54 protein-coding genes and 2 pseudogenes (1 of these 56 running past the window's edge) are annotated in these 55241 nt (G+C 72.6%); 23 read left to right on the top strand and 33 right to left on the bottom strand.

Annotated features, from left to right (window positions below; all coding sequences use genetic code 11):
* The 7 genes from E1212_RS13155 to E1212_RS13125 form a co-directional block, all read right to left on the bottom strand.
* A protein-coding gene (locus tag E1212_RS13155; RefSeq protein ID WP_162605450.1) for a PIN domain-containing protein crosses the window boundary here: on the bottom strand, positions 1-583 show its 5' portion. It extends 23 nt beyond the left edge of the window; the window shows 583 of its 606 coding nt (coding positions 1-583); it begins with the start codon at positions 581-583; its stop codon lies beyond the left edge, outside the window.
* Positions 584-585: 2 nt separating this feature from the next.
* Complete coding sequence (locus tag E1212_RS13150; protein ID WP_131983100.1) at positions 586-1308, bottom strand: helix-turn-helix domain-containing protein; 723 nt, start codon at positions 1306-1308, stop codon at positions 586-588.
* A gap of 71 nt (positions 1309-1379) precedes the next feature.
* On the bottom strand, positions 1380-1892 hold the full coding sequence (locus E1212_RS13145) for a hypothetical protein (RefSeq protein WP_131983098.1): 513 nt from the start codon (positions 1890-1892) through the stop codon (positions 1380-1382).
* A 28-nt stretch (positions 1893-1920) separates the two neighbouring features.
* Entirely contained in the window at positions 1921-2604 is a 684-nt protein-coding gene (locus tag E1212_RS13140; protein WP_203416817.1) for an NADPH-dependent F420 reductase, read from the bottom strand.
* Positions 2601-3647 carry an LLM class flavin-dependent oxidoreductase gene (locus E1212_RS13135; RefSeq protein WP_131983096.1) on the bottom strand — a complete coding sequence of 349 codons (1047 nt, stop codon included), beginning with the start codon at positions 3645-3647 and terminating at the stop codon, positions 2601-2603. The genes E1212_RS13140 and E1212_RS13135 overlap by 4 nt, the downstream gene beginning before the upstream one ends.
* Positions 3648-3787: 140 nt before the next feature.
* On the bottom strand, positions 3788-4180 hold the full coding sequence (locus tag E1212_RS13130) for a nuclear transport factor 2 family protein (RefSeq protein ID WP_131983094.1): 393 nt from the start codon (positions 4178-4180) through the stop codon (positions 3788-3790).
* A gap of 10 nt (positions 4181-4190) precedes the next feature.
* Positions 4191-4619: a MarR family winged helix-turn-helix transcriptional regulator gene (locus E1212_RS13125; protein ID WP_420814372.1), complete on the bottom strand. Its 429-nt coding sequence runs from the start codon at positions 4617-4619 to the stop codon at positions 4191-4193.
* A gap of 86 nt (positions 4620-4705) precedes the next feature.
* Here E1212_RS13125 and E1212_RS13120 point away from each other — a divergent pair, with 86 nt between their 5' ends.
* Positions 4706-5317, top strand: a complete 612-nt coding sequence (locus E1212_RS13120) for a TIGR03086 family metal-binding protein (RefSeq protein WP_203416815.1) — start codon at positions 4706-4708, stop codon at positions 5315-5317.
* Positions 5318-5547: 230 nt separating this feature from the next.
* Here the strand turns inward: E1212_RS13120 and E1212_RS13115 are convergent, their stop codons facing one another.
* Positions 5548-6588, bottom strand: a complete 1041-nt coding sequence (locus tag E1212_RS13115) for a 1-aminocyclopropane-1-carboxylate deaminase (protein WP_131983090.1) — start codon at positions 6586-6588, stop codon at positions 5548-5550.
* A gap of 2 nt (positions 6589-6590) precedes the next feature.
* Positions 6591-6938 (bottom strand): GntR family transcriptional regulator, encoded by a 348-nt coding sequence (locus E1212_RS13110; RefSeq protein WP_131983088.1) that lies wholly within the window; start codon positions 6936-6938, stop codon positions 6591-6593.
* A 238-nt stretch (positions 6939-7176) separates the two neighbouring features.
* Between E1212_RS13110 and E1212_RS13105 the strand changes: the two genes are divergently transcribed.
* Positions 7177-8061 carry an RNA polymerase sigma-70 factor gene (locus E1212_RS13105; protein WP_131983086.1) on the top strand — a complete coding sequence of 295 codons (885 nt, stop codon included), beginning with the start codon at positions 7177-7179 and terminating at the stop codon, positions 8059-8061.
* Positions 8062-8067: 6 nt separating this feature from the next.
* Here the strand turns inward: E1212_RS13105 and E1212_RS13100 are convergent, their stop codons facing one another.
* On the bottom strand, positions 8068-9837 hold the full coding sequence (locus tag E1212_RS13100) for a bifunctional 3'-5' exonuclease/DNA polymerase (RefSeq protein WP_203416814.1): 1770 nt from the start codon (positions 9835-9837) through the stop codon (positions 8068-8070).
* 54 nt (positions 9838-9891) lie between these two features.
* Between E1212_RS13100 and E1212_RS13095 the strand changes: the two genes are divergently transcribed.
* From E1212_RS13095 to E1212_RS13065, 7 genes are all read left to right on the top strand, one after another.
* Complete coding sequence (locus tag E1212_RS13095; protein WP_203416813.1) at positions 9892-11430, top strand: beta-N-acetylhexosaminidase; 1539 nt, start codon at positions 9892-9894, stop codon at positions 11428-11430.
* A 10-nt stretch (positions 11431-11440) separates the two neighbouring features.
* Positions 11441-12268 (top strand): SDR family oxidoreductase, encoded by an 828-nt coding sequence (locus E1212_RS13090; protein WP_131983082.1) that lies wholly within the window; start codon positions 11441-11443, stop codon positions 12266-12268.
* Positions 12269-12304: 36 nt separating this feature from the next.
* Complete coding sequence (locus E1212_RS13085) at positions 12305-12952, top strand: GNAT family N-acetyltransferase (RefSeq protein WP_131983080.1); 648 nt, start codon at positions 12305-12307, stop codon at positions 12950-12952.
* Positions 12949-13284 carry a YciI family protein gene (locus E1212_RS13080; RefSeq protein ID WP_131983078.1) on the top strand — a complete coding sequence of 112 codons (336 nt, stop codon included), beginning with the start codon at positions 12949-12951 and terminating at the stop codon, positions 13282-13284. The genes E1212_RS13085 and E1212_RS13080 overlap by 4 nt, the downstream gene beginning before the upstream one ends.
* Positions 13281-14510, top strand: coding sequence for an RNA polymerase sigma factor (locus E1212_RS13075; protein ID WP_131983076.1), 1230 nt, complete (start codon positions 13281-13283; stop codon positions 14508-14510). Before E1212_RS13080 ends, E1212_RS13075 begins: the two co-directional genes overlap by 4 nt.
* Before the next feature lie 102 nt (positions 14511-14612).
* Positions 14613-16010 (top strand): MFS transporter, encoded by a 1398-nt coding sequence (locus E1212_RS13070; protein WP_131983074.1) that lies wholly within the window; start codon positions 14613-14615, stop codon positions 16008-16010.
* A 24-nt stretch (positions 16011-16034) separates the two neighbouring features.
* Entirely contained in the window at positions 16035-16772 is a 738-nt protein-coding gene (locus E1212_RS13065) for a DUF899 family protein (protein ID WP_131983073.1), read from the top strand.
* A 10-nt stretch (positions 16773-16782) separates the two neighbouring features.
* Here E1212_RS13065 and E1212_RS13060 read toward each other — a convergent pair whose 3' ends face one another.
* The 3 genes from E1212_RS13060 to E1212_RS13050 form a co-directional block, all read right to left on the bottom strand.
* Entirely contained in the window at positions 16783-17541 is a 759-nt protein-coding gene (locus E1212_RS13060) for an SDR family oxidoreductase (protein WP_131983071.1), read from the bottom strand.
* Positions 17542-17608: 67 nt separating this feature from the next.
* The gene (locus E1212_RS13055) at positions 17609-20983 is read right to left on the bottom strand and encodes a pyruvate carboxylase (RefSeq protein ID WP_131983069.1); all 3375 of its coding nucleotides are present in this window, start codon (positions 20981-20983) and stop codon (positions 17609-17611) included.
* Between the two features lie 69 nt (positions 20984-21052).
* Positions 21053-21649 (bottom strand): gamma carbonic anhydrase family protein, encoded by a 597-nt coding sequence (locus E1212_RS13050; protein WP_131983067.1) that lies wholly within the window; start codon positions 21647-21649, stop codon positions 21053-21055.
* Positions 21650-21781: 132 nt separating this feature from the next.
* Here E1212_RS13050 and E1212_RS13045 point away from each other — a divergent pair, with 132 nt between their 5' ends.
* The gene (locus E1212_RS13045; protein WP_131983065.1) at positions 21782-22174 is read left to right on the top strand and encodes a type II toxin-antitoxin system VapC family toxin; all 393 of its coding nucleotides are present in this window, start codon (positions 21782-21784) and stop codon (positions 22172-22174) included.
* Positions 22175-22532: 358 nt separating this feature from the next.
* Positions 22533-25670: an AfsR/SARP family transcriptional regulator gene (locus E1212_RS13040; RefSeq protein ID WP_131983063.1), complete on the top strand. Its 3138-nt coding sequence runs from the start codon at positions 22533-22535 to the stop codon at positions 25668-25670.
* A gap of 4 nt (positions 25671-25674) precedes the next feature.
* Here E1212_RS13040 and E1212_RS13035 read toward each other — a convergent pair whose 3' ends face one another.
* From E1212_RS13035 to ctaC, 3 genes are all read right to left on the bottom strand, one after another.
* On the bottom strand, positions 25675-26511 hold the full coding sequence (locus E1212_RS13035) for a DUF4097 family beta strand repeat-containing protein (protein WP_131983061.1): 837 nt from the start codon (positions 26509-26511) through the stop codon (positions 25675-25677).
* A 415-nt stretch (positions 26512-26926) separates the two neighbouring features.
* Positions 26927-28645: an aa3-type cytochrome oxidase subunit I gene (gene ctaD, locus E1212_RS13030; RefSeq protein WP_131983059.1), complete on the bottom strand. Its 1719-nt coding sequence runs from the start codon at positions 28643-28645 to the stop codon at positions 26927-26929.
* Positions 28642-29493 (bottom strand): aa3-type cytochrome oxidase subunit II, encoded by an 852-nt coding sequence (ctaC, locus tag E1212_RS13025; RefSeq protein WP_131983057.1) that lies wholly within the window; start codon positions 29491-29493, stop codon positions 28642-28644. Before ctaC ends, ctaD begins: the two co-directional genes overlap by 4 nt.
* A gap of 177 nt (positions 29494-29670) precedes the next feature.
* Between ctaC and E1212_RS13020 the strand changes: the two genes are divergently transcribed.
* The 3 genes from E1212_RS13020 to E1212_RS13010 are packed head-to-tail and all read left to right on the top strand — an operon-like array spanning position 29671 to position 31741.
* Positions 29671-30402 (top strand): hemerythrin domain-containing protein, encoded by a 732-nt coding sequence (locus E1212_RS13020; RefSeq protein ID WP_203416812.1) that lies wholly within the window; start codon positions 29671-29673, stop codon positions 30400-30402.
* A 17-nt stretch (positions 30403-30419) separates the two neighbouring features.
* Positions 30420-30932 (top strand): DUF2243 domain-containing protein, encoded by a 513-nt coding sequence (locus E1212_RS13015; protein ID WP_131983055.1) that lies wholly within the window; start codon positions 30420-30422, stop codon positions 30930-30932.
* The gene (locus E1212_RS13010; protein WP_203416811.1) at positions 30929-31741 is read left to right on the top strand and encodes a cytochrome c oxidase assembly protein; all 813 of its coding nucleotides are present in this window, start codon (positions 30929-30931) and stop codon (positions 31739-31741) included. The genes E1212_RS13015 and E1212_RS13010 overlap by 4 nt, the downstream gene beginning before the upstream one ends.
* 6 nt (positions 31742-31747) lie before the next feature.
* On the opposite strand, the gene E1212_RS13005 is transcribed toward E1212_RS13010, so the two are convergent.
* The 4 genes from E1212_RS13005 to E1212_RS12990 form a co-directional block, all read right to left on the bottom strand.
* Positions 31748-32401 carry a class F sortase gene (locus tag E1212_RS13005; protein ID WP_131983053.1) on the bottom strand — a complete coding sequence of 218 codons (654 nt, stop codon included), beginning with the start codon at positions 32399-32401 and terminating at the stop codon, positions 31748-31750.
* Positions 32398-33003, bottom strand: coding sequence for a DUF4142 domain-containing protein (locus E1212_RS13000; protein ID WP_162605449.1), 606 nt, complete (start codon positions 33001-33003; stop codon positions 32398-32400). The genes E1212_RS13005 and E1212_RS13000 overlap by 4 nt, the downstream gene beginning before the upstream one ends.
* Positions 33004-33120: 117 nt before the next feature.
* On the bottom strand, positions 33121-33495 hold the full coding sequence (locus E1212_RS12995) for a hypothetical protein (RefSeq protein ID WP_131983049.1): 375 nt from the start codon (positions 33493-33495) through the stop codon (positions 33121-33123).
* 225 nt (positions 33496-33720) lie between these two features.
* Positions 33721-34293 carry a TetR/AcrR family transcriptional regulator gene (locus tag E1212_RS12990; protein WP_131983047.1) on the bottom strand — a complete coding sequence of 191 codons (573 nt, stop codon included), beginning with the start codon at positions 34291-34293 and terminating at the stop codon, positions 33721-33723.
* A gap of 79 nt (positions 34294-34372) precedes the next feature.
* Here E1212_RS12990 and E1212_RS29995 point away from each other — a divergent pair, with 79 nt between their 5' ends.
* Positions 34373-35104: a nuclear transport factor 2 family protein gene (locus tag E1212_RS29995; protein ID WP_203416810.1), complete on the top strand. Its 732-nt coding sequence runs from the start codon at positions 34373-34375 to the stop codon at positions 35102-35104.
* Here E1212_RS29995 and E1212_RS12975 read toward each other — a convergent pair.
* Both E1212_RS12975 and E1212_RS12970 read right to left on the bottom strand, forming a co-directional pair.
* Positions 35086-36195 (bottom strand): sensor histidine kinase, encoded by a 1110-nt coding sequence (locus E1212_RS12975; RefSeq protein WP_131983045.1) that lies wholly within the window; start codon positions 36193-36195, stop codon positions 35086-35088. The genes E1212_RS29995 and E1212_RS12975 overlap by 19 nt on opposite strands.
* Positions 36188-36895 carry a response regulator transcription factor gene (locus E1212_RS12970; protein WP_131983043.1) on the bottom strand — a complete coding sequence of 236 codons (708 nt, stop codon included), beginning with the start codon at positions 36893-36895 and terminating at the stop codon, positions 36188-36190. The genes E1212_RS12975 and E1212_RS12970 overlap by 8 nt, the downstream gene beginning before the upstream one ends.
* An 87-nt stretch (positions 36896-36982) precedes the next feature.
* Here E1212_RS12970 and E1212_RS12965 point away from each other — a divergent pair, with 87 nt between their 5' ends.
* Positions 36983-37702 carry a M15 family metallopeptidase gene (locus tag E1212_RS12965; protein ID WP_131983041.1) on the top strand — a complete coding sequence of 240 codons (720 nt, stop codon included), beginning with the start codon at positions 36983-36985 and terminating at the stop codon, positions 37700-37702.
* 66 nt (positions 37703-37768) lie between these two features.
* Here E1212_RS12965 and E1212_RS12960 read toward each other — a convergent pair whose 3' ends face one another.
* Positions 37769-38029 (bottom strand): GlsB/YeaQ/YmgE family stress response membrane protein, encoded by a 261-nt coding sequence (locus E1212_RS12960; protein ID WP_131983040.1) that lies wholly within the window; start codon positions 38027-38029, stop codon positions 37769-37771.
* A 160-nt stretch (positions 38030-38189) separates the two neighbouring features.
* Here E1212_RS12960 and E1212_RS12955 point away from each other — a divergent pair, with 160 nt between their 5' ends.
* A complete protein-coding gene (locus E1212_RS12955) occupies positions 38190-39530 on the top strand; it encodes an MFS transporter (RefSeq protein ID WP_131983038.1) in 1341 nt (446 codons plus the stop codon).
* Here the strand turns inward: E1212_RS12955 and E1212_RS31075 are convergent.
* Together E1212_RS31075 and E1212_RS12945 are read right to left on the bottom strand one after the other, a co-directional pair.
* Positions 39418-39876, bottom strand: coding sequence for a glycoside hydrolase family 5 protein (locus tag E1212_RS31075; protein ID WP_131983036.1), 459 nt, complete (start codon positions 39874-39876; stop codon positions 39418-39420). The genes E1212_RS12955 and E1212_RS31075 overlap by 113 nt on opposite strands.
* Positions 39877-39929: 53 nt before the next feature.
* A complete protein-coding gene (locus tag E1212_RS12945) occupies positions 39930-40247 on the bottom strand; it encodes a MerR family transcriptional regulator (protein WP_131983034.1) in 318 nt (105 codons plus the stop codon).
* Positions 40248-40395: 148 nt separating this feature from the next.
* Between E1212_RS12945 and E1212_RS12940 the strand changes: the two genes are divergently transcribed.
* From E1212_RS12940 to E1212_RS29430, 4 genes are all read left to right on the top strand, one after another.
* Positions 40396-40893, top strand: coding sequence for an Hsp20/alpha crystallin family protein (locus tag E1212_RS12940; RefSeq protein WP_131983032.1), 498 nt, complete (start codon positions 40396-40398; stop codon positions 40891-40893).
* A gap of 147 nt (positions 40894-41040) precedes the next feature.
* Positions 41041-41934 (top strand): sigma-70 family RNA polymerase sigma factor, encoded by an 894-nt coding sequence (locus E1212_RS12935; protein ID WP_131983030.1) that lies wholly within the window; start codon positions 41041-41043, stop codon positions 41932-41934.
* Positions 41935-42115: 181 nt separating this feature from the next.
* A complete protein-coding gene (locus E1212_RS12930; RefSeq protein WP_131983028.1) occupies positions 42116-43168 on the top strand; it encodes a TIGR03557 family F420-dependent LLM class oxidoreductase in 1053 nt (350 codons plus the stop codon).
* Positions 43169-43183: 15 nt separating this feature from the next.
* The gene (locus E1212_RS29430; RefSeq protein WP_162605448.1) at positions 43184-43330 is read left to right on the top strand and encodes a hypothetical protein; all 147 of its coding nucleotides are present in this window, start codon (positions 43184-43186) and stop codon (positions 43328-43330) included.
* A gap of 105 nt (positions 43331-43435) precedes the next feature.
* Here the strand turns inward: E1212_RS29430 and E1212_RS12925 are convergent, their stop codons facing one another.
* The 7 genes from E1212_RS12925 to E1212_RS12895 form a co-directional block, all read right to left on the bottom strand.
* Positions 43436-46183, bottom strand: a complete 2748-nt coding sequence (locus E1212_RS12925; RefSeq protein WP_131983026.1) for a CBM35 domain-containing protein — start codon at positions 46181-46183, stop codon at positions 43436-43438.
* A gap of 48 nt (positions 46184-46231) precedes the next feature.
* Entirely contained in the window at positions 46232-47089 is an 858-nt protein-coding gene (locus tag E1212_RS12920; protein ID WP_203416809.1) for a carbohydrate ABC transporter permease, read from the bottom strand.
* A complete protein-coding gene (locus E1212_RS12915) occupies positions 47086-47982 on the bottom strand; it encodes a carbohydrate ABC transporter permease (RefSeq protein ID WP_131983024.1) in 897 nt (298 codons plus the stop codon). The genes E1212_RS12920 and E1212_RS12915 overlap by 4 nt, the downstream gene beginning before the upstream one ends.
* A gap of 6 nt (positions 47983-47988) precedes the next feature.
* On the bottom strand, positions 47989-49335 hold the full coding sequence (locus tag E1212_RS12910) for an ABC transporter substrate-binding protein (RefSeq protein WP_131983022.1): 1347 nt from the start codon (positions 49333-49335) through the stop codon (positions 47989-47991).
* Positions 49336-49378: 43 nt separating this feature from the next.
* Complete coding sequence (locus E1212_RS12905) at positions 49379-51502, bottom strand: glycoside hydrolase family 36 protein (protein ID WP_131983020.1); 2124 nt, start codon at positions 51500-51502, stop codon at positions 49379-49381.
* 112 nt (positions 51503-51614) lie between these two features.
* On the bottom strand, positions 51615-52631 hold the full coding sequence (locus E1212_RS12900; protein WP_131983018.1) for a LacI family DNA-binding transcriptional regulator: 1017 nt from the start codon (positions 52629-52631) through the stop codon (positions 51615-51617).
* Positions 52632-52911: 280 nt separating this feature from the next.
* A complete protein-coding gene (locus E1212_RS12895; protein WP_131983016.1) occupies positions 52912-53961 on the bottom strand; it encodes an alcohol dehydrogenase catalytic domain-containing protein in 1050 nt (349 codons plus the stop codon).
* A gap of 130 nt (positions 53962-54091) precedes the next feature.
* Here E1212_RS12895 and E1212_RS31070 point away from each other — a divergent pair.
* Positions 54092-54242: pseudogene (locus tag E1212_RS31070) on the top strand (transcriptional regulator); the annotation flags it as partial.
* Between the two features lie 374 nt (positions 54243-54616).
* A complete protein-coding gene (locus E1212_RS12885) occupies positions 54617-55102 on the top strand; it encodes a hypothetical protein (RefSeq protein ID WP_131983014.1) in 486 nt (161 codons plus the stop codon).
* A gap of 59 nt (positions 55103-55161) precedes the next feature.
* Here E1212_RS12885 and E1212_RS31275 read toward each other — a convergent pair.
* Positions 55162-55241 (bottom strand): annotated as a pseudogene (locus E1212_RS31275) (SUMF1/EgtB/PvdO family nonheme iron enzyme); the annotation flags it as partial.

Raw genomic sequence — 55241 nt, 5'->3', positions numbered from 1 at the left:
CGCGCCCGAATCGGGGAGCGTACTGGCCGGCGGCAAGAGCATCAGCGATTTGAACCGGAGTCCGTCCGGGCCTGGTCAGCCGCGCCGACATCGACTCGATCGCCTCGATCACGAGGGCCGGGCGCTCGGCCAGTTGTTCTCGGAGAAAGCGGTCGGCGGTCACCACGCTCAGGCCCGACGGGCGAGATCTGGCCGGGAAGTCGCTCGTGTTCGTCGTGATCACGTGCGTGGCTCCGATCCCGGCGGCCACCGCGAGGACGTGCCGATCCTCCCGGGCACACATCATGGCCGGCACCAATGGGACCCACAGCTCGGTCGGTACGGACGCATCCGGGAAGGCCGTCCTCATCGCGGCCACCACGAGGCCGATGCGGCGCGCCGCTTCCTCCTCATCAACCCCGTACCGCTTGGCGAGCAACGACGCTCCGTTGCGGCGCACCTCGTCCTCGATCTCCGACTGCCACACCGGCCGGAACACCGCTGCGTCGGCGGCCGAGAGAAGCAGGTCACGCAGGCCCGGCGGGATGAGGACGTTCGCGTCGAGGACGGCGATCGGGCGCACCGGAACCGCACGCTGGGCCACGCTCAGAAGTCCTCGGCGGTGTAACCGTCTTCCGGCGCGATCGCCGCGAGAGCCTGGTCGCGCACACGTCGCTGCCGCTGCTCGTACTCGAGGACGTCCTCGAGGTGAAAGCGGTGCCGGTTGCCCACCATGCGGTGTGGTAGCTCGCCGGTCCGAGCGAGCTTCACCACGTGGGGACGCGAGACGTTGAGCAGATCGGCGGCCTGCTGACTGGTGAGCTCGACCGGTACGGCCGGCTCGATCTCGACCTCGTCCGGATCGTCGGCCGAAGTGAAGATGAGCACAGCGGGCCTGCCGTTGCTGGCCAGATCGACGATCCGCCGCAACGCATGGTGAAAGGCGGCGGGCAGCTTGAGGTCCGGGCCACCACTCGCCGAGATGTACACGTCTCCGTGACCGCTCAAGAGCTCGTCCAGAACCCGCGCTGCCGCTCGACCCTCGGGGCCGAGTGGCTGACTGACGTCAGGCAGCCGCCGGAGCTTGGCGATCGTCCTCTGCAGGTCCGGCGACGCCTCAGGACTCAGCTCCTTGCCCGGCGCCGTCGCGGGAGCGGAGCGCGCCACGGTCGTGGAGCGCGTGACCGACCTGCTCGTGAGCCGTCGACCAGCGACGCTCTTGGCCACTACGGTCCGGCTGCTCATGGCCTTCTTGGCCGTGGTTCCGGCACGGTCGGGCGCACCCGCGTTTCGTCCCGCCGAGGTGTGGCTGCGATCGATCTTCGCCATATGCTCCTCCCACAACCCAGCCTATCCGAAACATCCGAAACGAGCGGAGCCGTTCGGTCGAACCGCGCGCCTCAGAGGCTGTGGGCGAGCAGCTCGAGGGCGATGACCAGCAGGCCGAGCACCACTTCGGCGCAGAGGACCACGATCCGCTGCCACGTGGGCAGCCGGGCCCGGCGGACGGCGAGCCAGCCGATGGCCGCCAGGGCGGCGATCAGGGCGATGCTCGACGCACGGAGCGCCGTCTCGATCTCCCAGCGGTCCGCGACGGCGAGGCCGATGAAGACGGCGGGCAGGATCAGGGCGCCCAAGGCTCCCAGGCTCACCCGGGCCATGTGCCGCAGTTCGGCCCCCACCGGCAGCATCTCGTGGACGGCGATGTGCGAGACGACGTCGGCGACGAAGACGGCGAGGACGGTGCCGAGCACGGCCACGGCCAGGGAGAGCGCGGCCTCGCCGGCGGAGACGGCGTGGGCGCGCAGCGCCAGCACGACGGCGAGCGCGGTGAAGGTGATGTAGATGCGTTCCTTCAGGATCGCGGCCCGCTCCTCGGGCGGCGACTCCTCGCGCTCGCGATTGCGCTCCATCGCGTCAGCGTATCGGCGTTTCCGCCGCTCAGGACCGTGCCGCCGCCACTTCCAGTCCGCGGGCCGACGACGGGAACCGGTCCAGCATGGCCCTCAGCTCCTCCGCGGAGACGTTGGCGCCGAACACCTCGGTGAACGGCTCCATGCCGATCCCCTCGGCCAGCGGCCCGGCCACGACGGGGTCGAAGCCGAGGGCGTCGACGATCGCGGTCACCTCGGCCACGTCGTCAGCGGAGTCCCCGGCGACGGCGATGGCCTTGCGGCCGGGCGACCCGGACGGAAGGGCGCCGTCCTCGAGGTCGTGGTAGCCCATGTGGTTGAACGCCTTCACGACCCGCGACTCCGGCAGGAACGCCTGCACGGTCTGGCTCGACGACGTGCGCGGGTCGGTGAGGTCGTCGCGGACGCCGTCGACCTCCCACCAGTAGTTCATCGCGTCGATCACGAGTTTCCCGCGCAGCTCGTCCACCGGCAGGGTGCGGTACTTCCCGAGCGGCAGGGCGAGGACGACGACGTCGGCCTGCGCCGCCGCCTCGCGTGCGGCGACGGCGACCGCTCCGGGCGTCACGATCTCGACGATCAGCGCGATCTTCGACACCTCGCCGGATCCGGCGATCAGCACGCGGTACCCGGCGGCGACCGCGAGCCGGGCGAGCACCGTCCCCACCTTGCCGGCGCCGAGGATCCCGATCGTGCGCACGTCGCCGCTCACGAGCGAGCCACCACACCGTCGGCCACCAGCTCGCGGACCATCGGCACGACCTTCGAGCCGTACAGCTCGACCGCCTTGAGCCGGGCCGACACCGGCTGCGACCCGGCGGTGTAGATGAGGTCGAACCGGCCGACGCCGAGGGCCTGGACGGCGCGGGCGATCTTGCGCGCCACCGTCTCCGGCGAGCCGACGTAGAGCGAGCCGTTCTCGATCTCGTGCTCGAACTCGCGCGGGCTGATCGGCGGCCAGCCGCGCTCGCGGCCGATCCGGTCGCGGTTGACCTTGTAGCGGGCGTAGTAGACCTCGCGCGCCTCGTCGTCGGTGTCGGCGATGAAGCCGGGCGAGTGCATGCCGACGGGGTGGGCGACGGTGCCGAACTGGCCGGCCGCGCGCCGGTAGAGGTCGAGGTACGGCGCGAACCGGTCCGGCGCGCCGCCGATGATCGCCAGCATGAGCGGCAGCCCGTAGTACGCCGTGCGCACCACCGACTGCGGGGTGCCGCCGACGCCCACCCACGCCGTCAGCCGGCCGGAGTCGGTCTTCGGGAAGACGTCGGCGTTCTCGAGCGCCGCCCGCGTGGTGCCCTCCCAGGTCACCGGCTTCTCGTCCAGGAGCTGCGTGAACAGCTGGAGCTTCTCCTCGAACAGCACGTCGTAGTCGGCGAGGTCGTAGCCGAACAGCGGGAACGACTCGGTGAACGAGCCGCGGCCCAGGATCACCTCGGCGCGGCCCTCGGAGACGGCGTCGACCGTGGCGAACCGCTGGAACACCCGGACCGGGTCGTCCGAGCTCAGCACCGTGACGCCGGAGCCGAGCCGGATCCGCGAGGTGCGCGCCGCGATGGCCGCGAGCACCGTCTCGGGAGTCGAGATGGAGTACTCGGGGCGGTGGTGCTCACCGAGCGCGATCGCGTCGACGCCCAGCGAGTCGGCCAGCACGGCCTCGTCGACGACCTGCCGGATCGCCGCGCCGTACGTGAGCAGTTCGCCGTCGTCGCCCTCCGGCACGTCGCCGAAGGTGTCGAGTCCGAAGCTGAGTGTCATGACGCCTGAAACGAGGTTGACATGTCAATTATTTCGACGCGGAGTCCGACCCGGGTTCCCGTGGCCGGACCGGGAGTGGCTCATGGTGCAGGGCCTCACCCCAGTGCCGATCGAGCGCGATGTCGTCGTCGCGCGCACCGTCAGCGGCCCCAGGCGTCCGGCGGCTCGCGGCGGCCACCGCCGGCGTGCCAGTACTCGCGCAGCTCGGCGCAGCGGCCGTCGTCGGCGAACCGGAGCATGAACGAGCCCGCCAGGGTGACCTCGGCGCCATCGTTGACGAGCGTGGTCCACCACTCGACGGCGACCCGGTTGCCGGCGACGAGGGGCGTGCCGAAGCGGACCTCGATGTCGCTCTGGGTGGCGGTGACCTCCGACCAGTAGGTGGCGATGCCGTCGCTGCCGGCGAACGGCGCGGCGTACGGCTCCTCCTGGTAGGTGGCATCGTCGGTGAACAGCTCCGCGGCCGCCGCGGCGTCGCGCCGCACCCAGGCCTCGCGGTAGCCGTCCAGCCAGCCCTCGACAGACGTCGTCATGGTGAGATCATCACGTGTCCGCACCCGCGATGTCGAGGATCTCGGCGGCGGGCAGGGCCGACAGAGCCGCGAGGGCGCGGACGAAGCCGCGCCGGTCGGCGGGCGGCAGAATGGCGAGCAGCCGGTCCTCGCGCTCGTGGATGCCGGCCTTCACCGCCTGCTCGACGCGGCGACCCTCGTCGGTGAGCGAGAGCAGCCGGACGCGGCGGTCGTCGGGGTCGGGGGTGCGCGAGATGAGGCCGGCCTCCTGGAGCTCGTCGAGGGTGCCGATGATGCGGGTCTTGTCGGCGCCGATGGCCTCGGCGAGGGCGGCCTGCGTGCGCATCTGGCCCAGCGAGCGCAGCGTGCTGAGCACCGAGTATCCCCACATCGACACCCCGTGGGCGGCGAGCACCGGCATCTCGATGTCGATGAGGGCCCGCACCAGCGGATACATCATCGCGGCGAGGTCGCGCCGCTCGTCCTCGCGCTCCACACCTCGAAGATACAATGGCGCGATAATAGGCATGTGCCTATGATGTGCTTGTGCCTACGATAAAGCTCCCCGCCGGCGAGGTCCTCATCGACCTCGACGCCCGCGCCGTCCGCGCCAGCGCCGAGCTGGCCTCCGAGGCCGGCCCGGCCGACCTCGCCATGGCGACGCCGTGCGCCGGGTGGACCCTGGCCGACCTGCTCGCACACATGGCCACCCAGCACTACGGCTTCGCCGCCGCCTCCCGCGGCGACGGCGACCTCGGCCAGTGGAAGCTCCGCTCCCTCGGCGACGACCCCGTCGCCGCCTACCAGGACGCAGCAGGGCACGTCATCGACGCCTTCGCCGCCGACGGCGTGCTCGACCGGCCGTTCCCGCTGCCGGAGTTCACCACGGAGCACCCGTTCCCGGCCGAGCAGGCGATCAGCTTCCACCTCATCGACTACGTGGTGCACTCCTGGGACGTCGCACGCACGCTCGGCCTCACCGTCGACTTCGACGACGACATCCTCGACGTCGCCCACGACGTCGCCGCGGTGGTGCCGACGGGGCCGGCGCGGCTCGCGCCGGGCACGCCGTTCGGCCCCGAGGTCGCGTGGAAGGGCGGGTCGCGGCTGGACCAGCTGGTCGCCTACCTCGGCCGCTCTCCTGCCTGGCCCTCCTGACGGGCCGGGGTAGCGTCCGCTCCATGGCGGCTCATCGAGGAAGGATCGCGCTCGGACCGGAACCTGGCGATCGGACTGGGGCCGACGTCGGCGCCGGCCGACGCCGACTCCCGCCGTCATCCGCTACGAGGACGGGTCCCGGGCCGAGCTCGAGCCGGAGGACCCGACGACGATCGAGGTCAGGACCACATGCGGTCGAGCGGCAGGCGCTCGTCCCTGAGCCCGGGGAGTCAGACGTCGAGCCGGTGCGTGTGCGTGAACAGCCCGCTATAGGCGTTCAGGGCCGGCTGGCCGCCCAGGTGCGCGTACAGGACGGTGGCGTCCTTCGCGATGTCGCCGCCGGTCACGAGGTCGATCAGGCCCGCCATCGACTTGCCCTCGTAGACCGGGTCGAGGATGACGCCCTCGAGCTGCCCCGTGAGCCGGATGGCGTCGAGAGTCGACTCCACCGGGATCCCGTACTCGTCGCCGGCCCAGCCGGGCAGGACGGTGATCTCGTCGTCGCGCAGGGGGCGGCCGACGCCGATCAGCTCGGCCGTGTTGCGGGCGATGCGGGCGACCTGGTCGCGGGTCTCGTCGAGCATCGCGCTGGCGTCGATGCCGACGACGCGACGCGGGCGGCCCCCGGCCTCCTCGAGCGCGGCGAAACCGGCGATCATGCCGGCCTGGGTGGAACCGGTGACGGCGCAGACGACGACGGTGTCGAAGAAGACGCCGAGCTCCCGCTCCTGCTGCGCGACCTCGTACGCCCAGTGGGCGAAGCCGAGGCCGCCGAGCCGGTGGTCCGACGCGCCGGCCGGGATCGGGTACGGCCGCCCGCCGCGCGCCTCGACGTCCTCGATGGCGCGGGTCCACGACTCCTTGAACCCGATGCCGAAGCCGGCCGGGTCGAGCCGCACCTCGGCGCCCATGATGCGGCTCAGCAGGATGTTGCCGACCCGGTCGTTCAGCGCGTCGGGCCAGTCGACCCACTTCTCCTGCACGAGCACGGCCTTCAGGCCGAGCGACGCGGCGACGGCGGCGACCTGGCGGGTGTGGTTGGACTGGTAGCCGCCGATCGAGACCAGCGTGTCGGCGCCCTGCGCGAGCACGTCGGGGACGATGTACTCGAGCTTGCGGGTCTTGTTGCCGCCGTAGGCGAGGCCGGCGTTGCAGTCCTCGCGCTTGGCCCAGATCGCCGCGCCGCCGAGATGTGCGCTCAGCCGCGGCAGCGGGTGGACCGGGCTCGGGCCGAAGGTCAGCGGGTGGCGGGGGAAGTCGGAGAGCGGCACGGTCACTCCTCGGTCATCGGCAGGCTGTGCCAGGTGTGGAACGCGACGGCGGCCGCGCGCTTCGCGTCGCCGGCGACGGGGACGCCGCGCAGCTCGTCGTCGGCCGCGATGGACTTCACCGTCGTCGAGCGGCTCGGGCAGGCCAGCACCAGCCCGGCCTCGGCCAGCCGCAGCACTGCTTCCCGGACCGGCGTGCGGCCGACGCCCGGCCAGGTCGCCAGCTCGCCGTCGCGCAGCGGCTCACCGGGCGCGAGCACCCCCGCCACGCTCGCGTCGCGCACGTGCCGGTACACGTCGTGGCGCACCGGGCGCCGATCGGTCGGGGCGGGCGGCTTCGCCGGAGCGGGCATGACAATATATTGCACGCAATGCGCCAGGCGACGCAAACCCGGGCCGCAGGGTCCCGGGCGACCCCGAGCCCGGGTTGATCATGGAGCAACTGCGCAGTTGCGAGGGGATTCGTCCGGTTGATCCCGCCATGACTCCACGATCAACGTGGGTCCGGGCGGACCCGGTGTCACGAAACAGGGCCGGCCGGCGTCGTATGGGTGGAGACGTGTCGCCGGATGTGAGGAACGGGACCAGGACATGAGTGAGGACGCGGCCACCGATGCCTTCGTCGCGCACCGGAACCTGCTGTTCACCGTCGCGTACGAGATGCTCGGCTCGGCGGCCGATGCCGAGGACGTGCTGCAGGAGACGTGGCTGCGCTGGTCCGGTGTCGACCAGGGCACGGTGCGCGACCCGCGCGCCTACCTGGTCCGGATCGCCACCCGCCAGGCCCTCACCCGGCTGCGCACCCTGCACCGGCGCAAGGAGGACTACGTCGGCCCGTGGCTGCCCGAGCCGTTGCTGACCGCGCCCGACGTCGCCGAGGACCTGGAGCTCGCCGACAGCGTCTCGATGGCGATGCTGCTGGTGCTCGAGACGCTCACGCCGACCGAGCGGGCCGTGTTCGTGCTGCGCGACGTGTTCGCCCTCGAGTACGACGAGATCGCGGCCGCCGTCGACAAGACGCCGGTCGCCGTCCGGCAGATCGCCCACCGTGCTCGCGAGCACGTCGCCGCACGCCGCCCCCGCAGCGCTGCCTCCCGGACCGACACCCGGGCCGCGCTCGACGCGTTCCAGCGGGCCGTCGAGACCGGTGACCTGCAAGGACTGCTCGACATCCTCGCACCCGACGTGGTCGCGCTGGGCGACGGCGGCGGCGTCGCCCAAGCGGTCCGCAAGCCCGTCGTCGGGGCGAAGAAGGTCGGCAACCTGCTCCGCGCGGGAGTCACGCGGTTCGGGGCCGAGATGACGGTCGAGCCGGTGCAGGTCAACGGCTACCCGGCGCTGCTGGCCCGGATCGGCGGGCGGCTCGACGGCATCCTGACGGTGCGGGTCGACGACGGCCTCGTCACCGGCCTCTACTACGTGCGCAACCCGGAGAAGCTGTCGAGGGTCGAGCGGGAGACCACGGTCACCCGCTGATCGGCGTCACTTGGCGTCGGCGTAGCGGTCGGCCACGGCGACACTCAGCGGGAACTGCACGGGGAAGTCGCCGAAGAGCAGCCGGCCCGCCTCGGCCGCCGCGGCCCGGACCTCGTCGACGACGGAGTCGGCGAGCGCCGCCGGGGTGTGGACGACGACCTCGTCGTGCAGGAAGAGGACGAGGTGCGGGCGGCCGGCGAACGGAGCCGGCACCCGCGCGGCCGCACCGCTGGCGGCGTCGTCGACCACGCCCAGCGCCCACAGCCGCCGCCGGATGGACGCCAGCCAGCACATCGCCCACTCCGCGGCCGTGCCCTGCACGACGAAGTTGCGGGTGAACCGCCCCCACGAGCGCGAGTACGACCGGGCCTTCGCGACGTCGTCCTCGCCGGCGTCGTCCTGGTAGGCGCCGGCCTGGAGCTCGTGCCAGGTGGCGCCCGGCAGCGGCGAGCTGCGGCCGAGGTGCGTCGTGACGATCTCGCCGCGCTCCCCGGCCCGCGCCGCCTCGTCGACGAAGGCCAGCGACCGGGGGAACGCCTTCGCCAGCCGCGGCAGCACCTGGCCGCTGGAGCCGGTGGTGCCGCCGTACATCGCGCCGAGCATGCCGACCTTCGCCAGCTCGCGCGTCGCCACCGCACCGGACGCGACGATGCCCGCGTACATGTCCGCGCCGCGCCCGTCGGGCCCACGCCCGGCCGCCGCCATGGCCTCGTCGGCGGCCATGCCCGCGAGCACGCGCGGTTCCAGCTGGGCGGCGTCGGCGACGACGAAGGTCCAGCCGGGGTCGGCGACGACGGCGCCGCGCACGGTCTTCGGCAGCTGCAGCGCTCCGCCGCCGCTGGACGCCCACCGCCCCGTGACGACGCCGCCGACGACGTACTCGCTGCGGAACCGCCCGTCGCGGACCCACGCGTCGAGCCAGGTCCAGCCGTTGGCGGTCAGCAGCCGGTACAGCGACTTGTACTCGAGCAGCGGCTCGATGACCGGGTGCTCGATCTTCTCCAGGTCCCACTTGCGCAGCGTCCGCGCGCCGACGCCGGCCCGCTCCATGGCCTTGAGCAGGTCGCGGTGCGAGTCGGGATTGAGGCTCGCCGGGGCGCCGATGGCCGTGCGTATGCGCTGCGCGAGCTCCTCGAGCCTGGCCGGCCGCTCACCCAGGCGCGGCCGCGGCCCGAGGACCTCGGTGAGGATCGCGTCGTGGACGTCGGCCAGCCAGGGCAGCCCGGTGTGGAACAGCTCGACCGCCACCAGCGCGCCGGCCGACTCCGCCGCCAGTAGCAGCCGCAGCCGCCCGCTCGCCGCCGACGCGTCGACGACCTGGGACTGGCGGGCCAGCTCGGCGACGGGGTCCGGGCCTGGTCGCACCGTGCCGGTCTCGCCCGGCGCGCCGAACAGCATGGCCGGCTCGTCGGTGGGCGCGTACAGGGGCGTCGCCGGCATCAGGTCCCACGGCCCGGGCGGCGCGCCGTCGGGCTCCGGCCACGCCGTGAGCGCCGACTGCCGCAGGATGCGGTGCGAGAGCCGCAGGTCGTAGGCCCGCTCGACCCGCACCCCCGCCGCCAGCAGCGCCGGGTACCACCGGTTGGTGTCGTCCCAGGTCCAGCGTGCGGCGGCGTTCGTTGCGCGGACGACGGCGGCCAGCTCACCCGCCGCGATCCGCCGGCCGCCGCCGCCGGACCCGAGGCCGGCGCCGCCGGACCCGAGGTCGGCGACGTCGGGCCCGAGGCCGGCGACGCGCACTGAGCCAGTGGACTCCGGGATCAGGACGGGCTGCACCCGCTCATCTTCCCGCCCGGCACTGACACGTCGTGCCGTGACATCCTGCAGACCGTGACCGATCTCGTCCCCTTGCCCCTGATCCACGAGGCTCGCCCCGGCGTGTTCGCCGCCGGACCGGACCTGGTCATCGGCGCCGACGGTGATGCGCGGCCGGCCGCGTGGCTGCTGCGCGACGTGCTCGCCGGCGCGGGCGTCGGCGCGGGGGTCGTGCCCGCCGACGACCCGGCCGCCGCCGTCGTCCTGCGGCTGACCGACCCCGTGCGCGACAGTCCCGAGGGCTACCGGCTCGCCGTCGCGCCGGACGGGGTCCTGATCGAGGGCGGCACCGCCGCCGCGCTGGCCCGCGCGGTGCAGACGTTCCGGCAGCTGCTGCCGCCCGCGGCGCTGCGCCGCACCGCCGACGCCGGCGCGGAGCCACACACCGTCGCGTGCTGCCTCATCGAGGACGCGCCCCGGTTCCGCTGGCGCGGCGTCCACCTCGACGTCGCACGGCACTTCATGCCGGTGCCGTTCGTGCTGAAGTTGATCGACGTCGCCGCGCTGCACCGGCTCAACGTGCTGCACCTGCACCTGACCGACGACCAGGGCTGGCGCCTCGAGGTGCCGTCGCGGCCCCGCCTCACCGAGATCGGCGCCTGGCGCGACGAGACCGTCGTCGGCCGCAACACCGGCGAGTTCGACGGCACCCCGCACGGCGGCTTCTATTCCGTCGGCGACCTGCGCGAGATCGTCGCCTACGCCGCCCAGCGGCACGTCACCGTCGTCCCCGAGATCGACCTGCCGGGGCACGTGCAGGCCGCGCTGGCCGCCTACCCCGAGCTCGGCAACACCGGCGAGCCGGTCGCCGTCCGCCGCACGTGGGGCATCTCCGACCACGTGCTGGCGCCCACGGACGACGCCCTCGGGTTCGCCCGCGAGGTGCTGCGGACCGTTCTCGACGTCTTCCCCGGCCCCTGGATCCATCTCGGCGGCGACGAGGTCCCGCGCACCGAATGGCGAGCGAGCCCGGCCGCGGCCGCCCGGGCCGCCGAGCTGGGACTCGGCTCGGTCGACGAGCTGCAGAGCTGGTTCCTGCGCCGCTTGCACGACGACGTGACGGCTGCCGGCCGGCGGGTGGTCGGGTGGGACGAGGTGGTCGACGACGGCGGCATGCCCGCGGACACCGTCGTCATGGCCTGGCGGAACCTCGCCAAGGGCGGCGAGGCGCTCGCGGCCGGCCACGAGGTCGTGCTGGCACCCTGTGAGGTGACCTACTTCGACTACTACCAGTCCGCCGACCCGGCCGAGCCCCTCGCCGCCGGCCCCGTGGTCCCCGTCGAGGACGTCGCGGCCTGGGAGCCGGCGGCCAGGATCGACCCGGCTCTCCTGCCTCGCGTTCTCGGTGTGCAGGGCCAGCTGTGGACCGAGTACATGCCGACCCCGGACGCCGTCGAGTACATGGCCTTCCCCCGGCTGAGCGCGCTGGCCGAGGTGGGCTGGACGGCCGCGGACCGCCGCGAGCCCACCGACCTGCTGCGCCGCCTGCGCACCCACCAGCAGCGCCTCGACGCCCTCGACGTGCGTCACCGGCCCCTCGACGGCGGTGGTTAGGGTGGCCGGCATGGCGGATCCCCTCTTCTCGGTCGCGGACAAGGTCGTCGCCATCTCCGGCGGGCTCGGGCAGATCGGCGCGGAGTTCGTGCGCGCGTTCCACGAGCGCGACGCCCGGGTGGTCGTGCTCGCCCGCAACGTCGAGCCCGGGCGGGCCCGGTCCGTGCTCGGCGACATCGCCGACAGCGACCGGATCGCGCTCGTCCCCGTCGACGTCACGAAGAAGGAGACCGTCGAGGCGGCGCTGGCGAGCATCGAGGAGCGCTGGGACGTCCCCGACGCACTGATCAACAACGCCGGCCTCGACACGCAGCCGAGCGCGCCGCCCGAGGTGTCCGGCCCGTTCGAGGACTTCCCCGAAGACGTGTTCCGCGAGGTCGTCGACGTCGACCTGGTCGGCACGTTCCTCATGACCCAGGCGTTCGGCGCCGCCATGCGCCGGGTCGGCCGGTCCGGCTCGATCGTCAACATCGGCTCGATCTACGGCATGGTCTCGCCGGTCCAGGACATCTACGCCCACCGCGCGGCCGAGACCGGAGTCCCGTTCGTCAAGCCGGTCGCCTACAGCGCCGCGAAGTCCGGCATCTACAACCTCACCCGCTACTGCGCCACCTACTGGGCGCAGCACGGCATCCGGGTGAACACGCTGACGCCGTCCGGTGTCGCGCGCGACACCCAGGACGAGCAGTTCCGGGCCAACTACGCCGCGCGCATCCCCATCGGGCGCATGGCCGAGGCCGACGAGTACAACGGCGCCGCCATCTTCCTGGTCGCCGACGCGTCGCGGTACATGACCGGCTCCAACCTGGTGGTCGACGGCGGCTGGACGGCCTGGTAGGACGCTGTCGGACCGGCCCGATACGCTCGGTCTTCGATGAGCACAGACGAGTTCCACGCCGACCCGCCTCCAGCCGAGCCCCCCGCCGCACCGGCGTCGCTCGAGCGGCTCGACTGGCCGGTCGAGACCGAGCGGCTCACCCTGCGCCCGGGCACGGCCGACGACGCCGACGCCGTCTGGGCGTACCGCCGGCTCGAGCCCGTGGCCCGGTGGATCAGCGAGCTCCCCGCCGACGAGGTCGACTTCCGCACCCGGTTCGGCGCACCCGAGCGGCTGGCCACCACCCTGGTCGTCGAGCGCGAGGGGCGGGTCATCGGCGACCTCATGGTCCGCGTCGAGGACGCCTGGGCCCAGAAGGAGGTCGCCGACCACGCCCGCGCCGTCCAGGCCGAGCTGGGCTGGGTCTTCGACCCCGCGCAGCAGGGCCACGGCTACGCCACCGAGGCGGTCCGCGAGCTGCTGCGCATCTGCTTCGCCGGGCTCGGCCTGCGCCGGGTCACCGCCCTCTGCTTCGCCGACAACGAGCCGTCGTGGCGGCTGATGGAGCGCGTCGGCATGCGCCGCGAGGAGCACAACGTCCGCGACTCGCTGCACCGCTCGGGCGAGTGGCTCGACGGCCTGGGCTACGCCATGCTCGCCGATGAGTGGAACGACGGCCGCGGGGTGTCAGACTCAGGCGCATGAAGTACATGCTGCTGATCTGCGACGACGAGACCCGCATGCCGAGCATGGCGCAGATGGAGGCCGACCCCGTCCATCAGGCCTGGCAGGCCGACCTGCAGCGACGCGACGCCGAGCGGTTCGGCATGCGGCTGCGGCCGGTCGCCGACGCCACGACGGTGCGGGTGCGCGACGGCGAGACGCTGGTGTCCGACGGGCCGTTCGCCGAGACCAAGGACGTCGTCGGCGGTGTCGTGATGATCGAGTGCGCCGACCTCGACGAGGCCATCGCCATCGCGGCCGGGCACCCGTACGCCCACTGGGGCAGCGTCGAGATCCGCCCGGTCTGGGAATGACCGAGCCCGACGACGCCGTACGGGCCGCCGTCGACGCCGCGTATCGCGACGAGTGGGGCCAGGTCGTCGCCACGCTGATCGGCCTGACCCGCGACTGGGACCTGGCCGAGGACTGCGCGCAGGACGCGTTCGCCGCCGCCCTGGCCACCTGGCCGCGCGACGGCGTCCCGAGCCGGCCGGGCGCCTGGCTCACCACGACGGCGCGGAACCGGGCCACCGACCGGCTCCGGCGCGACGCCGCGGGACGGGCGAAGCTGCGCGAACTGGCCGTGCTGGCGAGGGAGCCGGCCGGCCCGGCGAGCGCCGCGACCGAGGACATCCCCGACGAGCGGCTGCGGCTGATCTTCACCTGCTGCCACCCGGCGCTGCCGTTCGAGGCCCGGGTGGCGCTGACGCTGCGCACGCTCACGGGATTGACGACGGCCGAGATCGCCCGGGCGTTCCTCGCGGCCGAGCCCACCATGGCGCAGCGCCTGGTCCGCGCGAAGCGCAAGATCGCCGAGGCCGGCATCCCGTACCGCGTCCCGCCCGCCGACCTGCTGCCGCAGCGGCTGAACGCCGTCCTCGCCGTCCTGTACCTGATCTTCAACCAGGGCTACGACGAGCAGGACGGCCGCCGCGCGCTGACCGCCGAGGCGATCCACCTCGCCCGCGTCCTCGTGCGGCTGATGCCGCGCGAGCCGGAGCCGCGCGGCCTGCTGGCGCTCATGCTGCTGACCGAGGCCCGGCGCGCGACCAGGACCGACGACGGCGTGCTGGTGACGCTGGAGCACCAGGACCGGTCCCGGTGGGGCCGCGCGCTGATCGACGAGGGGGTCGCCGTCCTGGACGAGGCGCTGGCCCTGCGCCGCGGCGGCCCCTACCAGGTGCAGGCCGCCATCGCCGCCTGCCACGCGACCGCGCCCGACTTCGCGAGCACCGACTGGCCCCAGATCGCCGCGCTGTACGCGGAGCTGGGCCGGCTGGCGCCGTCGCCGGTGGTGGAGCTCAACCGCGCCGTCGCCGTCGCCATGTCCGACGGCGTCACGGCCGGCCTCGCGGTGGTCGACGAGCTCGCGGCGGCCGGCGACCTCGACGGCTACCACCTGCTGCCCGCGACCCGCGCGGACCTGCTGCGCCGCGACGGCCGGGTGGCCGAGGCCCGGGCGGAGTACGAGCAGGCCCTGCGGCTGGCGCCGTCGGAGGCCGAACGCCGCTATCTCGTGGGGCGCCTCGAAGCACTCTGACCTGCACCGACAACCTTTTCTCGAGATTTCTTCCGGACGATGTCGATGTGAGCGGCCCGTCTTCGTCGGTTGGACGACAACCACCGGACGAAGGACTGACCGATGTCGTACCTCGAGACACTGCCCACCCGTACCGAGGCCACCACGACCACCCGCCCCGGGCTCGTCCTGGCGCTGGCGTGCGCCGCCGAGCTGATGGTCGGCATCGACGTCGCCATCGTGAACGTGGCGTTGCCGTCGATCCAGGCCGACCTCGGTGCCGGCCAGAGCGTCCTGCAGTGGGTCGTCGTCGCCTACGGCCTGCTGCTGGGCGGGTTCCTGCTGGTCGGCGGGCGCCTGTCCGACCAGCGCGGACGACGGCGCATCTTCATCACCGGCCTCGCCGTCTTCACGGTCGCATCCCTGGTGGCCGGTGCCGCGCAGCACCCCGGCCTGCTGATCGCGGCACGTGGTCTGCAGGGCTTCGGAGCGGCGCTCATCACCCCCGCCGGGCTGTCGCTGATCGCCGTCACGTTCGCCGAGGGACGGCCGCGCGACCGTGCGCTCGGCCTCTTCGGCGCCGTGGGAGGGGTCGCGGGGTCGGTGGGGGTCGTCGCCAGCGGCTTGCTGACCGCGGGACCGGGCTGGCGCTGGGCGTTCCTCGTCAACGTCCCAGCGGGCGTGGCGATCATCGTGCTCGCCGTGCTGTTCCTCACCCGCGACCGCAGCCTCGACCGGCGCACGCCGCTGGATCTCCCCGGCGCGACGACGGTGACCGGCGGCCTGCTGCTGTTCGTCTACGCCCTGCACCACGGCGCCGGCCACGGCTGGGTCGCCGCGCCGACCCTCGCGCTGTTCGCGGCGGCCGCCGCGCTGCTGGTCGCGTTCGTCCGGATCGAGGCCCGCTCCGCCTTCCCGCTGGTGCCGCCGGCGACGGTGCGCAACCGCAACCTCGTCGTCGCCAACGTCACCGGGTTCCTCGCGTTCGGCGCGCTCCTCGCGTTCATCTTCATCGGCTCGTTGCTCATGCAGCAGGCGCTGGGCTACTCGCCGATCGAGACCGGCCTCGCCTGGCTGGCGACGACCGTCACCATCGTCGGCGCCGCCACGGCCGGCGCCCGGCTGGTCGCGGTGGCCGGCGTCCGCTGGCTGCTGGTCGCGGGTCTCGCGCTGCTCGCCGTCGGGTCGCTGTGGCTGACCCGGGTGCCCGCCCCCGCCGACTACGCCACGGACGTGCTGCCTGCCTTCCTGCTGGCCGGGTTCGGGTTCGGGCTGTGCGGCCCGGCCCTGCAGATCGGCGCCCTGTCCGGAGTGTCGCGGTCCGAGGCGGGGCTGGCCTCCGGCCTCGTCGAGACCATGCGCGAGGTGGGCGGCGCCGCCGGTGTCGCCGCCGTGTCGACGGTGCTCGTCGCCGGCTCCGGTCTCGATGGCTTCCGCACCGCGTTCGCCTGCATCGCCGTCCTCACCGTCGCCGGCGCCGTCATCGCCGCCGCCGGCTTCACCCGCACTCCTCGTCACTGACCCCATCGCTGAAAGGAGCACGTCATGAACGACACCCCGTACACCGCTCTCCCCGCCGTCGCCGACCGCGACACGTTCGAGGCCGAGATCGACCGCCTGAGGGTGCGCGAGAAGGAGCACACCCGCGCGGGCGACGCGATCGCCGCCGCCCGGCGCCGGCTCCCCATGGTCGAGGTCGACCCCGGTCTCGAGCTGACCGGGCCCGACGGGGCGACCACTCTGCTCGACGCGTTCGAGGGGCGCAAGCAGCTCATCCTCTACTACTTCATGTGGCATCCCGGGCATCCCGCTGCCGAGCAGTGCGAGGGCTGCACCTGGTGCGCCGGCCACGTCCTCGAGCTGTCCTACCTGCACTCGCGCGACATCACCTTCGCCGTCGTGGCGCAGGGCCCGTACGCCGAGAGCCGCCGCTACCACGACTTCATGGACTGGCCGATGCCGTGGTACGCGGCCGAGGGCGCCACGCTCGACACCCTGCTGGTCGGCCGGCACGTCGGCATGATGCACCTCGTCTGCTACCTGCGCGACGGCGACCGCGTGTTCGAGACCTACTGGACGACCCGCCGCGGCGTCGAGGTGATGGACAACAGCTACTCGCTCATGGACCTGACGGCGTACGGGCGCCAGGAGCAGCACGAGGACTCGCCGGACGGCTGGCCGCAGTCCTGGCCGATCGACGGGAGCCTCCTGCAGGTCGACGGACGGCCCGCGTCGCACTGGTCGCGCCTGCGGGCCGGCCGCTCCGACGACCTCGGCACGTAGGGCAGGGTCGCTACCGGCGAGCGTCCGCCGTCTCCAGCCAGTCGGCGAACGCGGGACCGGCGATGACTGCGTCCGGGCCGGGCAGGATCCGGCCGGCCTCGTAGAGCAGGCCGTCGGGGTCGTCGGCGGCGGCGCTGACGGCCTCGACGCGGGCCGGGTCGCCGGTCCGCGCCGCCAGTGTGGCGGCGAGGTCGGCCGCGTCCTCGACCCGCGGCCCGGCCACCTCCAGCAGGTCCGGCGCGTCGACGGCGGTCGCGTAGGCGGCGAGGGTCTCGGCCACCGCCCGGGCGGCGACCGGCCGGCGCCGGCTGGACTGCACATAGACGACATCGCCCTGCCGGCCCCACTCCATGACCGGCGCGACGAACTCGTGGAAGAGGTCCGCGCGCAGGATGCGCACCGGCAGCGGGCCGTCGAGCCAGGCCCGCTCCTGCTCGAGCTTGGCGGCGCCGTAGCTGGTGGTGAGCTTGTCCACCCCGATGATCGACACCACCACCGCCCGGCGGACCCCGGCCTCCTTGCCCGCCCGCTGCAGGTTCGCCGCGGAGGCGGTGAAGAACGCCGCCGCCTCCTCCTTGACCGGCGACGGCCCCGTGGCGGCGTCGATCAGGCACTCCGCGCCGGTCAGCGCCTCGGCCAGTCCCTCGCCGGTGACCACGTCGACCCCCGTCGCCCGTGACAGCGGCACCGCTTCGTGACCCTGACCCGTCAGGACGTCCACCACGTGCCGGCCCAGGCGGCCGGTTCCCCCGGCTACCGCGATCCTCATGTCTCCTCCTGTCGTCGTTCGTCACAGCACTGACGAACGACGGCGGCGAAGTGTGAGTGTGCGCGCGTCAGGCGAGCTCGACCAGCAGGTCGCCGCCGTCGACGCGCTGGACCGGGCCGACGGCGAGCCGCCGCACGGTGCCGCCCCGCGAGGCGGTGATGCCCGCCTCCATCTTCATCGCCTCGATGGTGGCGACGGTGCCACCCGGCTCGACCGTGTCGCCCTCGGCGACCGTGAGCGTGACGACACCGGCGAAGGGCGCAGCGACGTGCCGGGGGTTGCCCGGGTCGGCCTTCTCGGCCGGGGTGTGGTCCGAGGCGATCGACCGGTCGCGGATCTGCAGCGGGCGGAGCTGGCCGTTGAGGGTGGCCATGACGGTGCGCACGCCGCGCTCGTCGGCCTCGCCGATGGCCTGCAGCTCGATGAGCAGCCGGACGCCGGGCTCAAGGTCGACGGTGTACTCCTGGTTGGACCGCAGGCCGTAGAAGAACTCGCGGGTCGACAGCACGCTGGTGTCGCCGTAGGCCTCGCGGTGCGCCTGGTGCTCGCGCGCCGGCCCGGGGAACAGCAGCCGGTTCAGGGTGGCGCGCCGGTCGCTCGCCAGGCCCGCGTGGTCGTCGTCGGACAGGTCGGCGCCGGCCGGGGTGTACGGGCGACCGGCCAGCGCCTTGGTGCGGAACGGCTCGGGCCAGCCGCCGGGCGGGTCGCCGAGCTCGCCGTGCAGGAACCGGACGACGGAGTCGGGGATGTCGTACGCGTCGGGCGACGCGGCGAAGTCCTCGGGCGCCACCCCGGCGCCGACCAGGTGCAGCGCGAGGTCGCCGACCACCTTCGACGACGGCGTCACCTTGACCAGGCGGCCCAGCATGCGGTCGGCGGCGGCGTACAGGTCCTCGATCTCCTCGAACCGGTTCCCCAGCCCGAGGGCGACCGCCTGGGTGCGCAGGTTCGACAGCTGACCGCCGGGGATCTCGTGGTGGTAGACCCGGCCCGTCGGCGCGCTCAGGCCGGCCTCGAACGGGGCGTACAGCCCGCGCACGCCCTGCCAGTACGGCTCGAGGTCGCCGACGGCGCGCAGGTCCAGCTGCGTCGGGTGGTCCGAGGCCGCCGCCGCGGCGACGATCGCCGACAGCGAGGGCTGCGACGTCGTGCCGGCCATGGACGCGACGGCGCCGTCGACGGCATCGACCCCGGCCTCGGCGGCGGCGAGGTACGTGGCCAGCTGCCCGCCGGCGGTGTCGTGGGTGTGCAGGTGCACCGGCAGGTCGAACTCGCTGCGCAGGGCGGCCACCAGCCGGGCGGCGGCCGGCGGGCGCAGCAGCCCGGCCATGTCCTTGATCGCCAGCACGTGCGCGCCCGCGGCGACGATCCGCTCGGCCAGCCGCAGGTAGTAGTCGAGCGTGTAGAGCGTCTCGCCGGGGTCGGACAGGTCGGCCGTGTAGCACATCGCGACCTCGGCGACCGCCGTCCCGGTCTCGCGGACGGCGTCGATGGCCGGGCGCATCGGCTCGACGTTGTTGAGCGCGTCGAAGATGCGGAAGATGTCGACGCCGGTGGCGGCGGCCTCCTGCACGAACGCCGTCGTCACCTCGACCGGGTACGGCGTGTAGCCGACGGTGTTGCGCCCGCGCAGCAGCATCTGCAGGCAGACGTTGGGGACGGCCTTGCGCAGCGCGGCCAGCCGCTCCCACGGGTCCTCGGCCAGGAACCGCAGCGCGACGTCGTAGGTGGCGCCGCCCCAGCACTCCAGCGAGAGCAGCTGCGGCAGCGTGTGCGCCACCACGGGCGCCGCCGCCACCAGATCCTTGGTGCGCACCCGGGTGGCCAGCAGCGACTGGTGCGCGTCGCGGAAAGTGGTGTCGGTGACGTGCAGCGACGACGACCCGCGCAGCCAGGCGGCGAACCCCTCGGGTCCGAGCTCGTCGAGCCGCTGCTTCGAGCCGGCCGGCGGCGGCCCGCTGGGGACGGTCGGCAGCTTCTCGGCCGGGTCGGGCGCCTTGGGCGGCTCGCCGTGCGGCCGGTTCACGGTGACGTCGGCGAGGTAGCTGAGCAGCCGCGTGCCGCGGTCGGCCGACGCCCGGCCGGCGAGCAGGTGCGGGTGCTCGTCGATGAACGACGTCGTCACCCCGCCGGCGCGGAAGTCGGGATCGTCGAGCACGGCCTGCAGGAACGGGATGTTGGTCCGGACGCCGCGGATGCGGAACTCGGCCAGCGCGCGGCGGGCGCGCGCCACGGCGGCGTCGAAGTCGCGGCCGCGGCAGGTCAGCTTCACCAGCATGGAGTCGAAGTGCGGGCTGACCTCGCTGCCTGCGTGGGTCGTGCCGCCGTCGAGCCGGATCCCGGAGCCGCCCGGCGAGCGGTAGGCGCTGATGGTGCCGGTGTCGGGCCGGAACTCGTCGGACGGGTCCTCCGTGGTGATGCGGCACTGCAGCGCCGCGCCCCGCACGGCGACGGTGTCCTGCGACAGCCCGAGGTCGGCCAGCCGCTCGCCCGCGGCGATGCGGAACTGCGACTGCACGAGGTCGACATCGGTGACCTCCTCGGTCACCGTGTGCTCGACCTGGATGCGCGGGTTCATCTCGATGAAGACGTGCCGGCCCTCGGGGTCGAGCAGGAACTCGACGGTGCCGGCGTTGCGGTAGCCGATGTGCCGGGCGAAGCTGACGGCGTCGGCGCAGATCCGGTCCCTGATGCGCGGGTCCAGGTTCGGCGCCGGCGCCAGCTCGACCACCTTCTGGTGCCGGCGCTGCACCGAGCAGTCGCGCTCGAACAAGTGGATGACGTCGCCCTGCCCGTCGGCCAGGATCTGCACCTCGATGTGGCGAGGGCTCACGACCGCCTGCTCGAGGAAGAGCGTGCGGTCGCCGAAGGCCGCCTCGGCTTCGCGCGCCGCGGTGTCGAGCGCCTCGGGCAGCTGCTCGGCGTCGCCCACCTGGCGCATGCCCCGGCCTCCGCCGCCGGCGACCGCCTTGACGAACAGCGGGAACCCGATCTCGCCGGCCGCGGCGAGCAGCTCGTCGCGGTCCGGCGACGGCGCCGACGAGCGCAGCACCGGCACGCCGGCCTCCCTGGCCGCCGCGACGGCGGTGGCCTTGTTCCCCGTCAGCCGGAGGATGCCGGCCGGCGGCCCGATGAACGTGATGCCCGCCTGGGCGCACGCCTCCGCGAGGCCGGCGTTCTCGGAGAGGAACCCGTAACCGGGGTAGACCGCATCGGCGCCGGACTCCGTCGCCGCGCGGACGATCTCGTCGACGGACAGGTAGGCCCGCACCGGGTGTCCGGGCTCGCCGATCTCGTAGGCCTCGTCGGCCTTCAGCCGGTGCAGCGAGTTGCGGTCCTCGTAGGGGAACACCGCCACGGTGCGGATGCCGAGCTCGTACGCGGCGCGGAACGCGCGGATCGCGATCTCACCACGGTTGGCGACGAGTACCTTCCGGACCATGCTGCCGCCCCTTCAAATTGTTGGAAGAGCAATCAAGGAAACGGAACGCCCGCCAGAGTATAGCGGCGGTCACTCGAGGACCACGTCGTCGGTGTGCCGGCCGAAGACCTCGCCGTAGATGGCGGCCACCCGGCCCATGGTGAGCTCCTCGCGCGCGACGTCGAACACCGTGCCCGGAAAGTCGAGCGCCTTCAGCTTCGGCCAGTACTCGTCGTGGGCGCCCGCCGGGAACAGCTCCGCCGGGTCGCCGACCGCGATCCAGCCGATGGGCACCGTCGCACCCGCCGGCACCCGCGTGTTCACGTGCACGACGGCGTTGATGCGCACCTCGGCGCCGCTCTCGACCCGGGCGCCCGGGAAGACCGACACCCCGGTCGCGAGGAACACGTCGTCGTCGACGGTGGCGCCGTTGAGGTGCGCGTGCGGCCCCACCAGCACGTTCTCGCCCAGCGTGAGCGGGTGCCCGGACCGGCCCCGCAGGACCGCGTTCTCCATGACGACGCCGTTCGCCCCGACCCGCACCGCTCCCCCGTCAGCCGTCAGGACCGCGCCGAACAGGACGCGGCAGCCCGGCCCGACCCGGACGTCGCCGGACAGGACCGCCGTCGGCGCGACATACGCGGTCGGGTGGACGACCGGCCGGATGCCGTCGTGCTCGATCAACATGGGTGGCGCCTCCCGGTGTCGACGAGCACACGCTAAGCACTCGCGGCCGGGAGGCGCCACCCGAAGGGGCTCCCACCGAAGGGCCGTCCCTGTCCGATGAGCTCGCGGCCATGCGAGACGAGCGACTCTGACGTGGCGCACGACCTCGACACCTCTGCACTGGTGAAGCTCGTCGTCGCCGAGGACGGGACGGAGGCGTTGCACGCGTGGCTCCAAGAGGAGGACCGCACACCGGTGTCCAGTGACCTCACCCGCACCGAGCTCCTGCGTGCCGTTCGACGTGCGGCGCCGGATCGAGTCGTCCAGGCGCGGGCCGTCTTGGACTCGATCACGCTGGTCCAGCTCTCCACCGCCACCGTCGAGGAGGCCGGCCGCCTCGGCCCCGAGCTCGTGCGCACTCTCGACGCCCTTCATCTCGCCGCCGCACTCGAGCTCGGTCACGACCTGGACACGATCGTCACCTACGACGAGCGTCTGGCCGACGCGGCGAACGACAACGGAGTTCCGGTCACCGCTCCGAGCTGAGGGCGCGGCACCGCATCCCAAGATCATCAGCCATGTGCGTCGCGGGAGGACTTCCGGTGGACCTCCGGCCATGCGCGATTCCGCAACAGGCTCCCGAGCAGCCCGACAGCAGGTGTTGATCATGGAGAAGTGCAGGTTCTCGGGCAGCCGGAACCTGCTCTTCTCCATGATCAACATTGACGGGCCGGCGCGACCTCACCGCAGCCCGAACCATCGCCACGTGACACGCGGCGGAGGACTTCCGGTGGACATCGTGCGAGGCGCGATTCCGCAACAGGCTCCAGAGCGGCACGAAAGGCTGATGATCATGTAGCGGCGATAAGACGGCCTTGGTGAGCCGCCGTGGGAGAATCGGGGCGTGCAGATCGCGATGCTCGGCCCGTTCGAGGTGCGCACGGACGACGGCGTCGTGGCCGACGTGCCGGGCGCCCGGCTGCGGGCCCTGCTGATCGCGCTGGCGCTCGAGCCGGGTCGCACCGTCCCGCAGGCGCGGCTGGTCGACTGGATCTGGGGTGGGCAGCCGCCCGCCGACACCGCGAACGCACTGCAGCAGCTGGTCTCCCGGCTGCGAAAGGTGCTGCCGGACGGCTGGGTCGAGGGGCAGGCGGGCGGCTATCGGCTGACGGTGGCGCCCGACGCCGTCGACGCGGTGCGGTTCGAGCGGCTCGTCGACCAGGCCCGCGACGACGACCCACGACGAGTGCGGCTGCTGCGCGAGGCGCTCGGCCTGTGGCGCGGCGCGGCCATGCAGGACGTCGGGCTGCACGACAACGAGGCGTTCGACGCCGCGGTCGCCCGGCTCGAGCGGCTGCGTCTGGCCGCCATGGAAGACCGGTTCGACGCCGAGACCGGCCTCGGCCACGGCGCCGAGCTGGTCGAAGAGCTGACCGACCTGGTGGCGGTGCACCCGCTGCGCGAACGGCTCGTCGCGGCGCTGATGCGGGCCCTCGTGTCCGCCGGCCGCGACACCGAGGCGTTGCTCGTGTACGAGCGCACCCGCGAGGCACTGGCCGACGCGCTGGGCGTCGACCCGTCGCCGGAGCTGTCCGCGCTGCACACCGCGGTGCTGCGGGGCGAGGTGGGGCGGCGCGACGAGACCCGGGCGACCAACCTGCCGGCCGAGCTGACCAGTTTCGTCGGCAAGGAGGCCGACGTCGACGCCGTCCGCGAGCTGATCGGCGCGCACCGGCTCACCACCCTGATCGGGCCGGGCGGCTCCGGCAAGACCCGGCTGGCCACCGAGACCGCGCGCACGCTGCTCGGCGACGTGCCCGACGGCGTCTGGCTGGTCGAGCTCGCCGCCATCGGCGCCGGCGACGACGTCGCGAGCGCGGCGCTCGCCGGGCTCGGCCTGCGCGACGCGCTGCTCGGCGAGGCGTCGAACCTGGAGCCGGCGGACCGGTTCGTCGCCGCGGTCCGCGACCGCGAGACGCTGCTGATCCTGGACAACTGCGAGCACGTCATCGAGTCGGCGGCGGCGTTCGCGCATCGGGCGCTCGGCGAGTGCCGGCGGCTGCGGATCCTCGCGACGAGCCGCGAGCCGCTCGGCATCACCGGCGAGGCGCTCTGGCCGGTCGAGCCGCTCGCCGTCCCGGCCGAGGACGCCGCCCCCGCCGATATCGAGTCGGCGCCGGCCGTCCGGCTGCTGCGCGACCGCGCCGGCGCGGTGCGCCAGGACCTCGGCGCCGACACGCACACGTTGTCGACCATGGTGCGCATCTGCCGGGCGCTCGACGGGATGCCGCTGGCGATCGAACTGGCCGCGGCCCGGCTGCGCACCATGACCGTCGACCAGCTCGCCACCAGGCTCGACCACCGGTTCCGCCTGCTGACCGGCGGCAGCCGCACGGCGCTGCCGCGGCACCGCACGCTGCGCGCGATGGTCGACTGGAGCTGGGAGCTGCTCAGCGAGGCCGAACGGACGGTGTTGTGCCGGCTCTCGGTGTTCTCGGGCGGGGCGAGCCTCGAGGCGGCCGAGCACGTCTGCGCCGGCGCCTCCGTCGAGCCGGACGACGTGCTCGAGTTGCTCACCGCGCTGGCCGAGAAGTCGCTGCTGGTCGCCGGCGGCGACGGCGCCCCGCGTTACCGCATGCTCGGGACGATCAAGGAGTACGCCGCCGACCGGCTCGCCGAAGCGGGCGAGACGGCCCTCGCGCGCCAGGCGCATCTCGCCTACTTCACCGAGCTCGCCGAGACGGCCGAGCCGCACCTGCGCCGCGCCGAGCAACTGCCCTGGCTCGCCACCCTGCGGGCCGATCACGACAACCTCAGCGCCGCGCTGCGCGGGGCGGTCGCGGCCGGCGACGCCCAGGCGGCCATGCGGCTCGCGGCCGCCACCGGCTGGTACTGGTGGCTCGGCGGACGCCGGTCCGAGGGCCTCGAGCACCTCGTCGCCGCCGCGAGCGTTCCCGGCGACGCGACCGACGACGTCCGCGCGCTGACGTACGGGATGGTCGTGCTCTTCGTGACCTCCGGACGCAGCGACGAGCACGCCGGCGCGGAGTGGATCCGCAAGGCGTACCGGTTCAGCCGGCAGAGCGGGAGCAGCAACCCGCTGCTGGGGTTCGCGGTCCCGCTCGAGCGGCTGCTGCACTCGCCGGACGACGCGGTGCCGGCGTTCGAGACGCTGCTCGACAGCGTCGACCCGTGGGTCCGTGCCCTCGCCCGGTGGCAGATCGGCAAGCTGCGCACGATGCTCGGCCAGGGCGGGCCCGAGGTCGAGGCCGAGCTGGAGCAGGCGCTCGCGGAGTTCCGGGCGCTCGGCGAGCGGTTCGGCATCTCGGTGGCGCTGTCCGAGCTGGCGGGCCTGCGCGCCATGCGCGGCGACCTCGCCGGAGCCTGCGAGTACTACGAACAGGCGATCGCCGTCGTCACCGAGGTCGGCGCCGTCGAGGACGTCATCGAGCTGCGGACCCAGCAGGCCGTGCTCTACTGGCTCGACGGCCACCACGACGCCAGCGCGGCCGCCATCGCCGAGGCCGAGCGCAGTGCCCAGGGGGTCACCTGGCCGTCGGCCCTGGCCGACCTCGCGCTGGCCAAGGCCGAGCTGGCCCGCCTGCGTGGCGACGCCGCCGAGGCCCGCCGTCAGCTCGGCCTCGCGACGACCCTCCTGGGCGATGCCGCGGACCGGTCCTACAACCGCGCCCAGATCCACGACGCGCTCGGCTACCTGGCCGACGACCTCCGCGAGGCCCGCACCCACCGCGTCGCCGCCTGGCAGGCGGCCTCCGAGGCGGGCGTCCCGCCGCCCGTGATCGCCCAGGTCCTGGTCGGGGTGGCCGACCTCGCTGCCCGCCGCGGCGAGCACGAGCAGGCGGCCCGGCTGCTCGCCGCCAGCGTCGGGGCGCGTGGGATGCCGAACCGGTCCCACCACGACCTGGCCAGGATCGAGCATGACGTGCGGCGTCACCTCGGCGACGCGCGGTTCGCCGAGGTGACGCAGGAGGGAATGCGGACGAGCTGGGCTCAGCTGGTCGAGGTCACGCTCGCGTCCTGACGGGTCAGGCCGCCGCGCGCTGGACGATCACGTCGCCGTGCCGCGTGCGGGCGAAGACCGCGACCTTGAGCTCCGACGGGCCCGGCTCCGGCGCCGGCGTGACGAAGTCGTGCACCGCGCCCCGCTCGCTGGCGACGTCGACGGAGGCGACGCTGCCCTCGCTGATGCCGACCTCGATGTCGCCCGAGGCGTTCGTGACCCTGGCCCGGCCGTTGGTCATCCGCCCGATCCGGATCGCACCGCTGGCGGTGGTGGCGACGACGTCGCCGTCGGCGCGGTCGATGTGGAAGTCGCAGCCGGCGCTGCCGAGCTCGAGACGGGCCGCGGCGTGGCCGATCCAGACCCGCCCGCCCGAGTTCGTGAGCCCGACGGCACCCTCGACCTCACCGATCCGCAGCTCGAACGCGGCGCCGTCGACGGTGGCGGGCCCGGCGATGTGCCCGACCGCGACCTCGCCGGAGGCGATGCTGGCCCGCAGCGCGTCGACGCGGTCCAGCTGGACCCGGCCCGAGGCCAGGTGCAGCTCGCTCACGCCGAACGCGCCGTCGGCGTGCACGGCCGAGTACGCCAGGTACGCGGCCAGCGCGGAGCCGGTGGGCAGGTCGATCGTGATGGTGACCGAGCCGTTCTTCTCCCCGGCGACGGTGGTCTTGACCAGCAGCGCGCCGTCGGCGAACTCGACCTTGGTCCGGTCGGCCACCTTGCGGTGCGACCGGCTCGCCGGGTCGACGGGCTCGACCAGCACCACGGTGTCGGTGCGGTCGCTGGCGGTGACCCGGACCCGGGCTCCGGCGACCTCCACGGTCGCGGCGACGGGGGCGGGGGTGGCGAAGGTGGCCATGACGGTGTCTCCTGGGGTGTCGTGGGTGGTCGTGTGACCACTGTCGACGCCCCGCCTGACAGCCACCTGTCGCCTGCCTGACACGGCCGGTGACATGACGACCGGCCCTCCTTGCGAGGGCGTCATCGGCCGGCGACAACTCGCGCATCGCCGCCGGTCGCGCTGGCCGACGTGCGGCCGCAGCCGCTCGACCGGGATGGCCGCGTGCGCGGCGCGTCGACTACCCGATCCATACGGCTCCACTGACCAGCACCACGATGCAGGCCAGGAGCAGCACGATCAGCTGTGACTCGACGGCCGGCCGCATCAGCCAGCGACGTATGCCACACAGGACGTGATGTCTCTCCACGGCAGCCCCCTCCCCGGCGCCGACATCACGGCGGCGCGGACCGTCCAGTACCCCGGAAGCGCCCCGTCATTTCGTCTCGACGTCGGGCGGGCCGAGGACTTCGGTCAGCGGTCCGGCATCAGCCGGCTTGTCCTCGGCCATGGCCGCGACCTCCGGGTACTTGAGGTCGAAGGCCGGCCGCTCGCTGCGCACCCGCGGCAGCGAGGTGAAGTTGTGCCGCGGCGGCGGGCAGGACGTGGCCCACTCCAGCGAGTTGGCGAAGCCCCACGGGTCGTCGACCTGCACCTTCGGCGCGAGCCGGGTCTGCCACACGTTCCACAGGAACGGCAGCGTCGACGCGGCCAGCACGAAGGCGAACACCGACGAGAACTGGTTCAGGAACGTGAACCCGTCATCGGGCTCGTAGTCGGAGTAGCGACGGGGAAAGCCCTCGACGCCCAGCCAGTGGTGGACCATGAACGTGCCGTGGAAGCCGATGAACAGCAGCCAGAAGTGCACCTTGCCGAGGCGCTCGTCGAGCATGCGGCCGGTGAACTTGGGCCACCAGAAGTAGAACCCGGCGAACATCGCGAACACGACCGTGCCGAACACCACGTAGTGGAAGTGCGCCACCACGAAGTAGCTGTCGTGGACGTGGAAGTCCAGCGGCGGTGAGGCGAGGATGATGCCCGTGAGGCCGCCGAACAGGAACGTCACGAGGAAGCCGAGGGCGAAGAGCATCGGTGTCTCGAACGTGACGGAGCCGCGCCACATGGTGCCGATCCAGGCGAAGAACTTCAGCCCGGTCGGGATGGCGATGAGCATGGTCATCGCCGAGAAGAACGACAGACTGACCGCGCCGGTGGGGAACATGTGGTGCGCCCACACCGCCACCGACAGCGCGACGATCGCGAGGGTCGCGAACACCAGGCCCTTGTAACCGAAGATCGGCTTGCGGCTGAAGACCGGGATGACCTCGGTGATGATGCCGAAGAACGGCAACGCGATGATGTAGACCTCGGGATGGCCGAAGAACCAGAACAGGTGCTGCCAGAGAATGGCCCCGCCGGCGGTGGGGTCGAAGATGTGCGTGTTCAGGTTGCGGTCGGCGAACAGGGCGAACAGCGCCGCCGCCAGCAGCGGGAACGCGATCAATACCAGAATGCTCGTCGCGAAGATGTTCCAGGTGAAGATCGGCATCCGGAACATCGTCATTCCCGGCGCGCGCATGCACACGATCGTCGTGATGAAGTTGACGGCGCCGAAGATGGTGCCGAAACCGCTCATCGCCAGCCCCGCGACCCACAGATCCCCGCCCGCCGTCGGGCTGTAGACCGTGTCGTGCAGCGGCGCGTAGGCGGTCCAGCCGAAGTCCGCGGCACCGTCCTTCGTCAGGAACCCCGCGCAGACGATGAGCCCGCCGAACAGGAACAGGTAGAAGCTGAACATGTTCAGCCGCGGGAACGCGACGTCGGGAGCGCCGATCTGCAGCGGCACGATGATGTTGCCGAAGCCGATGAACAGCGGCGTCGCGAACAGCAGCAGCATGATCGTGCCGTGCATGGTGAACAGCTGGTTGTACATCTCGTCGCTGACGACCTGACGGCCGGGCGAGAACAGCTCGGCCCGGATGAACAGCGCCAGCACGCCGCCGAACAGGAAGAACCCGAACGACGCGATCAGGTACATGTAGCCGATGATCTTGTGATCGGTCGAGGTCGCCCAGCGGGTGACGACATTGCCCTTCCGCTTCGGCCGCGTCACACCGGTGCGCGCGGCTGCCGTGCGCTCGAGGAACGTGGTCATCGGTCGCCTCCCGGGTCGTCGGGATTCAGCGGCTCGTCGTCGTAGGCACCTCGGATCGGCGGGTCGATCAGGCCGGTCTGCCCGGCCTCTCGCAGAGCGTCCATCTGCTCGTCGAACTCCTCCTGCGACACCACCTCGACGTCGAACCGCATCGACTGGTGGAAGACGCCGCAGAACTCCGCGCAGCGGCCGACGTAGCTGCCTTCGCGATCGGGCGTGACCTGGTACGCGTTCGGCTGGCCGGGGAAGACGTCCTGCTTCATGTAGAACGCCGGAATCCAGAACGAGTGGATGACGTCCGGCGACCCCAGGTTGAACCGCACCATCTCGCCGACGGGCAGGTACAGGGTGGGCCGGTCGTTGACGGTTCCGATCTCGTGCACGTCCTCGTCCACGTAGTTGAACGTCCACGACCACTGCTGGCCGACGACGTCGACCGTCAGGTCGGGCTCCGTGCGGATGTCGGTGATCTGGTCCTGCCGCTCGGCGGTGTGGAAGAAGAGGGGCACGATCACGAAGAACGGCGCGAGCGTGTAGAGGAACTCGATCGGGATGTTGAACCGCGTCTGCTTCGGCAGCTCGTCGCCCCGCCGGCGGTAGGCGACGGCGGCCCAGATGATCAGACCCCAGACCAGGAAGCCGACGCCGAACGCCGCGATCCACGCGCCCACCCACAGGTCACCGATCAGCGGCGCCTCCTTCGTCGCGGGCTCGGGAAGCGCCAGGCGCGACCACTCGTCGCGTTGCTCGGCCGAGCAACCACCCAGCACGACCAGCGTGCCGATGAGGACTGCGGCGACGTGACCCGGCGCCGGTGCCGGGCCGCGTCCGCGTACCGGATGTGCCATGTGGAACCCCCAGGGAGTGGTCACGACGCTGGACCCGCATGGGCAGGCGGCTGGCGCGCCCGATACCCACTGACGGCGCCGTCACTCACCCGAATCGGACCCGATGCGGCAGGCCGGCCGTCATCGTTCGATGCGCCACGGCTGCGTGCCGCTGTCCACGCTGGGTAGTGCGGCGCCATGAGCCAACCCGACTTGACGCCCGTGCCCCACCAGACGCTGGAGGAACGCGGCGGACCGGCCAGCATCGTGGCACGCCAGAGCGACGACCACGCCGTGCTCCACCGGCTGATGCAGCAGTACGAAGCGGCGCCCGACGACGAGGCGCGGGGCCGCATCGTGGCTGACCTGGCGCAGCGCGCGCTCCGCCACGCCTTCGCGGAGGAGACGGTCCTCTTCCCCGCCTATCGACAGCACCTGCCCGGCCACGGTGACGAGCTCACAGCACACGTGGAGGGTGAGCACCAGCAGATCAACGACCTGCTCGAGGAGCTGCAGGACGCCGACCCCGCGGCGGCCGGCTACGACGACCGGGTCCGGCGCGTCTTCACCCTGATCGACAGCGACGCCCGCGAGGAGGAGGACGTCATGCTCCCTCGCCTGCAGAGCGTGGTGGACGACGAAGAGCTCCGGACCATCGGCGACGCCTGGGAGGCCGCCCGCGCGACGGCGCCGACCCGGCCGCACCCGCGCGTGCCGCGTCGACCGCCCGGCAACGCCCTGGCGGCGCTCCCGCTGGCGGTCTCCGACCGGATCAAGGACGGCCTGGACCGGCTGCCGCGCGGCGCCCGGCGGGTGTCGTCGGCGGCCGTCCTCGCGCTGGCCGCCTGTGGTGGTGCCGCCGTCGCCGCCGGAGTCCGAAGGCGCCGGCGCCGATCCGTCCGGGCCCCGAGGTTCGGGCTGCGTCGCTGACGGAGCGGAGGCGTCGCATGCCCGGTGATGACCGCGGCGCAGACCGGAGTGCGAACCGCAGCACGCCGCGGGTGCGCCCCTCGCTGGTCGTCGGCGCCATGATCGGAGCGGCGCTGATGGCGGCGGTGGACGAGATCGTGTTCCATCAACTGCTCGGCTGGCATCACTTCTATGACCGGTCGTCGAGCGACGTGGCCCTCTTCTCCGACGGAGTGCTCCATGCCGCCGAACTCGTGCTGCTCGTGGCCGGGTTCACGCTGCTGGCCGGCCTCCACCGGCGGCACGATGTCGCCAGCGGCGCCGCCTGGGCGGGGGTGCTGCTGGGTGCCGGCGTCTTCCAGCTGTGGGACGGGGTCGTCGACCACAAGGTCCTGCGGGTGCACCAGGTGCGATACGGGGTCGACCTGCTGCCGTACGACGTGGTGTGGAACCTCGCCGGTGCGGTCCTGGTGGCCGCGGGCGCCGCCCTGGCGTGGCGTCAGCGCCGGCGCGAGGCCCCAGCCCGTCCCGAGGAGCCGCGGCCGAGGTGATCGGCGTCCTCGGCCACGCCCAGCACGAGCCGGACGCCGCACTGGCCGGCTGGTTGCCCGCCGTCCTCCTCGTCTTCGTCCTGGTCGTGAGCTACCTGCTCGCCGTCGGCCGGTTCACCCGGCGCACGCTCCGCGGCTGGCCGCGGGCCAGGACGGCCGCCTTCGCCGGCGGTGCGGTGCTGATCGCACTGGGTGTCTCACCTCCCGTCCACGCGCTGGCCGCAGGAGACCTGCGCGGTCACGTGCTCCAGCACCTGCTGCTCGGCATGTACGCCCCGGTGGCCCTGGTGCTCGCCGCCCCGATGACGCTGGTGCTGGCTGCTCTGCCGGCGACGGCCGCCCGCACGGCGACCTCGGTGCTGCGCCTGCGGCCGGTGCGGGTACTGACCCACCCGGTCAGCGCCGGCCTCATGACCGTCGCCGGCATGTATGCCCTGTACTTCACCCCGTTGTACGGCCTGAGCGCGCGTGACGCCGTGCTGGCCCACGCCGTCCACATCCACGTCCTGATCACCGGCAGTGTCTTCGTCTGGTCCATCGCGGGCCCGGGCCCGGCGCCCGCCCGCCCGCGCATGCGCCTGCGCGTCGCCGTCCTCGTGGGGGTCGCCGGCGCACACGCCTACCTGGCCAAGCTGCTGTACGCCCGCGCGGACACATCGCCGCCCGGCGCGGGACTCGACCCGGACCAGGTCCGTCAGGCCGCGCAACTCATGTACTACGGCGGTGACGTCGCCGAGCTCGTCGTCGCCATCGCCCTGTTCGCCGGGGCTGCTCGCCTCCGTGTCCCAGCCGGCAACCGCACCGGCTGATGGAGCTCAGCGCGTGGGCGCCGCCACCACGGCGAGGTTCCGGGTGTAGCTGGCGGTGCGGTCGTCGAACGGGCCGGTGCAGGTGATCAGCACGAGCCGGCGGGGTCCGTTCCGGCTGAACAGCTCCGGCGGCAGCTGTTCCTTGGCGTACGAGTGCAGCTCGGTGACGGTGTAGGCATGGACGCGCTCGTCGGACGTGGTGATCGTGATCCGGTCGCCGGCCGACATCGTCGCCAGCTCGGCGAAGATTCCGGGCCCGTCCTCGGCGGTGTCCACATGCCCGGCCACGACCACGGTTCCGCGCCCATCGCCCGGTGCGGCGCCGGCCGCCCACCAACCACCCGCATCGGGCGAGGGCGGCAGGCTCATGCTGCCGTCGGCGGCCAGCCCGGCCGGTTCCAGTGCCACGTCCTGGCCCAGCAGGGTCATCAGCACCGGTGCCGGCGCGGTCACAGCCGCGGACGGCGCCGGCGTGGCGGTCATCTCGGGCGCCACGCCGGCGTCTGCTGTCAGCGTGCCGGCGTCGGTGACGACGGGCTCCACATCGTCCGGAACGGACCGCGCGGGGCCGGTCGACGAGTCCGCCGGTGCGGCGGCGGAATAGGCGGCGGCCAGCAGCAGTGTCACGCCGGCCGCCGCGCCCCACCGGTGCGTTCTCACGCCCGGCGCCGCCACGCCACGCCACTGGCGATCAGCGCCAGCACTCCGAGGCCGGCCAGCAGGCCGGCGCGCATTTCCCGGTCGCCGTCGTGCGAGGCCGGGCCACCGGTACCCGCGTGGACGCCGTGCGGCGCAGGCGCCTCACCGGTCTGCAGCATCGTGAGATGCCGCTGGATCACCGGAGCGGCGGCCTCGGCCAACGCGATCACGTCCGGGTTGGTCCCGCTGGCGATCTCGGTCTCCCCCAGGGCGAGCGCGGCTTCGTGCGCCGCGATCTGAAGGGTCGTCCACGCCTGATCGAACTCGGGGCCTTCCATCGCCGCCACCTCGGCGAGCTGCGCCTGCTGCTCAGGCGTCGGTTCACCCGGCAGCTCGACCCCGTACTGGCTCGCGACCTGCTGCAGGTCCGCGTCCAGTGCCGTGTGGTCGGTGATCAGCAGCTGTCCCTGAGCGCGCACCACCTCAGTGGACGCCTGGTCCACCGCCGCCTGCCCGCTGGCGATCTCGGCCAGGTTGCTCTGGTGCGCCGCGACCAGGAACGCCTGATCCTGTTCGGACACCTGCTCCTGAGCCTGCGCCGTCACCGGGGCCACCAGCAGCACGAGCGCACCCGCACCCGCCACGACACACTGCGATATCCGCATGACACACCTCTTCCCTCGCCGGTCATGGAAAGGGGGTGATTCCCCTCGGAGCGTTCTTCATGCCACCGGTGAGGACTAGCGTGCCGACCGTATGGCCAGTCCGATGAAGATGCCCGCCACGAAACCGACACCGCCCGCGACCATCGTCGCCATGGTGCCGGCCTGCATCGCGGCCATGGTGGCGCTCGAGCCGGCCTGCGCCGCGACTTGGGTGGCCTGAGCGCCGGCCAAGGTGGCCGCGCCCGCCGCCTGCGCGGTCTCCACCGCGTGCAGTCGCTCCTCGATCTGCTTGTCGTCCATGATGGCTCCTTCGGTGTCGTGGGGAATGGACATCATCAGTGCCTCTCTTCCCGGGTCGGTTGTCCGACAGCGCGCTTCAGCCCGCTGGCGGCGCGTGGTGATGGCCTCGGCGGCCGCCGACGAGGAAACCGCGACGACGACGCCGATCATGCTGGTGAGCGCCGAAGCGGGAGCACCACGCGCGAGACGCCCATACCCGCCGCCCGCACCGCCACTCCACCGCCGCGCCACCCATCGATGTCGGCAGGGCCGGTTCGCCCCGAAGACAGGTGTGCGCACGTGCGGCTGCCAACGCGCCTCCGGCCGCTACAGACGTCGAGCGACGGTCTGACCCGCACCCTCGATGTCGACCGCCGACGATCCGTCGGACTTCCCCTAGCCGCGACCCTCGTCGAGGAGGTGCTCGGCGAGCTCGCGCGCCGCCGCGGCCGGGAGGGTGCCGGGCCGGGTGGCCCCGACGGCCAGCGCGCCGTTGATGAGCACGAGGAGTTGGTCGGCGGCGTGCGCCGGCCGCGGGTGGTCGAGGTCGCGCAGCTCACTCTCGAGCAGGGCGCGGATGCGCGCGTTGTACCGGCGGGTGACCTCGTGTCCCGGATGGTCCGGGTCGGCCAGCGCGAGTTCCGCGGCGAGGTACCGGCAACCACGGAAGTCGGGCTCCTCGATGACCTCGCCGAGCCAGTCGAAGACCGCCAAGATGCGACGTCGCGGGTCGTCGCCCGCCGCCCTCATGGTCCGCTCGTAGGCGGCCTCGTCCTCGGCGGCACTCAGGCGCAGGACCTCGGTGATCAGTCCGTCCTTGCCGCCGAAGTGCTCGTACAGCGACCGGCGGGCGACGTTCGCGGCCTTCAGCAGCGCGTCGACGCCCACCCCCACGCCCTGCGCGTAGGTCAGCTCCTTGGCCGCCTCGAGCAGGCGTTCCCGTGGTCCTGGCAATACGCGTGTGGTCACGACGCCCAGTCTACTTGACGAGTAGATCGATCGGTCTATATCGTCAGTAGACCGAATGGTCTATCTACAGGAGCCCGAGATGCCGACCCTCACGACGGCCCAAGTCATCGACCGCTTCAACCGTGTCTTCACCGAGCACGACGCCGAGTCGCTGCCCGAGCTGATCGGGACCGACTGCGTCATGGAGGCCATCCAGCCGGCCCCGGACGGCGCCCGCACCGAGGGCCGCGACGCCTGCCTGGCGTTCTGGCGGGCCCTCGCGGCCGACCACACGACCCGATTCGAGCCCGAGGACGTCACCGTCGCCGGCGAGCGGGCGACCATCCGCTGGCGGTACCACTTCGGCGACGGCCCGGCCGGCTCCGTGCGCGGCGTGACGCTCCTCCGGGTGAGCGACGGCGTCATCGTCGAGGCGCTCGCCTACAGCAAGACCGGCGACGTCCCTCTGGCCGCCGAGACGGCCGGCACCCGTGAGGTGCTCGACCGGTACAACGACGCCTTCCGGCTGCACGATCCGGGACTCCTGACGGACCTGATCGCCGACGACTGCGTCATCGAGGACTCCGGCCCGGCTCCGGACGGGGTCCGCCGCGAGGGCGGCGAGGCCTGCCTGGCGCGCTGGTCAGAGCTCGCCGGGAACCGGGCGCTGAGGTTCACACCGGAGCGGGCGGAGATCCACGGCGACCTCGCCGTGCAGCCGTGGGTCCTCACCTGGGGCGACGGCGATGAGGACCGGCTCCGCGGCGTGAACCTCCTCCGGATCCGCGGCGGCCGCATCGTCGAGGCGCGCGGCTACGTGAAGGCCTCGTGACCGACGGCGTCCGGTGCGGCGGGCAGCCGGACGGTGACGCGGAGCCCACCGGCCGGGCGGGGGCCGACGGTGAGGGTTCCGTCGTGCGCCTCGGCGATGCTCTTGACGATCGCCAGGCCGAGGCCCACGCCCGCGTGGTCGGAGCGGACGCGGCTGGTGCCGCGCTGGAACGGCTCGACCAGCGTCGACACCACGTGCGCGGCTCGCTTCACGCCGGTGTTCTCGACGGTGAGCAGCACGGCTCCCGGCTGCACGCCGGTCGTGACCCACACGGTGCCGTCCTCGGGCAGGTTGTGGACGATCGCGTTGTGCACGAGGTTCGTCGTCAGCTGCAGCAGGAGCGCGGACGAGCCGACGGCGGGTGCCTGGTCGCCGGAGGTCTCGATGGCGACGCCGCGCTCCTCCGCGAGGGGCAGCAGCGTCTCCGTGGTCTCCTCCGCGATCAGCGAGAGGTCGACGTGCTCACGCGTGAAGGACCGCTGGTCGGTGAGGCTGAGCAGGAGCAGCGCCTCGGTGAGGTCGATCGCCCGCGTGTTGACGCTGCTGAGACGTTCGACCAGCTCGCCGGTGTCGCGGCTCGGGTCGTTGCGGGCGACGTCGAGCAGGATCTGCGTGGTCGCCAGCGGGGTGCGCAGCTCGTGAGAGGCGTTGGCGGCGAACCGCCGCTGTTCGGCGACGTGCGCCTCGAGCCGGGCGAGCATGGCGTCGAAGCTGTCGGCCAGCTCGCGGAACTCGTCCCTGGGGCCGTCCAGCCGGATCCGGTGCGCAAGCGATCCGTGCGCGGCCAGCCGGGTGGCCTGGGTGATGCGCCGCAGGGGCGCGAGCATGCGGCCGGCGAGGACCCATCCGCCCAGCAGGCCGAGGGCCAGCAGGAACACCAGCGCCGCGGCCGCCTTCGGGAAGAAGGCGCGCTGGAGGTCGCTGCGATTGGGGATGAAGCCGTCGCGCCCGAACATGACCGCTCTGTCGGGGACGTACCGCAGCAGGAAGACCCACACGACCGCGAGCAGCAACGCGCCGGCGAGCATGAGGAACCCGGCGTAGCTCAGGGTGAGCTTGAGACGGACGCTCGGGCCGGGTGGCCTATCCATCGTCCGCTCCTGCGTCGACGGCGCCGGCTGCGGTGTCGGGCGCGGTGTCGATGCGGTAGCCGACGCCGGGCACCGTGGCGATGACCCAGGGCTCGCCGAGCCGCTTGCGCAGCGCCGAGACCGTGATGCGCACGGCGTTGGTGAACGGGTCGGCGTTCTCGTCCCACGCCCGCTCCAGCAGCTCCTCGGCGCTGACGACGCCGCCGTCGGCGGCGACGAGGACCTCGAGCACGGCGAACTGCTTCCGGGTGAGTGCCACGTAGCGGCCGTCGCGGTAGACCTCGCGGCGGAACGGGTCCAGCCGCAGGCCCGCGATCTCTCGCACGGGCGGCCGGTTGTGGGCGCGCCGGCGGTCGAGAGCCCTGAGGCGGAGCACGAGCTCGCGGAGCGCGAACGGCTTCGTGAGGTAGTCGTCGGCGCCGAGCTCGAACCCGGAGGCCTTGTCGTCGAGCCGGCCGGCGGCGGTCAGCATGAGGATCGGCATGCCGCTGCCGGAGGCGACGATGCGCCGGGCGATCTCGTCGCCGGAAGGGCCGGGGATGTCGCGGTCGAGGACGGCGATGTCGTAGGTGTTGACGCTCAGCAGCTCCAGCGCGGTGTCGCCGTCGCCGGCGATGTCGGCGGCGATCGCCTCGAGGCGCACGCCGTCGCGAATGGCCTCGGCCAGATATGGCTCGTCCTCGACGATCAGCACCCGCACGCTCTCGATGCTACGAGCCGGAGCATATCGCCGGCGTATCGAAATCCGGATACGCGCTGACAACACCCGGGTGCCTTGGCTGGACGCATGTCCTACAGCCGACCAGCGCGAAGAGCGGCCCACCGCACGTCGTCGACCATCCTCGCCGCCGCCGTCGTCCTCGGCGCGGCGATCGTCGCTGTCGCCGCTTCACCCCTCGACCTGCTTCCCGGCGACGACTCCACGCCTGCCGTGGGCAGTGCCGACGCGGAAGCCGGCGCGGAGGCAGACGCCGGACCCGCCGCCACCGATGCGGGGTCCGGCCGCCCGGCCAGGGAGGACTCCCGGCCCGGCCGCCCTCCCTCGATGCCCCTCGGCGAGGCGGACGGCGCCGTCCCCGACGGTGTGACGGTCTTCGACGACGACGTGCCGGCTGTGGCCCAGCTCGACCCCGACCTGCTCGACGCCCTCCGCGAGGCCGCGTCCGATGCCGCGGACGACGGGGTCGAGTTCGTCGTCAACAGCGGCTGGCGATCGGCGGAGTACCAGGAGCACCTGCTCCGCGAGGCCGTCGCCGAGTACGGCTCGGAGGAGGAGGCGGCCCGGTGGGTCTCCACCCCGGAGACGTCCCTGCACGTGTCGGGGGACGCCGTCGACCTCGGGCCGTCCGAGGCGACGGACTGGCTGTCGGAGCACGGCGCGGAGTACGGGCTCTGCCAGATCTACGACAACGAGCCCTGGCACTACGAACTGCGCCCCGACGCCGCCGACGACGGCTGTCCGCGCAGGTACGACGACCCGACCCAGGATCCGAGGATGCAGGAGTGACCGGCACGCCCGGCCGAACCCTCCCCCGGCACCGGTTCCATCCTCAGACCCGACCGCGGGGGGCCGTCAGTGCGACTGCTTCTGGCGGCCGTTGAGCGCCTCGGCGGTGCCGATGAGCAGCACGGCGGCGATGACCGCGACGATGAATCCCAGCACGTTGAGCTCGAAGATGTCGCCGGTGCCGAGGAGGTTGGCGATCACTCCGCCAATGACCGACCCGGCGAGGCCGAGCAGCAGGGTGGCGATCCAGCCCAGCTTCTGCTTGCCGGGCGTCACCAGCCGGGCCAGGACACCGATGACGAGGCCCGCAACGATGAATCCGATCATGGTCTTCTTCTCCTCGTGACGCGGATCTTTCGGTACCGACCCCTTACCCGTCCTCGGCGACCCCAGACCTGTCGTCGCCGACAGGGCGCCATCGACCGCTGACCGGCCTGAACGCGAGCCGGCCGGATCACGGGCGGGCTCCGCGGGTACGAGACCTCCCATGCTGCCGGTCGCCGTGCTCTGCATCGCCGAGCTCGTCAACGTGCTGGGCGTGACCGTGGCCGTGCCGGCCCTGCCGGCGATCGAGCGCGACCTCGGCACGTCCGGCGCCCTCGTGGTGACGGGGTATGCGGCGGCGTTCGGCGGGCTGCTCATCCTCGCCGGCCGACTCGGCGACCGGCTCGGTGCGCGGCGGGTCCTGCTGGCCGGCCTGACGGTGTTCGGGCTGGCGTCCGCGGCGGCCGGGCTGGCGCCGACGTCGGAGGGACTCGTCGTCGCCCGGTGCCTGCAGGGAGCGGCCGCGGCGGCGATGATCCCGAACGCCCTGAGCCTGCTGGTCGCGCACGCCGGGGACCGGCACGACCGCGCCGTCGCGCTGTGGACGGCGGTCGGTGCGGTGGGCGGCGGCAGCGGGTTCTTCGTCGGCGGCGTGCTGACCGACGTCGGCGGCTGGCGGTGGGTCTTCCTGCTGAACGTGCCGGTGACGGTGGTGCTGGTGGTGGGTGTGCTGACGGTGGTGCGCCCGGCGCCGCGGCGGCCCGGTGCCGGCCTCGACGTGGCCGGGGCGGCCACGGTCACCGCAGCCCTGATCCTGCTCGTGCTGGCCACGTCGGCGAGCGGTCCGCTCGCCGCCGGCGGCATCGCGGCCGTCGTGGTGCTGCTGGTGGCGTTCGTGCTGATCGAGCGGCATGCACGCGACCCCGTCTGCCCGCCCGAGACCTGGTCGGACCGCCGGCTGACGTCGTCGTCGGCCATCGCCTTCGTGAACAACGCGGCCACCGGATCGGCCGTGGTCGTCGCGGCCGGCTACGCCCAGCGTGAGCTGGGGCTGACGCCGTCGGCCAGCGGGCTCGTGCTGCTCTCCTTCAGCGTGGCCGTCATCGCCGGGTCGGCCGCCGCCCCCCGGCTGGCGCCGAACCGGCCGTACCGTGCCATGGCCGCCGGGCTGGCCGTCATGACCTCCGCCGCGCTGGCTCTCGCGCTGGCGGCCGGGGTGACGACGGTGACGACGGGCGTGCTGGCCGCGGGCCTCGCCCTGCTGGGCGCCGGGCTGGGCTGCTCCGCCGTCGGCTCCACCACTCTCGGCACGTCCGGACCCGAACACGGCCGCGGCATGTCGTCGGCCCTGATCAACACCGGCGGCCAGGTCGGGACCGCGGTGGGCGTCGCCGTCGTGCTCGCGGTCGCCGACACCGGCGGGCACCGGGCCGGCTGGCTGCTGTCCGCCGTCATCGCCCTGGCCGGGTTCGGAGCGCTGCGGCACCCGAATGGGCCGACCCGCCGAGCGACGAACGGGACGGGGCGACGGCGGACGAGAGGACACGAGACCAGCTCGAGCTGATCGGCAGGTACCGCCGCGCGAGCTGATCCCACCTGGCGAGGAACCGGTCGCGCTGACCGTCCGGGTCCGCCTGCAGCTCGTCGAAGTGGTGCACGTTCACTACGACGGTGAGACCGCGGCCGAGCGCGTGGTCGACCACCCCGCCGACCAACTCGAGAGCCGCGGGTTCGACCGTGTACGGGCGCCGCGCATCCGTGTGATCGGACCAGCGCACCGGCAGCCGGACGGTGTCGAATCCGGCGGCCCGAGCCACCTCGATCTGCCGGACGCAACGGCCGGCCGCCTCCAGTCCCGGCGCATCGAGCAACGCGGCGACGTTGACGCCGCGGCGCACCGGGCCGGCCATCGCCCCGGCCTATCGACCAGCCGTCGACCGCCGCCCGCACCGGGACGGTCGCGTCAGGTGTCTTCCGCCGGTGAACCGCCCGGCGCCGAGAGATCGTGACGGAGCCGATCGTTCTCGGTCTCGAGCTCGAGGACCATGGCGATGCCGGCGAGGTTGAGGCCGCTGTCGAGCAGCTCGCCGATGCGGCGGAGCCGGTCGAGGTCGTCGGCGCTGTAGCGGCGGGTCCCGCCGTCGGTGCGGGCCGGCTTGAGCAGTCCGCGCGCCTCGTACAGGCGGAGGTTCTGCACCCCCATGCCCACGAGGTCGGCCGCGACCGTGATGCCGTACACCCCCCGCGCCGAGTCGATGTCGCCGTCGCCGCCGCTGGTCATGAGCCTCCTGTGCGCTTGCAGGTCCAGATGTGTTGCACGCTTTGTGAGCGCTATGTTATAGAAAAACTATAGCGCATGCCATAGATCGCACCCGAGCGATCCATGGCCGGAAGGAGCATCTCGTCTGGAAGCGATGGAGGTGGAACCGATGCTTATGCGCACCGATCCGTTCCGTGAGCTGGACCGTCTGACCCAGCAGATGTTGGGCACCAGGGGCACCCTCGCCCGTCCGGCCGTCATGCCGATGGACGCCTGGCGCGAGGGCGACCGGTTCGTCGTCGAGTTCGATCTGCCGGGCGTGGCCGTCGACTCGATCGACCTCGACGTCGAGCGCAACGTCGTGACCGTCAAGGCCGAGCGTCCCGCACCCGAGAACGACATGGAACTGATCGCCGCCGAACGACCACGCGGCGTCTTCAGCCGCCAGCTGGTGCTCGGCGACAACCTCGATCTCGAGCACATCACCGCGAACTACGACTCCGGTGTCCTGACGCTGCTCATCCCGGTCGCCGAGCAGGCGAAGCCGCGCAAGATCAACGTGACGTCGTCCGGCGACCACGGCCCGCAGGCCATCGACAGCGGCGCCGGCCGGACGCTGACCGGCGACATCGAAGGTTCGGCGACGAAGCACGCCGTACCGGCCTGAGTCGGCCGGCGCTCGCCGGCCACGCACCCGGCCGGGCACTACTCGGGTCCGGCCGGGTGTCATCGGGCGGCGAACGGGTACCTTCCCCGTCGTTCAGGACGTGGTTCGGAAGTGTGCCCTCCTTCATCCACACCTCTTGGGGGACACATGACCACGCTGACGTCCGCTCGTCCAACGCGCGAGCGCGACCACTCGACCGCGCCGGCCCGGTACGTCGACCGGCGAGAGCACGACGAGCGGACCAACGCCCTCCTGCGCGCGGCGGCCCGCGCCACCGCCGGGGAGCGGCGTCGGCTCATCCACGAGGCCGTGACCGCCAACCTCGGGATCGCCGACGCCATCGCCCGCCGCTACCAGGGGCGCGGCGTCGACGCGGACGAGCTGCGCCAGGTCGCCTACCTGGGCCTGGTGGCCGCCGCTCAGCGCTTCGACGCCGAGCGCGGCCACGACTTCGTCTCCTTCGCCGTGCCCACGATCCTCGGCGAGGTCAAGAGGTACTTCCGCGACCACGTCTGGACCGTTCGCCCGCCGCGTCGCGTGCAGGAGCTGCGCAGTGCGATGACGGCGGCATCGGACCGGCTCTGCCAGGAGCTCGGGTCGGTGCCCTCTGCCGACGACCTGGCCGATCACCTCGGTGCCGACCCGGTGGAGATCAGGGAGGCCGAGAGGTCCGCCGACTACTACACCGCGATGTCGCTCGACCAGCCCACGGCCGCCGCCCACGGAGAGGGCCTCACGATCACCGACACGCTGGGAACGTCAGAACCCGGCTTCGACCACGCCGAGGCCCTCGTCGTACTGCGGTCCGCGTGTCGTGCACTCCCCCGCCGCGACGCGCACATCGTCTACCGCCGCTTCTTCTGCGGCTGGACCCAGCAGGAGATCGGAGCCGAGCTCGGCATCACCCAGATGCAGATCTCCAGGCTGCTGACGCGGATCCTGCGCGACCTGCGCCAGGCCATCGGCGAGCCCACACCCACCGACGCCTGTCGCCCATCCGCGCGATCCTCTCCTGTCGTGGCGGGTACCTCGTCCACCTGATCGCACCGCCGTCGTCGAAGGGATCGCATCGGCCTGCGCGGCCATGAGCACGCTCACCGTGGTGACGCATGCGGCTCGGGATCGATCGCGGCCTCCTCGCCTTCCACGGACCCCCGGTGCTCCCACCCCGCCAGGTCCAGCGTCGGCGTGTGCGGACGGAGCGCCTGGGTAGGGGCGCGGCATGGGAGTCATCGAATCGGCGCGGGGACTGCTGTGGGCCCGTCGCCGCCAGCCGGACGAGCTCGCATACGGCCTTGCGCTGGCGCACGAGCGGTTCAGCGCCGACCAGCTGCTGACCCAGGCCGCCGAAGCCGAACGCGCGGGCTTCGACCTGGTCTGCTGCAGCGATCATCTCGCGCCATGGTGGGAACCCGGCGACCCCGCTCCGGCGGCCAGCGGCAACGCCTGGGTGTGGCTGGGCGCGGCCAGCCAGGTCACCAGCACCGTCGCGCTCGGGCCGGCCGTCACCGCCGTCGTGCACCGCTACAACCCCGTCGTCGTGGCGCAGCAGGTGGCGACGCTGGAGATCCTCGCTCCCGGACGCGCGTTCCTGGGCGTCGGCTCCGGAGAGGCGATGAACGAGGTGCCGGCCGGCCTGGACTGGCCGCCGGTGGGCGAGCAACTGGAGCGGACCGAGGAAGCCCTGACCATCATCCGCCGACTGCTCGACGGCGAGACCGTGACCTTCCGCGGCCAGTACTTCCGGACCGATTCGGCGCGGCTCTACGGCCTGCCCGAACGGCGCCCGCCGATCTTCATGTCCGCGTTCGGGCCGCGCGCGGCCGAGGTCGCCGGCCGCCACGCCGACGGCGTGTGGACGCTCGCCGACCCGCGCACCGTGCCCGGCGTCGTGGCCGGATACCGCCGGGCGTGTGAGGAAGCCGGGCGCGAGCCGGGTGAGATCATCCTGCAGGCGATCGCCGCCATCGACGACACCGGCGACGCCGCCGTGGACAGCGCGCGGGAATGGAAGGCCATCCAGGTCAAACGGCACTACAGCGACGACGTCCACGACCCGGCACAGATCCAGGGCAACGGCCGGAACGAGGTGTCCGACCTGGCGTTCAAGACAGCCGGCCTGTTCTCCCCCGACCCTCAGGACCACGTGCGGAAGATCAAGGCACTGCAACAGCTCGGCGCTACCGCCGTCGTCGTCATGAACGTCGCGGGCCGCGACCCGATGGGAACCATCCGGGCCTACGGCGAGTCCGTCCTGCCGCAACTCAGAGGATGAACGAGGAGGCACCACATGAGCGATCCGCGCGACACCGACCAGGCCACCCACGAGGCGGAGGAACACGACCAGGACGCCGAACCCACGAAGAACGCGCCAGACGCCGGCCGGCCCGACCTGACCGAGCTCTCGGACGACCGGACGGACGATCCGACCGGCTGATCAGCGCCGCCGCTGCCCGGCCCGTGCCGGCAGGTGACGCCGCCGACGCGCGGCGGCACTGAGCAGGCGGACCGGCCCGCCCGCGAGCGGGCCGGTCCGCGAAGCTCAGTCGACCCGGACGGGGGCGATCTCGAACCGGTCGAGGTCCGGCGCCCAAGGGCTGTCCAGGACCGGACGGCACGGCTGCGGGCAGCCCTCCGCCGTCGCGCCGCGGGCCGGATCGTTGAACAGGGTGATCTCGTTGGACCCGGCCTCGAGCGTCACCGGGACGCCGCGGGCCCACCAGTTCCCCCACGACCAGGTGTTCTTGAACCAGTGCCGCTGCGCCTCGGCGCCGTTGACGGACACGTCGATCGGGCGGGAGATGATGTCGGCGTTGTACGGGTGGCCGGTGTCGCGCTCGTCGTTGGCGTAGTGGACGACCAGCAGGTGCTCCCCCGGCTCCGCCGCGTCGACCGTCAGCGTCACCGAGTTCGCCGGGCCGTTGCCGACCCCGCCGACGTACGAGCCGCCCGATGCCGCGCGGTGCGAGCGGACCTCGGCGGCTCCGGCGAGCTCCGCGTCCTCGGCCTCGACCGCCGTCACCGGCTGCGGACCGTCGACGGCCGGCGTGACGGTGACCGCGTCCAGCCGCACCGGCGTCGGGCCGGTCGGCGTCACCGTCACCCGGTTGACGCCCGCGGAGAGGAACAGCCGGTGCCGGTCGGTGTCCCAGAACCCGCCACCGGGCGCCGCCACCAGGGTGGCGCCGTCGACCTCGCGGCGGTCCAGCTCGATCTGCGCGACCGCCGTGCCCGGGCGGCCCGGGCTGCTGTGCCGGACGTCGAGGTCGTAGTAGCCGTCCTTCTCCGCGTAGACGACGAACAGCTCCTCGGCGCCTCGCCGCAGCACCACGTGGCCGGAGCCGGACTGGTCGGCGCGGTCGTACTCGTAGCCGGCGGCGCCGCTGCTCTGCGCCAGCTCGGCCTCGTAGACCCGGGCCGGCTCCGCGCCGCCGTCGCTGCCCAGCTGCTCCAGGTCGATGCGGTCGAGGGTCGCCTCGCCGATCGCCCGGCCCAGGGTGGGGTCGGACGCGGCCAGCCGGAGCTCGTTCCGCCCGGCTTGCAGAGTGACGACGACGTCCGCCCGGGTCCGCCAGGACCAGTTCATGGTCGCCTCGTAGTCGACGAACCGCGGCGACGCGCCGTTGACGGTGAGCACCTGCTGCGACGGCTGCCCCGTCTGGTTGCCGTACATGATGCCCACGCGATAGTCGCCCGCGGCCGGGACGTCGACGGCGAACGTGACGGCGCTCGCCGCCTGGTTCAGCGAGCCGACGTCGCGGTTGCCCGACGCCGCGGCCGCGTTCCAGTTCTGCAGCGTGCCCTGGGTGTAGACGGTGCCGGCGGTGATGGCCGCGTTCTCGGCCTCGTAGGTCGCGCGCCACGGCCGCTCGACCGGCGCCCGGCTGCCGCTGCCGCCGGGCGAGAGCACGATCTCGTAGGCGGTCATCCGGTCGACGTTGGGACCGCCGTCGCCGTGCACGCCGAGCCCGCGGATCGGCACGGTCACCGACCCGCCCACCGGCGTGGCGTCGGCGCTGTGCAGCACCTCCGGCGGCGGCGCGTCGGAGTTCTGGCCGCTCCACGTGGTGGCGCGGACCTCGACGTGGACGGTGTCGCCGAACAGCTCCTCCTCGACACCGTTCACGACCACGTCGACGGGGTCGGCCGTGCCGCCGGTGACGATGCGGGCCTGCCTGCGGTCGTCGTCGACGACGGCGATGGCGTCCAGCGCGTCGACGGTGGTGGTGTCCGGCCGGGAGACGGCGACCGTGTCACCGCCGTGCAGGTCGGCGTACATCTTGTAGAACCACCAGCCGCCGCCGGGCTTGTTCGTCTGCACGACGTCGCCGGCCTGGCCGCCGGCCGCGGTCCAGTACGCCTTGCCGCCGGCGGCGACCTTGGCCTCCTCGAACATCGCGGTCCACTTGATCAGCTGGCCGGGGACGGTGAGGTCACGGTTGCCGCCGTACTCGTTGATGTCGATCGGGATGGGGTCGACACCCAGCTCCTGCTCCAGCGCGCGGTAGGTCGCGTAGGTGCTGCGGAAGTAGTTGCCGCTGGCCGGGTCGAGGCTGTTCGACGGCAGCTGGTGCCAGGTGGTGAGGTCGGGCAGCACGTCGTTGTCGCGCGCGAAGGTCAGGAAGTCGCGGTAGTTGCGCTGCCGGAAGGTGGCGTCGTTCATGCCGGCGACCCGGGCTCCGGGGTGGTTCGCGCGGATGTACTCGACCGCCTGCTTCCAGTGCCGCAGGAACGCGTCCATGCGGGTCCGGTAGGCCGTGGCGTTGTTCGTGCTGAGGCTGTACCAGATGTGATCGGGCTCGTTGAACGGCACGTAGACGAATCGGTCGGCGTCCGGGCGGGCCGTCACCTGGTCGACCACCCAGGCCAGCTTCTCCATGTAGTTCGCGAAGCACACGTCGTTGCACGGGACGACCCCGCCGGGGTTCTCGTAGGTCCACTGCGCGTACATGTCCTGCACGTAGATCTGGACGTACTCGCCGCCGTTGCGGAAGAACGGGCCGGCGACGACGAGCGCGTCGCCGTTCGGGTGCTGTGCGCCGGCCGGCGGCTTCTGCGCGATGCTGTGCAGACGCAGCGGTTCGAGGGTGTTGTCGCTGGGCACGCCGTCGTCGCTGAGCCCGTACAGGGTGCCGCTGCCGGCGCCCAGGAACGGGCCGGTGCGCTCGTCGAGGTCCACGACCAGCTGCTGGGCGTCGTCGGCACGGGCCGGCGGAGCCGGCAGCGTGCTCGCCGCCAGTGCGCCGGCCACGACGCTCAACGCGGCGACCGGTGCGATCCATGTTCGCATGAGTCCTCTTTCCGTCGTCGTCGATGGTTCGGAGGTGGTGCGAGGGCGTTACTTGACCGCGCCGCTGGTGATGCCGGAGATGATCTTCCGCTGGGCCACGACGAACACGATGAGCAGCGGCAGGCTCATCAGGACCACGTACATGAAGATCAGGTGCCAGTTGTTGAGGTAGAGCCCGGCGCTGGCCACCTGGAACAGGTTGAGCGGCAGCGTGTCGAGCCGGCCGCCGAGCACGAAGAACGCGTAGAACACGTCGTTCCACACGTAGAGGCAGATGAGGATCGTCGCCGTCGCCAGCACCGGCCGGAGCAGCGGCAGGATGATCCGCACGAACACCTTCACCGGCCCGGCGCCGTCGACCCGGGCGGCCTCTTCCAGCTCGAGCGGGATGGTGCGGACGAACCCGGTGACGAAGAAGATCACCGTGGACAGGTAGATGCCGGCGTAGACACCGATCATGCCGGCGGCCGTGCCGGCCAGGCCGAGCTGGCGCAGCAGCAGCACGATCGTCACCACCGCGGGCGGCAGCACGATGCCGCTGATGGCGGCCGCGTACAGGACGGCGTACGCGCGGCCCGTTCGCCGGGCCAGCACCCACGCCGCCATCGAGCCGAGGACCAGCACGCCGGCCACCGCCGGCACCATGACCAGCAGGCTGCCCGCGAACGCCGACGGGATCCGGCCGCGCTCCCAGACCTCGCGCAGGTTCTCCCACAGCTGCCAGTCCGTGGGCGGGGCGAGGTTCGGGCTGAGCGCCTCGCCCTGCGACTTCCCCGCCGTCATGACGACCAGCCACATCGGGATGCCGACGAGAACCGTCACCAGCACGACGGTGACCAGCGGCTGCAGCCGCGACCAGGCCGAGCGCTCCCGCAGCGGCCGGCGGCGCAGCGTCGCGCCGCTCACAGGACCTCCTCCCGGCGGCGCAGCATTCTGATGACCGGGAACGCCAGCAGCGCGACCATCAGGAACAGCACCAGGCTCATGGTCGTGGCCTGCGCGAACAGCCCCTGGCCGAAGGTGCGGTAGATGAAGATGTTGAGGATCTCCGTGGTCCGCGCGGGGCCGCCCTCCGTCGTCGCCTGAACGATGTCGAAGCCGTTCATCGACCCGAGCAGCGCGGTCGCGACGCTGAACGTCACCGCCGGCGCCAGCAGCGGGAAGCGGATGGTCCAGAACGCCTTCCACGCCGGGGCACCGTCCATGCGGGCGGCCTCGAGGACGTCCTCCGGCATCGTCTTCAGCCCGGCCAGGTAGATGAGCATCGACAGCCCCATCCACTTCCACGCGTGGATCAGCGCGACGACGACGATCGTCCAGGTGGTGTCGCCGAGCCACGGCGTCGCCACGTCGCGGCCGGCGACGAAGCCGAGCACGTCGTTGAGCGCCCCGTCGGGCTTCAGCAGCGCCTGGAAGATGTAGCCGACCGCCAGCGCCGACATCAGCACCGGGATGAAGAACGCCGCCCGGGCGATCCGGTTCAGCGCGGTGTCCCGCTCCAGCAGCACTGCCAGCGCCAGTCCGAACACGTTCTGGAAGATCGCCACCAGCACCGCGTAGACGAGCGTGATCCGCAGCGACGAGAACAGCGTGCCGCTCTCGGCGAGGGCGGTGAAGTTGTCGAACCCGACGGCATTGATCTCGCTCGTGAAGCTCGACCAGTCCGTGAACGCGTAGACGAAGTTGAACACCGTCGGGACGACGAAGAACACGGCCAGCACGACCAGCGCCGGGAGCAGGAACCAGCCGGGATGGGTGGTCCGCTCCCGCCGCCGGTCAGCCGCTGGAGCATGAGCCATGGACGGTCATCCCCCGACGCCGGCCGCCTGGGCCAGCTGCTCGAACTGGTCCTGCGTGGCCGTCGCGACCTGCTCGGGGGTCATCGTTCCGGCCAGCATGTCGGCCAGGTTGAGGTAGAGGTCCGGATTGGCGACGGCGAGCGCCTGCATGGAGCCCACGGAGTCGGCCAGCGACGCGTGCACGTCCAGCAGCGCCTGCGGCACGCCGTTGGGGCTGGGCACGTCGGACTTCAGCGAGACCGTCTGACGGTCGGCCACGAAGTCCTCGTAGCCCGGGCCCATCCAGTACGCGAGCAGCTGCCGGGCCGCGGCCTCGCGCTCGGCGTCGCCCGTGCGGAACGCGACCAGGGCGTTGCTCTGGTCCGGGATGAACGTGCCGACGTTGCCCGACGGCGAGATCGGGAAGAACCCGATGGTCTCGTCCAGCGTCGCGGTGTCGGCCTTGGCCTGGAGCTGGCCGAAGAACGAGTTGACCTGGACGACCATCGCGGCGTCGCCGGCCAGCAGTGCGTCGCCCTGGTCCTCGAACGTGGCCGTGACGATGTCGTCGTTGAACAGGCCCTCCTCGACCAGGCCCTGGTACGTCGTGATGGCGTCGACGACGACCGGGCTCTCGAACGTCTCCTCGCCGGCGTTGACACGGTCCCAGAACCCGTCGGCGGCCGCGTCGGCCAGCTGCACCTGCACCCACCACTGGGTGGCCCAGCGGTCGGCGCCCATCTCGAAGAAGGGGGTGACGCCGGCCGCGTCGAGCTGGCGGGCGACGTCGACCATCTCGGCGAAGTCGGTGGGGGTCTCGGTGATCCCGTTGGCCTCGAAGACCTGCTTGTTGTAGTAGACGCCCTCGACCGCCGGGCTGGTGATCAGCGCGGCGTAGCGGGTGTCGTCGAGGATGCCGGTCATGTCCCGCAGCTCCGGCTCGAGCTCCTCGATCCACGGCGCGTCGTCCAGCGGCTGCAGGTTGGTGCGTGCGTTGATGGCGGTGAGCATCGACGCCGTCGGCTGCCAGAACGCCAGGTCCGGCATGTCGCCCGTGGCGACGCGGGTCTGGATGCCCTGCTCGTACGGGTCGGGGATGGTGACGACCTCGACCGAGGCACCGGTCTCCTCCTCGAACGCCGCCACGACCTGCTCCGGGACGGTGGTGCTGTTCTGTGCCGCCCAGATGGTCAGCTCGACGCCGTCGAGGTCGCCGGTCGGGTCCGGCCACGCGGCGTCGCCGCCGGCGGTCTCGCCGCCACCGTCGTCGCCGTTCCCGCTGTCGCCGGACGGGCCGGACGCGGGATCGCTGCAGGCGGCGGCGGTCAGGGTGACGGCGGCCAGCGCCGCCACGAGTGTCAGGGATCTCTTCATCGAGCCTCTCCTCGTCCTCGGTACGGGGTCGGTTTCGGGTCGGTCAGGTGTGGCGCAGTCGGTACACGCGGGCGGCCGGGGCCGGCCCGCCGTCGAGGCGCAGGACGCCGGCCTCGGCGTCCCACGCGTGCGGCCAGGCGGGCAGCCGCCGCGGGTACAGCACGTCCATCCCGGGTGTGCTGCCGCGCAGGTGCGGCAGCGGGAGGTCGACGGCGGCGTCCGCGCCCGGCCGCCGCCACACGGCCAGGACGCTCGCGTCGCCGGTGCGCAGGCCGAGGGCGATCCACCCGTCGGTCCAGCCGGGCAGGCCCAGCGGCCAGAACGGGATCGCCCGGGCCAGGTGGGCGCGGATCGCCCGGTGCGCCTCGACCCCGTCGCGGACCAGCGAGAACTGCTCCGCCGTCATCCGGTTCAGGTGGCCGGAGAGGTAGAGCCGGCCGAGGAGGCCGGTCGTGACGGTGAACGCGATCTCCTCGTCCGTCATCTCCGGCTGCGGGTACGCCCAGCTCGCCGACTGCTCGGGCAGCACGGCCATCGGCGCCGCCGCGGCGATCGGCGGGTAGAGCAGCGGGTTCTGCTGGTCGCTGGTCGACTGCAACTGCAGCCGGGCGAGCAGCGCGTAGTCGATGCGCATGCCGCCGGACCCGCAGTTCTCCAGCACGAGGTCGGGATGGCGGTCCAGCACGCCCTCGAGCCAGCGCAGGTGGGCCCGGTTGTGGGCGAGCAGCCCGGCGCCGGGCGCGTCGGCCTTGGCATCGGTGCCGGCGCCGGGGTTGATGTTGTAGTCCAGCTTGAAGAAGCGGATGCCGAACTCCTCGACCAGCCGGTCGACGGTGGCGTCGAGGTGCGCGACGGCGGCCGGGTGGCGCAGATCGAGGTGGTACCGGCCGTTCTCGGCCTGCCGGCGGCCGTCGCGCTGGAAGAACGCGTCCGGCGGCAGGCTGTCCGCGAGCGGGCTGCGCACGCCCACGACCTCGGGCTCCAGCCACAGGCCCGGCCGCATGCCGGCGGCGCGGATCGCGTCGACGACTTCGCCCAGGCCGTCCGGGAACCGGGTGGTCGACGGCTCCCAGGCGCCGACGCTGTCCCACCAGGTGCCGTCCTCGTCGTACCAGCCGGCGTCGATGCAGAAGTACTCCGCACCCGCCCGCGCCGCGGCGTCGACCAGCGGCAGCAGCCGCTGGGTGGTGGGGTCGCCGTCGAGCGTGTTCATGTAGTCGTTGAAGACCACGGGAAGCGCCTCGCGGTCCGGATGCGGCCGGACGAGCGCCCGCCGGTACGCCGTCAGCGCGGCCATCGCCGCCTCCAGCCCGCCGTCGCCGACGGCCAGCGCGGCCGGGACGCTGGTGAACTCCTGGCCGGGCTCGAGCGTGTGCCGCCACTGGTGGTCGGCGTCGCCCGGCCCGTGTAACGCGAGGTAGACCCCGTCGAGCCGCTCGCCCACCTCCCAGCGCCAGGCGCCGTTGTGCTCGACCTGGAACGCCCATGCCGTCCCCGTCGCGGTGTCGACGAGCGCGCCGGCGGGCAGGTACTCCCCCGACGACCACGATCCGTGGCTGGCGAGCACCAGGGCGCCGCGCGGGTTCTTGCCGTGCGTCGACAGGTCGATGTCGGGCAGCCGGTGCTCCCGCAGCGGCCGCCGCTGCCACCGGCCTTCGGCCAGCCAGTCGTTCTCGGCCCAGACGACGTCGATGCCGTCGGCGCCGCCGCCGGGCCGGAACGCTCCGGTCGCGAGCGAGCTCACGGCGTGCAGGGTGACCGGTTCGGACCCACTGACCAGGACCGTCGTCTCGGCCTGAAGAGCGGCCACGGCCAGCGGCGAGCGCAGCACCGAGGTCACCAGCAGCCCGGCTTCGTCGTCGAACTGGTCGATCTCGAGCCGGATCCACCCGTCCTCGCGCGAGGTCCGGTGTCCGGAGTACCGCAGCCGCGCGCCGGCGATGCTCTCGATCTGCCGCGGGCCCGACCACACGCTTCCGTCACCCGCGACGAGCAGCTCGACGAGCGGCTGCCCGGCCCGGTCGCGGGTCGATTCCTCGTCAGCGCGTGCCGGCCGGACCGGCACGGCCGCGATCCGGTTGAGCCGGACCGGGCCGCCGTTGCCGGTGATCAGCTCGACGGTCAGGGCGTCGTGACCCCACACGATGCGGGCGGGCTGCGACGTCATCGGCATCGGCCTTCCTCGGTGCTGTTAACGCTCACAGGTCGAGGCGTTCCGCCGATGATAACGTTTTCAGAATGGGAGTCAAGAGTCGATTCCGGACCGGCGCCGATAGGGACTAGCGCGCCGACGGCGGCGGGCCGCTGCTCTCGCGGATCACCAGCCGGGCCGCCGTCGACGACGTCTTGGCGGTCTGACCGGTGCCGAGCAGCCCCCCGAGCAGGGCGAACGACCGCCGCCCGAGATCGGCGAAGTCCTGCTCGACGGTGGTGAGCGCCGGCGTCCAGAACCGTCCCATCGGATGGCCGTCGAAACCGACCACGCTGATGTCGCCGGGCACCGCGCGACCGGCCTCGTGCAGGCCGCGCATCAGGCCCATGGCGAGCTCGTCGTTGCCGCACAGCACGGCGGTGACGTCGTCGCGCCCGGCGAGCCCGCGGCCGATCTCGTAGGCGCGCTCCGGCTCCCAGCCGGCGTCGAGGACCGGCGGCACCTCGACGCCGGCCCTCGTCAGTGCGCGCTTCCAGCCCGTGGCCCGGCCGGCGCGGCGACCCGAGGTCGGCACCGCGACGTAGTGCACGGTCCGGTGCCCGAGCCCGAGCAGGTAGTCGGTGGCCGCCATGGCTCCGGCGGTGTCGTCGAGGACCGCGTGCGGCACACCGTCACCGCGCCCGCCCGACGCGGCCACGACCGGCAGGCCGTCGGGCAGTTGATGCAGCGCCGCGGCACCGGGCGGGTCGAACTTCAGCACGACGACACCGGCGACCGGATGGCTCAGCGCGAGGTCGACGGCGGCCTGGACCGCGCGCGGCTCCTCGGTCTCGATGACGGTGATCATGACGATGAAGCCGGCCAGCCGGGCCGCCTCTTCGATGCCCTGCAGCGTGGTCGCGTAGCCGTAGCGCGTGGTGTTGCTGGCGAGGACCGCGATGACCGACTGCCGCCCCGTCACCAGCGCCCGGGCCGCGCCGTTCGGCCGGTAGCCCAGCTCGCGGATGGCCGCCATGACCCGATCGGTGCGCTCCGGGCTCACCGGCACCGAACCCGTCAACACCCGCGACACCGTCGGAACGGACACACCGGCCAGCCGCGCCACATCGGTGATGGACGGCGCTCTCGTCGACGACCTGGCCATGTCGCCCGAGGATACCCACCCTCCTCAGACGTCGTCGTGTCGTCTGCGACGTGCTCGAGCCACGTCGTGGTGAGTGCCGGGGCGGCCGTCGAGAACAGCCGGGGACCCGGACAGGCGAAAGCGCCACTGCCACTGCGTTTCCGCAGGTCAGGGACACAGGCCTCGCAGCCGTCACGACCGCGATGGCTCACGGCGTCGGTACGTCCACGTCGGACTCGCCGTGCACCCGGCCCCGCTCGTGGTCCCGCACAGGGCCTGCGTCCCGGCGGGCAGGAGACGCTCATGGCCGGATCATCACCTTGAGAGCGCTGCGCTCGTCCATCGCGGCGTAGGCCTTCGCTACGTCCTCCAGGTCGGCGACGGCGTCGAAGACGCGACCGGGGTTCACGGTGCCGTCGAGAACGTCGGGCAGCAGCCGCTCGATGTACGCGCGGGCGGGGGCGGGGCCGCCGGTCAGGGTGATGTTGGGGCCGAAGAGGCTGCCGAACCCGACCGGTGCGTCCGCGTACTGCGGGACGCCGACGCGGCTGATGACCCCGCCGGGGCGGACCACCCCGACGGCCTGCTCGTAGGCCGGCAGGTGACCGACCGCCTCGAGCACGATCGGGCTGCCGCCGTCGGTCAGCTCTCGTACGGCGGCGATGCCCTCCTCACCGCGCTCGGCGACGACGTCGGTGGCGCCGAACTCCCGGCCGAGGTCGGTGCGCACGTGGTGGCGGCCCATCAGCACGATCCGCTCGGCGCCGAGCCGGGCGGCCGACAGGACGGCGAGCAGCCCGACGGCGCCGTCGCCGATGACGGTGACGGTGCTGCCCGCGCCCACGCCGCCGCGGAGGGCGGCGTGCCAGCCGGTGCCGTACACGTCGGAGAGCGTGAGCAGGCTCGCCAGCCGGGTCTCGTCGGTGCCGGCGTCGACGCCTGGGACTGCGACGAGGGTGCCGTCGGCGAGCGGGACGCGGACCGCCTCAGCCTGCCCGCCGCCCGTCCCGAGCTTCCGGTCGTTCCAGAACCCGCCGTTCACGCACGAGGTCTGCAGGCCGGCCCGGCAGAACTCACACCACCCGCACGAGACGGCGAAGGGAGCGATGACGAAGTCGCCGGCGCTCAGCGTCGTGACCTCGGCACCCACCTCCTCGACCACGCCGACGAACTCGTGACCGATCGACGCGCCGTTCTCGGATGCCGGCCTCGAGTGGTACGGGTGCAGGTCACTGCCGCACACGCACGCCCGGACCACGCGCACGAGCGCGTCGGTCGGCAGCTGGACCATGGGGTCGGGGACGTCGATCACGCGGATGTCGCCCGCGCCGAACAGGTAGGTGGCTCGCATGCACCCAGTCAACGCCACTCGGGCCCGTTCGGGGGCGAGCCTGCGGTGCCCGGCACCGCCAGTACCTCCCTTCCTGCCCGCCCACCCGGCAACCGCCGAGTGTCAAGGGATTGCGCCGCGCGGAGGTGGCCCTGCTGGCGGGGTGCGGCCGGCGATCCAGCAGGTGCTCGACGACCGACGCACCCGCGTGGGTCCGCGACGGCCGGCGCGGGCGTGCGCTCTACTCCCTCGTGCTCGCCGACCCCCGCCGACCGGCCACCACCACCCGGCTCGTCTACCTCGACCTCCCAGGAGGGCTTCCCCACCGAGGGCGCCGACGTCGGCGGACCTGACCTGGCCCGGTCGGCCCTCCGGCCTCTCGAGTGCCGACTTCGCACGCGGAATACGCGACCGTCGTGAGCCGCTGAACCGGAAAGACGTCGATGGCGAGCGCCACGGACGCCGAGACGAAAGGTAGCGACATGATCTCGCGCAACCTCCGCGCGGGCGAGCGGCGCGGCATCCGGACCGCGGCACGTCCGGCGTCGACGCGTGGGCGGTGGGCATGAACGTGGCGGCACCTTCGGCTCCAGGTCGTACTCGGCGCGCCGGCCGGCCCAGTTCGGCCGTCACCGCGATCGGTGTTCTGGTCGCCCTGGGTTGCGTCGGGTTCGCGGTGGTCAACATCGTCTTCGAGTTCAGCGACCACTTCAGCGACGGACGCTACGCCGACCATGCCTCCGCGTTCACTGTCATGAACTGGCTGGTGACCATCCTCAAGGCGATCGGAGCCGTGGTCGCGCTGCTCTCCATCGCGAGACCGTCCCGCCACATCCGGCCCAGCGCCATCACCGTGGTCATCTGGGGCGCCTTCGCGACACTGACCGTCTATGCCTTGGGCAGCGTGGCACAAGCGATCGGGATGGCCGCAGGCCTCACCGGCTCCGTCGACGACATCGATCTCGCCGGCATCGCGTACGTCATGTTCTTCCTGCTGGCGGCGGGCGGCTTCGGCGTCCTCGCGGTCTCGTACTCGCGGCGGCACCGGATGCCGGCACGTCTAGCGGTCCTCGGCGTGCTCGGCGCACCGCTGCTGCTGGGCCTGGTGCTCGTGGTCGTTCCCGCGCTGTTGACCGCCGTCGGACTGATGCCGTCCGAGTGATCGGATCTCGGGCGGCTCATCACCGCGCCGGTACACCGAGCCGGGGAAACGAGACGAGCTCATGGCAGGTCCGCGGCGCAGCGGAAGCCGATGTTGCCGGTCGAGCTGTCCGGGGTGTTGCTGGTGCGGGCGGCCACAC

The organism is Jiangella ureilytica (assembly GCF_004348545.1).
GTDB classification, from domain to species: domain Bacteria; phylum Actinomycetota; class Actinomycetes; order Jiangellales; family Jiangellaceae; genus Jiangella; species Jiangella ureilytica.
Note: the sequence above shows the minus strand (reverse complement) of the source record. Positions and strands in the feature narration are given on the sequence as shown.

Coding starts and splice junctions, on each gene's coding strand:
- E1212_RS12965 (WP_131983041.1), top strand. CDS start 36,983: ATGTCCTACAGCCGACCAGCGCGAAGAGCGGCCCACCGCACGTCGTCG.
- E1212_RS13065 (WP_131983073.1), top strand. CDS start 16,035: ATGAACGACACCCCGTACACCGCTCTCCCCGCCGTCGCCGACCGCGAC.
- E1212_RS13055 (WP_131983069.1), bottom strand. CDS start 20,983: ATGGTCCGGAAGGTACTCGTCGCCAACCGTGGTGAGATCGCGATCCGC.
- E1212_RS13145 (WP_131983098.1), bottom strand. CDS start 1,892: ATGGAGCGCAATCGCGAGCGCGAGGAGTCGCCGCCCGAGGAGCGGGCC.
- E1212_RS12905 (WP_131983020.1), bottom strand. CDS start 51,502: ATGACGTCGCAGCCCGCCCGCATCGTGTGGGGTCACGACGCCCTGACC.
- ctaC (WP_131983057.1), bottom strand. CDS start 29,493: ATGGCACATCCGGTACGCGGACGCGGCCCGGCACCGGCGCCGGGTCAC.
- E1212_RS13070 (WP_131983074.1), top strand. CDS start 14,613: ATGTCGTACCTCGAGACACTGCCCACCCGTACCGAGGCCACCACGACC.
- E1212_RS13125 (WP_420814372.1), bottom strand. CDS start 4,619: ATGATGTATCCGCTGGTGCGGGCCCTCATCGACATCGAGATGCCGGTG.
- E1212_RS12900 (WP_131983018.1), bottom strand. CDS start 52,631: ATGGCCAGGTCGTCGACGAGAGCGCCGTCCATCACCGATGTGGCGCGG.
- E1212_RS13015 (WP_131983055.1), top strand. CDS start 30,420: ATGCCCGGTGATGACCGCGGCGCAGACCGGAGTGCGAACCGCAGCACG.
- E1212_RS13135 (WP_131983096.1), bottom strand. CDS start 3,647: ATGACACTCAGCTTCGGACTCGACACCTTCGGCGACGTGCCGGAGGGC.
- E1212_RS13085 (WP_131983080.1), top strand. CDS start 12,305: ATGAGCACAGACGAGTTCCACGCCGACCCGCCTCCAGCCGAGCCCCCC.
- E1212_RS12955 (WP_131983038.1), top strand. CDS start 38,190: ATGCTGCCGGTCGCCGTGCTCTGCATCGCCGAGCTCGTCAACGTGCTG.
- E1212_RS12945 (WP_131983034.1), bottom strand. CDS start 40,247: ATGACCAGCGGCGGCGACGGCGACATCGACTCGGCGCGGGGGGTGTAC.
- E1212_RS12995 (WP_131983049.1), bottom strand. CDS start 33,495: ATGATCGGCGTCGTCGTCGCGGTTTCCTCGTCGGCGGCCGCCGAGGCC.
- E1212_RS12915 (WP_131983024.1), bottom strand. CDS start 47,982: ATGGCTCATGCTCCAGCGGCTGACCGGCGGCGGGAGCGGACCACCCAT.
- E1212_RS13050 (WP_131983067.1), bottom strand. CDS start 21,649: ATGTTGATCGAGCACGACGGCATCCGGCCGGTCGTCCACCCGACCGCG.
- E1212_RS12935 (WP_131983030.1), top strand. CDS start 41,041: ATGACCACGCTGACGTCCGCTCGTCCAACGCGCGAGCGCGACCACTCG.
- E1212_RS13105 (WP_131983086.1), top strand. CDS start 7,177: ATGAGTGAGGACGCGGCCACCGATGCCTTCGTCGCGCACCGGAACCTG.
- E1212_RS13020 (WP_203416812.1), top strand. CDS start 29,671: ATGAGCCAACCCGACTTGACGCCCGTGCCCCACCAGACGCTGGAGGAA.
- ctaD (WP_131983059.1), bottom strand. CDS start 28,645: ATGACCACGTTCCTCGAGCGCACGGCAGCCGCGCGCACCGGTGTGACG.
- E1212_RS12910 (WP_131983022.1), bottom strand. CDS start 49,335: ATGAAGAGATCCCTGACACTCGTGGCGGCGCTGGCCGCCGTCACCCTG.
- E1212_RS13150 (WP_131983100.1), bottom strand. CDS start 1,308: ATGGCGAAGATCGATCGCAGCCACACCTCGGCGGGACGAAACGCGGGT.
- E1212_RS31075 (WP_131983036.1), bottom strand. CDS start 39,876: ATGGCCGGCCCGGTGCGCCGCGGCGTCAACGTCGCCGCGTTGCTCGAT.
- E1212_RS12895 (WP_131983016.1), bottom strand. CDS start 53,961: ATGCGAGCCACCTACCTGTTCGGCGCGGGCGACATCCGCGTGATCGAC.
- E1212_RS12925 (WP_131983026.1), bottom strand. CDS start 46,183: ATGCGAACATGGATCGCACCGGTCGCCGCGTTGAGCGTCGTGGCCGGC.
- E1212_RS29430 (WP_162605448.1), top strand. CDS start 43,184: ATGAGCGATCCGCGCGACACCGACCAGGCCACCCACGAGGCGGAGGAA.
- E1212_RS12960 (WP_131983040.1), bottom strand. CDS start 38,029: ATGATCGGATTCATCGTTGCGGGCCTCGTCATCGGTGTCCTGGCCCGG.
- E1212_RS13110 (WP_131983088.1), bottom strand. CDS start 6,938: ATGCCCGCTCCGGCGAAGCCGCCCGCCCCGACCGATCGGCGCCCGGTG.
- E1212_RS13090 (WP_131983082.1), top strand. CDS start 11,441: ATGGCGGATCCCCTCTTCTCGGTCGCGGACAAGGTCGTCGCCATCTCC.
- E1212_RS29995 (WP_203416810.1), top strand. CDS start 34,373: ATGCCGACCCTCACGACGGCCCAAGTCATCGACCGCTTCAACCGTGTC.
- E1212_RS13075 (WP_131983076.1), top strand. CDS start 13,281: ATGACCGAGCCCGACGACGCCGTACGGGCCGCCGTCGACGCCGCGTAT.
- E1212_RS12940 (WP_131983032.1), top strand. CDS start 40,396: ATGCTTATGCGCACCGATCCGTTCCGTGAGCTGGACCGTCTGACCCAG.
- E1212_RS13080 (WP_131983078.1), top strand. CDS start 12,949: ATGAAGTACATGCTGCTGATCTGCGACGACGAGACCCGCATGCCGAGC.
- E1212_RS12975 (WP_131983045.1), bottom strand. CDS start 36,195: ATGGATAGGCCACCCGGCCCGAGCGTCCGTCTCAAGCTCACCCTGAGC.
- E1212_RS13130 (WP_131983094.1), bottom strand. CDS start 4,180: ATGACGACGTCTGTCGAGGGCTGGCTGGACGGCTACCGCGAGGCCTGG.
- E1212_RS13035 (WP_131983061.1), bottom strand. CDS start 26,511: ATGGCCACCTTCGCCACCCCCGCCCCCGTCGCCGCGACCGTGGAGGTC.
- E1212_RS12930 (WP_131983028.1), top strand. CDS start 42,116: ATGGGAGTCATCGAATCGGCGCGGGGACTGCTGTGGGCCCGTCGCCGC.
- E1212_RS13060 (WP_131983071.1), bottom strand. CDS start 17,541: ATGAGGATCGCGGTAGCCGGGGGAACCGGCCGCCTGGGCCGGCACGTG.